The 57,671-nt window shown below is 43.0% G+C and carries 55 protein-coding genes and 1 pseudogene (2 of these 56 cut by a window edge); 20 read left to right on the top strand and 36 right to left on the bottom strand.

What is annotated here, in order from left to right:
* A protein-coding gene (locus tag APB76_RS15435) for an aminotransferase-like domain-containing protein (RefSeq protein WP_054961840.1) crosses the window boundary here: on the top strand, nt 1-701 show its 3' portion. It extends 691 nt beyond the left edge of the window; 701 of the gene's 1,392 nt are visible here — the last part of the coding sequence; the start codon falls outside the window, past its left edge; the stop codon is at nt 699-701.
* A gap of 39 nt (nt 702-740) precedes the next feature.
* On the opposite strand, the gene APB76_RS15430 is transcribed toward APB76_RS15435, so the two are convergent.
* The 7 genes from APB76_RS15430 to APB76_RS15400 form a co-directional block, all read right to left on the bottom strand.
* A complete protein-coding gene (locus tag APB76_RS15430) occupies nt 741-2,402 on the bottom strand; it encodes an SgrR family transcriptional regulator (RefSeq protein ID WP_054961839.1) in 1,662 nt (553 codons plus the stop codon).
* A 312-nt stretch (nt 2,403-2,714) separates the two neighbouring features.
* Entirely contained in the window at nt 2,715-2,954 is a 240-nt protein-coding gene (locus tag APB76_RS15425) for a hypothetical protein (protein WP_049843377.1), read from the bottom strand.
* Nucleotide 2,955: 1 nt separating this feature from the next.
* Nucleotides 2,956-3,315 (bottom strand): hypothetical protein, encoded by a 360-nt coding sequence (locus APB76_RS15420; RefSeq protein ID WP_049843378.1) that lies wholly within the window; start codon nt 3,313-3,315, stop codon nt 2,956-2,958.
* A gap of 542 nt (nt 3,316-3,857) precedes the next feature.
* A complete protein-coding gene (locus APB76_RS15415; RefSeq protein ID WP_054961838.1) occupies nt 3,858-4,331 on the bottom strand; it encodes a type III secretion system chaperone family protein in 474 nt (157 codons plus the stop codon).
* 34 nt (nt 4,332-4,365) lie between these two features.
* Nucleotides 4,366-5,079 (bottom strand): hypothetical protein, encoded by a 714-nt coding sequence (locus tag APB76_RS15410; RefSeq protein WP_054961837.1) that lies wholly within the window; start codon nt 5,077-5,079, stop codon nt 4,366-4,368.
* Between the two features lie 279 nt (nt 5,080-5,358).
* The gene (locus APB76_RS15405) at nt 5,359-6,732 is read right to left on the bottom strand and encodes a YjiH family protein (RefSeq protein WP_054961836.1); all 1,374 of its coding nucleotides are present in this window, start codon (nt 6,730-6,732) and stop codon (nt 5,359-5,361) included.
* A gap of 192 nt (nt 6,733-6,924) precedes the next feature.
* A complete protein-coding gene (locus tag APB76_RS15400; RefSeq protein ID WP_054961835.1) occupies nt 6,925-7,821 on the bottom strand; it encodes a LysR family transcriptional regulator in 897 nt (298 codons plus the stop codon).
* A gap of 95 nt (nt 7,822-7,916) precedes the next feature.
* Here APB76_RS15400 and APB76_RS15395 point away from each other — a divergent pair, with 95 nt between their 5' ends.
* Complete coding sequence (locus tag APB76_RS15395; RefSeq protein ID WP_054961834.1) at nt 7,917-8,876, top strand: nitrilase family protein; 960 nt, start codon at nt 7,917-7,919, stop codon at nt 8,874-8,876.
* A 36-nt stretch (nt 8,877-8,912) separates the two neighbouring features.
* On the opposite strand, the gene APB76_RS15390 is transcribed toward APB76_RS15395, so the two are convergent.
* Genes APB76_RS15390 through APB76_RS15375 form a run of 4 tightly spaced genes read right to left on the bottom strand, consistent with a single transcriptional unit; the run spans nt 8,913 to nt 15,001 of the window.
* A complete protein-coding gene (locus APB76_RS15390) occupies nt 8,913-9,884 on the bottom strand; it encodes a helix-turn-helix domain-containing protein (RefSeq protein WP_054961833.1) in 972 nt (323 codons plus the stop codon).
* Nucleotides 9,881-12,973 carry an efflux RND transporter permease subunit gene (locus APB76_RS15385; protein ID WP_054961832.1) on the bottom strand — a complete coding sequence of 1,031 codons (3,093 nt, stop codon included), beginning with the start codon at nt 12,971-12,973 and terminating at the stop codon, nt 9,881-9,883. The genes APB76_RS15390 and APB76_RS15385 overlap by 4 nt, the downstream gene beginning before the upstream one ends.
* Nucleotides 12,973-14,112 carry an efflux RND transporter periplasmic adaptor subunit gene (locus APB76_RS15380; protein ID WP_054961831.1) on the bottom strand — a complete coding sequence of 380 codons (1,140 nt, stop codon included), beginning with the start codon at nt 14,110-14,112 and terminating at the stop codon, nt 12,973-12,975. Before APB76_RS15380 ends, APB76_RS15385 begins: the two co-directional genes overlap by 1 nt.
* A complete protein-coding gene (locus APB76_RS15375; RefSeq protein WP_054961830.1) occupies nt 14,102-15,001 on the bottom strand; it encodes an ABC transporter six-transmembrane domain-containing protein in 900 nt (299 codons plus the stop codon). Before APB76_RS15375 ends, APB76_RS15380 begins: the two co-directional genes overlap by 11 nt.
* Nucleotides 15,002-15,173: 172 nt before the next feature.
* Here APB76_RS15375 and APB76_RS15370 point away from each other — a divergent pair, with 172 nt between their 5' ends.
* Nucleotides 15,174-17,006 (top strand): MFS transporter, encoded by a 1,833-nt coding sequence (locus tag APB76_RS15370; RefSeq protein ID WP_054961829.1) that lies wholly within the window; start codon nt 15,174-15,176, stop codon nt 17,004-17,006.
* Nucleotides 17,007-17,015: 9 nt separating this feature from the next.
* Here APB76_RS15370 and APB76_RS15365 read toward each other — a convergent pair whose 3' ends face one another.
* The 3 genes from APB76_RS15365 to APB76_RS15355 are packed head-to-tail and all read right to left on the bottom strand — an operon-like array spanning nt 17,016 to nt 19,123.
* Nucleotides 17,016-18,014 carry a succinylglutamate desuccinylase/aspartoacylase family protein gene (locus tag APB76_RS15365; RefSeq protein WP_054961946.1) on the bottom strand — a complete coding sequence of 333 codons (999 nt, stop codon included), beginning with the start codon at nt 18,012-18,014 and terminating at the stop codon, nt 17,016-17,018.
* 33 nt (nt 18,015-18,047) lie between these two features.
* Nucleotides 18,048-18,476 carry a MarR family winged helix-turn-helix transcriptional regulator gene (locus APB76_RS15360; RefSeq protein ID WP_054961828.1) on the bottom strand — a complete coding sequence of 143 codons (429 nt, stop codon included), beginning with the start codon at nt 18,474-18,476 and terminating at the stop codon, nt 18,048-18,050.
* A gap of 26 nt (nt 18,477-18,502) precedes the next feature.
* Nucleotides 18,503-19,123 (bottom strand): cytochrome b/b6 domain-containing protein, encoded by a 621-nt coding sequence (locus APB76_RS15355; RefSeq protein ID WP_054961827.1) that lies wholly within the window; start codon nt 19,121-19,123, stop codon nt 18,503-18,505.
* Nucleotides 19,124-19,270: 147 nt separating this feature from the next.
* On the opposite strand from APB76_RS15355, the gene APB76_RS15350 reads away from it, so the two are divergent.
* From APB76_RS15350 to APB76_RS15340, 3 genes are read left to right on the top strand one after another with little or no spacing between them, the layout of a single operon-like run.
* Entirely contained in the window at nt 19,271-19,702 is a 432-nt protein-coding gene (locus tag APB76_RS15350; RefSeq protein WP_054961826.1) for a c-type cytochrome, read from the top strand.
* Nucleotides 19,703-19,748: 46 nt separating this feature from the next.
* Nucleotides 19,749-20,414, top strand: a complete 666-nt coding sequence (locus tag APB76_RS15345; protein WP_054961825.1) for a PH domain-containing protein — start codon at nt 19,749-19,751, stop codon at nt 20,412-20,414.
* A 30-nt stretch (nt 20,415-20,444) separates the two neighbouring features.
* Nucleotides 20,445-20,936, top strand: coding sequence for a hypothetical protein (locus APB76_RS15340; RefSeq protein ID WP_054961824.1), 492 nt, complete (start codon nt 20,445-20,447; stop codon nt 20,934-20,936).
* Between the two features lie 32 nt (nt 20,937-20,968).
* Here the strand turns inward: APB76_RS15340 and APB76_RS15335 are convergent, their stop codons facing one another.
* The 3 genes from APB76_RS15335 to APB76_RS15325 are packed head-to-tail and all read right to left on the bottom strand — an operon-like array spanning nt 20,969 to nt 23,847.
* Nucleotides 20,969-21,874: a DMT family transporter gene (locus APB76_RS15335; protein ID WP_054961823.1), complete on the bottom strand. Its 906-nt coding sequence runs from the start codon at nt 21,872-21,874 to the stop codon at nt 20,969-20,971.
* Between the two features lies 1 nt (nt 21,875).
* The gene (locus tag APB76_RS15330; RefSeq protein ID WP_054961822.1) at nt 21,876-22,619 is read right to left on the bottom strand and encodes a 2OG-Fe dioxygenase family protein; all 744 of its coding nucleotides are present in this window, start codon (nt 22,617-22,619) and stop codon (nt 21,876-21,878) included.
* A 16-nt stretch (nt 22,620-22,635) separates the two neighbouring features.
* Nucleotides 22,636-23,847: an argininosuccinate synthase-related protein gene (locus APB76_RS15325; RefSeq protein ID WP_054961821.1), complete on the bottom strand. Its 1,212-nt coding sequence runs from the start codon at nt 23,845-23,847 to the stop codon at nt 22,636-22,638.
* A 99-nt stretch (nt 23,848-23,946) separates the two neighbouring features.
* On the opposite strand from APB76_RS15325, the gene APB76_RS15320 reads away from it, so the two are divergent.
* Nucleotides 23,947-24,861 carry a LysR family transcriptional regulator gene (locus APB76_RS15320; protein ID WP_049843395.1) on the top strand — a complete coding sequence of 305 codons (915 nt, stop codon included), beginning with the start codon at nt 23,947-23,949 and terminating at the stop codon, nt 24,859-24,861.
* A 46-nt stretch (nt 24,862-24,907) separates the two neighbouring features.
* On the opposite strand, the gene APB76_RS15315 is transcribed toward APB76_RS15320, so the two are convergent.
* From APB76_RS15315 to APB76_RS15305, 3 genes are all read right to left on the bottom strand, one after another.
* Complete coding sequence (locus APB76_RS15315) at nt 24,908-25,837, bottom strand: Gfo/Idh/MocA family protein (RefSeq protein ID WP_054961820.1); 930 nt, start codon at nt 25,835-25,837, stop codon at nt 24,908-24,910.
* Nucleotides 25,838-26,089: 252 nt separating this feature from the next.
* A complete protein-coding gene (locus APB76_RS15310; protein ID WP_054961819.1) occupies nt 26,090-27,748 on the bottom strand; it encodes a hypothetical protein in 1,659 nt (552 codons plus the stop codon).
* Nucleotides 27,749-28,082: 334 nt separating this feature from the next.
* Nucleotides 28,083-29,261, bottom strand: a complete 1,179-nt coding sequence (locus tag APB76_RS15305) for an MFS transporter (protein ID WP_054961818.1) — start codon at nt 29,259-29,261, stop codon at nt 28,083-28,085.
* Between the two features lie 214 nt (nt 29,262-29,475).
* Between APB76_RS15305 and APB76_RS15300 the strand changes: the two genes are divergently transcribed.
* The gene (locus APB76_RS15300) at nt 29,476-29,967 is read left to right on the top strand and encodes a GNAT family N-acetyltransferase (protein WP_054961817.1); all 492 of its coding nucleotides are present in this window, start codon (nt 29,476-29,478) and stop codon (nt 29,965-29,967) included.
* Between the two features lie 16 nt (nt 29,968-29,983).
* Here the strand turns inward: APB76_RS15300 and APB76_RS15295 are convergent, their stop codons facing one another.
* Nucleotides 29,984-30,949, bottom strand: coding sequence for an aminoglycoside phosphotransferase family protein (locus APB76_RS15295; RefSeq protein WP_054961816.1), 966 nt, complete (start codon nt 30,947-30,949; stop codon nt 29,984-29,986).
* Entirely contained in the window at nt 30,949-31,233 is a 285-nt protein-coding gene (locus tag APB76_RS15290; RefSeq protein ID WP_054961815.1) for a GNAT family N-acetyltransferase, read from the bottom strand. Before APB76_RS15290 ends, APB76_RS15295 begins: the two co-directional genes overlap by 1 nt.
* Nucleotides 31,234-31,403: 170 nt before the next feature.
* On the opposite strand from APB76_RS15290, the gene APB76_RS15285 reads away from it, so the two are divergent.
* A complete protein-coding gene (locus APB76_RS15285) occupies nt 31,404-32,138 on the top strand; it encodes a flagellar brake protein (protein ID WP_049843402.1) in 735 nt (244 codons plus the stop codon).
* A gap of 59 nt (nt 32,139-32,197) precedes the next feature.
* Here the strand turns inward: APB76_RS15285 and gltS are convergent, their stop codons facing one another.
* Nucleotides 32,198-33,424 (bottom strand): sodium/glutamate symporter, encoded by a 1,227-nt coding sequence (gene gltS, locus APB76_RS15280; protein ID WP_054961814.1) that lies wholly within the window; start codon nt 33,422-33,424, stop codon nt 32,198-32,200.
* A gap of 655 nt (nt 33,425-34,079) precedes the next feature.
* Between gltS and APB76_RS15275 the strand changes: the two genes are divergently transcribed.
* Entirely contained in the window at nt 34,080-35,000 is a 921-nt protein-coding gene (locus APB76_RS15275; RefSeq protein ID WP_049843404.1) for a DUF368 domain-containing protein, read from the top strand.
* 134 nt (nt 35,001-35,134) lie between these two features.
* Entirely contained in the window at nt 35,135-35,869 is a 735-nt protein-coding gene (locus APB76_RS15270; protein ID WP_054961813.1) for a siderophore ferric iron reductase, read from the top strand.
* A gap of 86 nt (nt 35,870-35,955) precedes the next feature.
* On the opposite strand, the gene add is transcribed toward APB76_RS15270, so the two are convergent.
* Nucleotides 35,956-36,948, bottom strand: a complete 993-nt coding sequence (gene add / locus APB76_RS15265; RefSeq protein ID WP_054961812.1) for an adenosine deaminase — start codon at nt 36,946-36,948, stop codon at nt 35,956-35,958.
* A 211-nt stretch (nt 36,949-37,159) separates the two neighbouring features.
* On the opposite strand from add, the gene APB76_RS15260 reads away from it, so the two are divergent.
* The gene (locus tag APB76_RS15260) at nt 37,160-37,825 is read left to right on the top strand and encodes a Crp/Fnr family transcriptional regulator (RefSeq protein WP_049843407.1); all 666 of its coding nucleotides are present in this window, start codon (nt 37,160-37,162) and stop codon (nt 37,823-37,825) included.
* 61 nt (nt 37,826-37,886) lie between these two features.
* On the opposite strand, the gene APB76_RS15255 is transcribed toward APB76_RS15260, so the two are convergent.
* Nucleotides 37,887-38,864: an arginine deiminase-related protein gene (locus tag APB76_RS15255; protein WP_054961811.1), complete on the bottom strand. Its 978-nt coding sequence runs from the start codon at nt 38,862-38,864 to the stop codon at nt 37,887-37,889.
* A 345-nt stretch (nt 38,865-39,209) separates the two neighbouring features.
* Here APB76_RS15255 and APB76_RS15250 point away from each other — a divergent pair, with 345 nt between their 5' ends.
* Nucleotides 39,210-41,063: an ABC transporter ATP-binding protein gene (locus APB76_RS15250; RefSeq protein WP_054961810.1), complete on the top strand. Its 1,854-nt coding sequence runs from the start codon at nt 39,210-39,212 to the stop codon at nt 41,061-41,063.
* 106 nt (nt 41,064-41,169) lie between these two features.
* On the opposite strand, the gene APB76_RS15245 is transcribed toward APB76_RS15250, so the two are convergent.
* From APB76_RS15245 to APB76_RS15220, 6 genes are all read right to left on the bottom strand, one after another.
* Nucleotides 41,170-44,343, bottom strand: a complete 3,174-nt coding sequence (locus tag APB76_RS15245) for a COR domain-containing protein (protein WP_054961809.1) — start codon at nt 44,341-44,343, stop codon at nt 41,170-41,172.
* A gap of 274 nt (nt 44,344-44,617) precedes the next feature.
* Nucleotides 44,618-44,770 carry a phage repressor protein gene (locus APB76_RS15240; RefSeq protein ID WP_237767916.1) on the bottom strand — a complete coding sequence of 51 codons (153 nt, stop codon included), beginning with the start codon at nt 44,768-44,770 and terminating at the stop codon, nt 44,618-44,620.
* Nucleotides 44,771-45,140: 370 nt separating this feature from the next.
* Nucleotides 45,141-45,965: a helix-turn-helix domain-containing protein gene (locus APB76_RS15235; RefSeq protein ID WP_054961808.1), complete on the bottom strand. Its 825-nt coding sequence runs from the start codon at nt 45,963-45,965 to the stop codon at nt 45,141-45,143.
* Nucleotides 45,966-45,998: 33 nt separating this feature from the next.
* The gene (locus tag APB76_RS15230) at nt 45,999-46,592 is read right to left on the bottom strand and encodes a LysE family translocator (protein ID WP_054961807.1); all 594 of its coding nucleotides are present in this window, start codon (nt 46,590-46,592) and stop codon (nt 45,999-46,001) included.
* 177 nt (nt 46,593-46,769) lie between these two features.
* Nucleotides 46,770-47,618, bottom strand: coding sequence for a pirin family protein (locus APB76_RS15225; RefSeq protein ID WP_054961806.1), 849 nt, complete (start codon nt 47,616-47,618; stop codon nt 46,770-46,772).
* Nucleotides 47,619-47,735: 117 nt separating this feature from the next.
* A complete protein-coding gene (locus APB76_RS15220) occupies nt 47,736-48,233 on the bottom strand; it encodes a DUF2867 domain-containing protein (protein WP_054961805.1) in 498 nt (165 codons plus the stop codon).
* 277 nt (nt 48,234-48,510) lie between these two features.
* Here APB76_RS15220 and APB76_RS15215 point away from each other — a divergent pair, with 277 nt between their 5' ends.
* Complete coding sequence (locus APB76_RS15215) at nt 48,511-49,809, top strand: alpha/beta fold hydrolase (RefSeq protein WP_054961945.1); 1,299 nt, start codon at nt 48,511-48,513, stop codon at nt 49,807-49,809.
* A 60-nt stretch (nt 49,810-49,869) separates the two neighbouring features.
* Here APB76_RS15215 and APB76_RS15210 read toward each other — a convergent pair whose 3' ends face one another.
* Entirely contained in the window at nt 49,870-50,250 is a 381-nt protein-coding gene (locus APB76_RS15210) for a VOC family protein (protein WP_054961804.1), read from the bottom strand.
* 246 nt (nt 50,251-50,496) lie between these two features.
* Here APB76_RS15210 and APB76_RS15205 point away from each other — a divergent pair, with 246 nt between their 5' ends.
* Together APB76_RS15205 and APB76_RS15200 are read left to right on the top strand one after the other, a co-directional pair.
* Nucleotides 50,497-50,946 carry a hypothetical protein gene (locus tag APB76_RS15205; RefSeq protein ID WP_054961803.1) on the top strand — a complete coding sequence of 150 codons (450 nt, stop codon included), beginning with the start codon at nt 50,497-50,499 and terminating at the stop codon, nt 50,944-50,946.
* A 37-nt stretch (nt 50,947-50,983) separates the two neighbouring features.
* Nucleotides 50,984-52,072: pseudogene (locus APB76_RS15200) on the top strand (hypothetical protein); the annotation flags it as partial.
* 78 nt (nt 52,073-52,150) lie between these two features.
* Here APB76_RS15200 and APB76_RS15195 read toward each other — a convergent pair.
* From APB76_RS15195 to APB76_RS15185, 3 genes are all read right to left on the bottom strand, one after another.
* Nucleotides 52,151-52,594 carry a hypothetical protein gene (locus APB76_RS15195; RefSeq protein WP_054961801.1) on the bottom strand — a complete coding sequence of 148 codons (444 nt, stop codon included), beginning with the start codon at nt 52,592-52,594 and terminating at the stop codon, nt 52,151-52,153.
* On the bottom strand, nt 52,587-53,204 hold the full coding sequence (locus APB76_RS15190) for a winged helix-turn-helix domain-containing protein (RefSeq protein WP_237767915.1): 618 nt from the start codon (nt 53,202-53,204) through the stop codon (nt 52,587-52,589). Before APB76_RS15190 ends, APB76_RS15195 begins: the two co-directional genes overlap by 8 nt.
* A 173-nt stretch (nt 53,205-53,377) precedes the next feature.
* On the bottom strand, nt 53,378-54,043 hold the full coding sequence (locus tag APB76_RS15185) for a porin family protein (RefSeq protein WP_054961799.1): 666 nt from the start codon (nt 54,041-54,043) through the stop codon (nt 53,378-53,380).
* A gap of 608 nt (nt 54,044-54,651) precedes the next feature.
* On the opposite strand from APB76_RS15185, the gene APB76_RS15180 reads away from it, so the two are divergent.
* Genes APB76_RS15180 through APB76_RS15170 form a run of 3 tightly spaced genes read left to right on the top strand, consistent with a single transcriptional unit; the run spans nt 54,652 to nt 56,039 of the window.
* A complete protein-coding gene (locus tag APB76_RS15180) occupies nt 54,652-54,891 on the top strand; it encodes a hypothetical protein (protein WP_054961798.1) in 240 nt (79 codons plus the stop codon).
* A 41-nt stretch (nt 54,892-54,932) separates the two neighbouring features.
* Nucleotides 54,933-55,346, top strand: a complete 414-nt coding sequence (gene arfB / locus APB76_RS15175) for an alternative ribosome rescue aminoacyl-tRNA hydrolase ArfB (protein ID WP_054961797.1) — start codon at nt 54,933-54,935, stop codon at nt 55,344-55,346.
* Between the two features lie 51 nt (nt 55,347-55,397).
* Entirely contained in the window at nt 55,398-56,039 is a 642-nt protein-coding gene (locus tag APB76_RS15170) for an START domain-containing protein (protein ID WP_054961796.1), read from the top strand.
* 22 nt (nt 56,040-56,061) lie between these two features.
* Here APB76_RS15170 and APB76_RS15165 read toward each other — a convergent pair whose 3' ends face one another.
* The gene (locus tag APB76_RS15165; RefSeq protein WP_237767914.1) at nt 56,062-56,718 is read right to left on the bottom strand and encodes a hypothetical protein; all 657 of its coding nucleotides are present in this window, start codon (nt 56,716-56,718) and stop codon (nt 56,062-56,064) included.
* Between the two features lie 414 nt (nt 56,719-57,132).
* Here APB76_RS15165 and APB76_RS15160 point away from each other — a divergent pair, with 414 nt between their 5' ends.
* On the top strand, nt 57,133-57,671 hold the beginning of the coding sequence (locus APB76_RS15160; RefSeq protein ID WP_054961794.1) for a S8 family peptidase. It continues 1,045 nt past the right edge of the window; the window shows 539 of its 1,584 coding nt (coding positions 1-539); its start codon is at nt 57,133-57,135; its stop codon lies off the right edge, out of view.

The raw sequence follows: 57,671 nt of genomic DNA, 5'->3' as shown, positions 1-57,671 counted from the left end.
GACGGGTTGATGCAGCGATTTTTTGTACCTCGCATATGAATCCACAAGGCATCAATATGTCGGCGAATCAAAAGCAAAAGCTTGCTCAGCTTGCCAATGATTATCGTATTCCAGTAATTGAAGATGATGTCTATCTAGAGTTGTCCTACTCCTCACATACGCCATTACCGGCTAAATATTATGACAAGAACGGCTTTGTCTTGTGGTGTGGCTCTGTCTCTAAAAGCCTATCGCCGAGTTACCGTTTAGGCTGGTGCCTTCCGGGGAGGTACCTCGACAGCTACAAAACCCAGTTTGCATCGGCAAATTACGGTGTCGCACTCCCAACTCAACTGGCCGTGGCGGACTTTATCGAATCGGGACAGTATGCAAAACATATAAAAAGAAGGTGTAATCAACTGTTAAGTTTAAGGCAGCAATACCTCGATTACCTTACCCAGCATTTACCCTCTGAAGTAAAAATCAGCTACCCACAAGGTGGTATGGTCTTGTGGCTGCAAATACCCAACTTGGATCACCTTGCACTGGCAGAAGGTATTGAGCAACTTCAACTTGATGTCAGGCTTGGCCATCTATTCACTACTCTCGATCTTTATACCGAGTGCATTCGTATCAATATGGGCTATCCATTACAGGGAGCGGTAAAAAATGAGTTAGACACCTTGATTAAGCTGATCCGAAAATACAATTCCACCTATTAACGGTGAGACTTAACTCTTTCTTGCAAAGAACATCAGGATTTATAAAGTATGGTTGTTCCATAACCGGTGTAGATCCAAGTACCCGTTCTTCTTCAACTGTATTCCCGAAACTTGTTTCGTTTTAGTCACTACCTTTTGCCCCCAAAACAACGGCAGCAAATGATGACGATCTACTATGGTGTTAATTACATCGAGTAGTTCTTGCTCATAGCTAAAATTGGCAACGACTTTCTGTACATGAACTCTATGCTCTTCAAACTGCTCTTGGGTAAGTGCAAACCTCAATGAAGTTGTAGTTAAAAGCCAATCATACAAACCATATCGACTCGGTTGCTCCAACAACTCTTCACACAAAAGTAGATCAATTTTGTCTCGATACTCATCTAGCGCATCTAAATCAGAGATAGGAAGGCATCTGACTTTTATTCCCGTTTTCTCTATTGTTTCAGTTAGCCAGTTAATTAAGTGGCGTTTATATTTGACCCTCCACTCACTGTGACCAATGACTACTTCCCCTGATAACACCGGACATTCAGATTGTTCATGCTTCAAGAAGCCGAAATGACTAATAATATCAATCCCTTGTTGATGAGTGTAAATCGTTCGTTGTTGCTGAATAAAGGTAAGCAGCGCTGCCAGTCCGTCTTTGGTAATTGTGGCTGAATCTCGTAGCCTGATCGCTAGAGTCGAAAATGCTTGGATTGGATGCTTTTCGCTTTCAGGATTTTCTGTTTCAAAACTTAGGAAACTGTTCAACGCCTTCCCCTCGTGGCAGAGGTTTATCGTACTTAGAAGAGCTCCCGTGGCAAAGTATTGAGAGTTTCTAACCAATACCAGTTTCTTGTCGTCCCAATGGGTTAAATGAAGCGGTCCGGTACCCACACGGACACGGCGCTGACCCAAAACTTGATATCTTCTTGTCGCAATAGAAGCATTTGGAGTAGTTAACGCGAAAACAAAGAGAGGGTTAGCATCAGAAAGATCGATAAAGATAGCATTTTGCTCGCGATCGTAACCGACTCTAACAACTTGCTTGAAGAGCCACTTATAAGGGCCCTCTGATGAGAAAAGTCTATTTAGACTCTCAATGATATCTAACTTGGTAAGTGGTAAACCATCATGGCATAAGACATGAGGGTTTATCCAAAAGCAATAACGCTTGCCTTGATTCGTCACTGAGTATTCATAAGCGATATGATTGTGAATATGACCATTTTCATCAATTCGAAGCAACGTATCATACATTGCGCTAATTACCTGCATTTCTGCCGATACATAAGTAATTGCAGGATCTAGTTTATTAACAGGAGGGTATTGAGTAACAGTTAACGTACTACTAGCTTTATTGGCATTTTCAGTTTCATGCATCAATAGATGTAATATTCTTGAAGCAAGAGAGCGATGAGCTTCTAGATACTTGGGTATTTGATCTAGATTTCCTTCAGTGATATCGGATTGTATACATTCATACAGGGCTTGGTATAAAGATGCGACAACTGTGATTTTACTATTCTTTCCTCTACCAACAGCAGGGCTCCATAATATCCAGCCACATTCTTGTAGAACCTTAATGATATTTGAAGTATTTCGTCTACTCGTTGAAAAAATCTCTTCTAGATCTTCGATCGAAACTTCATAACCACGGCCATAGTTGAAATTTTTGAGTAACTGCGACAATCTACGCAAGCGTAAGTCTTTCATATTTTTATTTTAGTATTGATACACTGCCTACGAAAAATTTCAAAACACCTATAAATCAATAAGCACCTTATAGATAGTCTATCTATGCAACCTAAAGTTATTCATCTACTTTAGTCATTATCACACACAAAAATTCATCATCTTTATACAAGAGTCGGAAATTTGTTTTATTTAGACACAATTTGAAATAACAATCATTGCTGATATCACAAGCAAACAAAAACACCACTACTACTTTAGGGTGATATTGTGACAATTCTCAAATAAGAGATACTAAATATTTGCAACCTTCCTTGGTTGCCAGATAACTACCTAATCTAAATGCTTAGATAGTAAAGAATGAATAAGTTTGAATTCCTCAGTTTGTTTCAACGCATGCAGAAAAACAATAGACTGGCTGGTGTAGGCAAGGTTCAGCAAAGTACCTAAATTCGACTCATGTACTTGTTCGCACATAATCGCCGCTACCATGCAACCACGGACATTTTTGTCATGCACATCAATCTCTAACAACTGGGCGCAACGAATTGCCTCTTGAACACGAGTCTCCATTCTACATATACCTCACAGCGGCATCACCGTTTAGAATAAGAAGCATTCTAAACTCCTCCGTGTGACGCATAGCGCTCGCGAGTAATTTTTCTCTATGACTCCAGTTTTCATCTAAATTTCTCGAAACATACTGTTCGAGTTCTGCGAGCGCTTTCTTCTCAGATATATCGGGAGTACTTGCAATAGACGCCAAAATGGATTTATTTACATTGGATGACAAATCAAAGCTTTTTTTTCTGCTATCTTCTATTAGTGCTTTTAAAACCTTTTTCTTTTGTGCACGAATCATACACATTTTTAATTCATGACGATCAAATGCATAACCAATTTCATCTAACAGCTCTGTCACTTCTTGAAACATACTTTCTCCTAACTAAAACTAAACCGATTGAATCGTATATATGGTTAATTCCAGCCTGACGAAACATACTACTTAGCTTTATATTTATAGCAGCTAAGCCTGTACATCAATTCGATAAATTATCTGTTGTTATTTTTATAATTTGCTTCCATCTATTTCCAATTTCAGGAATTACGAGAGCAAATAAATAGTACGGCTATCAGAAAAATAAACCATGAAATAAATAGGGCATGAAACTGCATGTTTTAGTGACCTTGATCACAAATAAAACAACTTCAGTTACATATAAATCAAGTAAATTCAATGAGTTAAAGATCTTTCACTGTCAAATAGGGGAGCAGTGCGAGAGTTAGATAACAGGTCAAACCAGAACTACAATTGCAATTCAAACAACTAACACGAAGCTCAAGCAGACCGAAGTTCAGCAATAGTGGAAGAATAATCCAACTGGGAAATAAGTCATTAGAAGGACTCCACCTTGCCCCTGACAAGGTGGATATATTATTGGTATCAGTCTATAGAGCATAGCTAGAAACCGTTATTCAGACTCTGATATTACTGGATCTGAAAGAGTGAGCAGCAGATACTGTTTCCTGTTCCTGATCTGGAGCTTCATCCACTGACAGGATCTGATCCCATTCAAGGGCTTTGTCAAGAAGCTCTGTTAGTGTTTCCTGAATCAGGCCAGAACGATAATCTACCAATCTGACCGTGGTGAAAACGGATGCCTGTTCAGTACCTGAAAAAACACCGATACCGGGCTCACCGCGAAGAGGGCCCATCGCGTATTCCGCGAACAAAGTGAAAAGCTGTTTAGGTATCTGACTCGGAATAGCCACTGTTGTCGTTACAGAGATAGCTAACTCGTGTAGCACGGTGTTGCCGACGATATTAACAACATAAGGGAGGTTTTCTGGGCTTTCTGTAGGCTGCACTTCAAAACAACAGACTTGATTCTCATCAAAACTCAACGGCTCGACTGCAAGCTCAGCGAGTATCTTTTTATATATATCCAACGGTAATAACTCCTGCTAATTCACTGCTTACTATTTACATGCTGAGCTGCAAATCATTGCCCTTCTGCTGCTCGTAAGGCGCAATAAACTGAGCGTTAAATTCCGCATTAACTTTATGGCTGAGGTCTTCACAGTGATTTCTTAGTTCAACCAGTTTCTTCTGGTCACCGGCTAAAGCAGGGGCTTGCTGTAAATACTCATCGGTCAGACGACTAAAAATCGCATCTTTGCCAACAATAAAGCTAGAGAAGTTCTGGTTGATAAACTCTAGTGCACCGCTATCCATATTTTCTAGGCCTAAACGTGCCTTGTTGGCGTCAGTGACATCGTCAAATGTTGCTTTCGATGGGTCGGTACCTGGCTTTAAAAACTGGGCATCATTCTTAAAATCACTGGCAGTCTGGCTAAACGCTGCCTTCACCAAATTTTGTACAGGGATGGCCTCTGTTAACTGCTTTTGTACTTCTGATTTTATCTGAGTGGCTCTAGTTGTGAATGCGCTCTCATTCTTATTGGCAGCCCTGCTGAAAAAATCAACGACCGCGTTTTTAATACGTCCTGTCTTTGATAAATGCCCTAAATCTCGAGTTGCAGATACCTGCCCACTTCCATCCACGGTGATGGTGTAATCTTTACCCGTACCTAAGTTAAGGTGGAATTTCTGTTCTTCACCCGTGTTTACTTTATCAATCTGTAAGTTATTGCTGACCGCGTTTGTAATTGCGGGATTAACACCACTAATCGACATTGAATTCTTCCTTACTGCGAGGTTTATCTTGATTTGATATATACCTTAGCCCCAAATCAAAACGATTGTTATCAGTAACGGCCGAGCTATTTTAGAATCGATAAAAGTTAGAAAACTCCAATATAATCATATTATTAGCAATACATTCATTGTCTAAAAACAAGGTATAGAATAGGAGAAAGGGGATAGGTGAAAAGAGGATTCTGTAAGCTTGTGAAAAAGAAAAAGCCCGACAAACAGCTATTTGTCGGGCTTTTAGGGCTGAACAGTTCAGTTCGATTAGAAGATCGCGTGAGCAACTAGAACGATAATAGGTAGTGTAACTAAAGTACGTAGTAGGAAAATGGCTACCAATTCTAGGAAGTTAATTGGCACCTTACTGCTTAGGATAACTGAGCCTGTCTCTGACATGAAAATCAACTGAGTAACAGACAGCGCTGCAACAACAAACTTGGTTAAATCAGCATTCACAGATGACGCCGCGATGATTGAAGGGACATACATATCAGTAAAGCCCACCAGCATAGTTTCTGCCGCCGCCGCTGCTTCTGGCACATTGAGCAGCTCTAGTAGGGGTACAAATGGAGCACCCAGCATCGAGAACAATGGCGTCGCTTCCGCAACCACCAAACCTAGCGTGCCAATCGCCATAACAACAGGAAGAACACCAAACACCATATCTAGCGCGTTATGCACACCTTCTTTAGCCACTGAACCTAAGCTTTTGACTTTGTCGGCACGTTTCAGCGCTAACTCCATACCAAAACCTAGAGTGGATTTACCAGCCGGAACCAATTCATCATTTCGATTCGGCACACTACCATCAATGTAGAGATCTTTCTTGTAAGATAGAGGTGGCAGGAATTGAATCACCATCGCCGCGGCAACGCCAGACAAACAGATAGCAAAGTAAAACGGTACAAAGTAGTTCGCTAATCCAACTTGAGTCAGTACCACAAGCGAGAATGAAATACCCACTGGCGAGAACATAGTTGCAACCACCGCGGCTTCACGCGCTGTGTATTTCTTATCTTCATACTGCTTGCTAGTTAAGATAACACCGACCGTACCGTCGCCTAACCATGAAGACATACAGTCAATCGCCGCTCTACCCGGTAGACGGAAAACAGGGCGCATAAACTTACTCAGTAACGTACCCAATAGCTCTAGCAGACCAAAGTTAAGCAATAGAGGAAGCAATAATCCCGCAAGGAAGAAAGTCACCAATAGCGATGGCAGCAAGTCATTTAAAACTAGACCACCCGTGTTACCGTTCCAGATGATCTCTGGCCCGATTTGATGCAACGCCAGTAGCGTAAACAACGCACCTAACGAACGAATCACTAACCAGGTCGGCGTCAGAATGAAAAGTCTTGTAAGCAGATAAGATTGCGTAACAAAAGTTGGCTTTAAAAGACTTGCGGCAAATGATGCAAAAGCTGAAAAACAGATCACGCCAGTGACCGTCGGTAAAATCGCATCCCCTAGCAGCGCTTTAACCCCTTTAGCCATTAAAGCCAGTGGGAAGGTAAAGTTACCGTCGTATGTTAGCGGAGCAAGGAAAAAGAATAATCCTAGCAATGATGGAATCGCAAACATCAGCAGATTCCGGTTAGTTTTGTGGTTCTCTTCGACGAGAAGTGTATCGCTCATCTGACTACTCCCTAGATGACTACAATTTCACTTAAAGTGAATAAATCTTCAATATGAGCGATTATATATCCTAAAAAATCCAATACAAGCTAAAATTGCAATTCTATTCACCATTAATAAATAAAAAGTCAAACATAACATCTATAACAATAACTAAACAACAAAACATAACACTAAAGAATACCTCACTACTTACTGTGCGTATCTGGCGTCACCTCCTCGCGAGTTTAGCTCTGTCACTAACTCAACAAAATTATCTAGCAGTGCATTGGGTGATTGCGGTAACCACACCAAACCGATAGGCCAATGGGCATACTCCCCTTCCAATGGAATAAAACGCACATGTGGATTGCTGATCGCTTGAGCGCTTTGAGGAACAATGGTAAATCCCAGTCGCGCGGAGACTAATGCGAGTAGCGTTAAGATGTCATCCGCTTCTTGGGCAATGGTTAACTCCTGTTGATTAGCTGCGAGGTAGCCCTCTATTTGTCGGCTGAGCCCTGGGCCTCGATTAGTCGCCAATTTTAAATAGTTATGCCGAGCTAACGAATGCCAAAGCTCTTGCTCGTCAATGTCTTCATCTCGATGAATGGCGACCACCAATTGATCATCAAACAGAGGTAAGGTTTTGAACTGACTATCGCTCGCAATGCGATTGAAGCTTACATCGAGCTCACAACTTTGCAGTTGGTCTAGTTGGGTTTGGGAAGGAATGTCGTTCAGCACAATATTGACGTCGGGATAGCGCTGTTTATATGCAGCCACAAAACGAGGCGCCTCATGGTAGGTTGAAACTCCAAAGCCGATTTTCAAACTTCCATACAACCCAGAAGATACTCGCTGCGACAGGGTGTCGAACTGCTCAAATTGACGCAGCAGACGTTGAGCCTCGGGCAACAGCGACTGACCTGCAGCGGTCAAACGCGCACCATGGCGACCACGCTCAAATAGTGGAGCACCCACTTTGGTTTCTAAACGTTGAATTTTCTTGGTAATGGCAGGTTGCGTGAGAAACAGCCTCTCCGATGCCAAGCGGTAGTTTTGGCTCTCAGCCAAAATGCAGAATGTTTTGAGCAACTCAACTTCCATTCCAAACCCTTATTGAACAGATAATTTATTTCATTATATGGAATGAAATAGTTTTCTTAAACTCACAACCAGTTTTTATCAAGTAAGGAATCTCCGTGGAAAAGTTACGTGTCGCATCCGTTCAATTTAATCATCACCCTGGGGATAAAGCGTATAATCTTGCTGTGATTGAGCACTATGTAAAAAGCGCTCAAGCACAAGGGGTTGAGCTTATCTGCTTCCCAGAAATGTGTATTTCAGGCTACTGGCATGTTTCTAAACTGAACCGAGAGCAAATCGTTCAACTTGCTGAACCTATTCCGGCAGGCAGTTCTAGCCAGCAGATTTTGTCACTTTCCAAGCAAACGGGGATCAACATTGGTGTCGGGTTGATTGAAATTGATGAGCAAGGCTGTCTCTACAATACCTTTATCCTAGCGATGCCGAACGGCAACATCACCAAGCACCGAAAACTGCATACCTTTGTCAGCCCGCACATGAGTAGTGGCGACCAATACACAGTGGTTGAAACCCCGCAAGGTTGGCGAGTTGGCATATTGATCTGTTGGGATAACAACTTAGTTGAGAACGTAAGGATGACAGCACTCAAAGGCGCAGACGTTCTGCTTGCCCCTCACCAGACAGGAGGTTGCCATTCACGTAGCCCGAACGCGATGGGAAGGATCGACCCGCAGCTTTGGCTTAACCGACATAAAGACCCGGAAACCATCCGAACTGAAATGCAGGGGCGAAAAGGACGCGCTTGGCTAATGCGTTGGCTGCCTGCCCGAGCGCACGACAATGGACTGTTTCTGATATTTAGCAATGGTGTTGGCGTTGATATGGATGAAGTGAGGACAGGCAATGCGATGATCCTAAACCCTTACGGTGAAACCATGGTTGAAACTGACGCGATAGACAACGCGATGATCATTGCCGACCTTGATCCCAAAGAGCTTGATATGTGTACAGGTAGGCGTTGGATAAGGGGGCGCAGACCAGAGCTTTATCGTGAGCTTACCGAGCGACAAGGCTATGAGCTCGACCCTTATCATGCCCGGTTTAACGAAAAATAGTTCACCGCTATCTGACCTTAGAGCTAGCCTCTAAGGTCACTTAACGATTGGGATCTGAAAAGAGAAAGTGACGCCGCCCACTTCTGTCAGCTCTATATAACGTATCATTTCGACGAAAAAGCCGTCTTCATCAATCTCAAGCTGCTTTTTCAGCGCGATATCAAACAAAGCTTCAAGAGCGGCACTGTAACCAGCGTCAGAGACTAGGTAAACATCACTGCATAAGTAGTAACCTTCAGGCAGAATAAAGTCATACTTTTGTTCTTCAACTTGCCAGTCGCCAATATAGGTATCGATTTGATCCCAGCTTTGCTCTAGTTGATTAACCGGGGTGGCTCCCATCAAACGAACCGATTTCTCACCATAGATTTCCATCACGCTGTCCCAATCTGGGTCAACCATAGACAGCTTTTTCATCCCCCGCTTCGGATACCAGATCAGCTCTGTTGGTATAGACTGAGCCAATTCGTTTTCTAGAGGGATATCTTTCCCCGGATGGCCGAGTTGACGGATAAATGCAGCAGATTCTCGCGGCGTTAATTCACAACCCATTTTACGTACTTGCTTAGCCGTCACACCAAGCTCTCGCTTAAGCGCTTTACCCAGAGCTTGAGAAGAAGAAAACCCACAATATTGAGCAATCTCTGTCACACTCCAAGGATCATTGTTCATCAGTAAGCTAACCGACACCTGCAACCTTAAACGACTTAAGTATTGCCCGGGGGTTTCGTTAAACAGCTCGGTAAATTGACGGTGAAAATGATAGGGAGAAATCGCACTGGCCGTCGCGATTTGCTCCCAAGTTCTGTGCTCATCAAGTTCTTTATGCATTAAATACAAGGCGTGTGAAAATCGCTTACGCAGATGCTCAGGCAGCGGCTCTAGCAAGGCTATCTCGGGAACCAGCAAGAAGGGCTGCTTTTCATTTTCTGCCATCGCACTCGGTCCTTTTAGATCAATAAAATCACTATCGCCCGCTTGTTCGATTAAATCAAATACCTTGCTCATTGCACTGCATCCATCACCAGTTGTTCTTGCGTCTGTTTAGCCTGCTTACGACTAGTCAGTCCGAGTAGTATCGGTATCAATAATAAAGTAACCGCTGTAGCAAATAACTCGCCAAACACCAATGATACTGCGGCAGGTTTAAGGTATTGGGCTTGTTCTGCCGTCTCACTCAACAATGGCAGCAAGCCGCAAACCGTCGTAATCGTGGTCAAGAAAATAGCTCTCAGGCGACTCGTACCTGCTGTCACCAATGCTTGCTTAAGAGGCATTCCATCACGGTATTCATGATTGAAACGAGTAATCAAAACCAATGAATCGTTAATCACGATCCCTGTCATCGCCATCATGCCGAACATAGATAACAGACTGATGGGCAAATCCATAATGTAGTGGCCAAATATCGCCCCAGCAAAACCAAAAGGAATAACTGCCATAATGATAAACGGTTGCCAATAAGACTTAAGAGGAACCGCTAACAAGATGTAAATCAATAAGATGGTCAGAATCATTGCCGATTTAAATCCATCGGAGACTTCACTGATCTCCTCAAACTCTCCACCCGCTTTTATTTTCACGCCAGGGTATTGAAGTTCAAGTTGTTCAATCCGTTTTGTCAGTTGAGTCATAGTCTGCTCGGGAGCCTGTATGTCGCGATTTTGCTTCCAATAGAGATTCACCACCTGCTCTCGGTTTCTACGATACAAGATCTGAGGTTGCTGCTCATGCTGAAACTCAGCGATATCGCCTAACAGAACGGTTTTTCCGCCTGCTAACATCACCTGTGATTGCTCTAACTGCGCCAAGGTCTTACGCGCATCCCTTGGGTATTTAAGCAATACTTTCGTTTCTTGGCCTTGTTCTAAAAGACGGTGAATTTCACGCTCGCCATAGGCCTCACCCGCCAGTTTAGCCAATTTGTCCTGCGTTAAGCCAAGCTGGTGACCAAACTCATTAAGCACCAAGCGAACCTGTGGCTGTCCGCCTTTACCATCATCGAATACATCGGCAACACCCGGTAGCACTGACAAGGCATCACCCAATTCAATCGCCACGCGTTTTGCTAGCTCTCTATCGCGAGATGATATAGAAATAAAGGTTCCACCAGCAGGCGCTTCTGCAGCACTAAACTCAACAGAGTAAGCCCCTTCAATCGCGCCTACTTGTTGTCGCCAACTGTCAGTCAATAGGTTGCCAGGGAGTATGCTAAGAGACTCACTAGTCAACTCTGCCGTTACCTCAATCTCGCCATATCCATCAGACCATGCTAACAGGTTAACGATCGGTGGTTTGCTAAGTGAGTAATCGGCTTGAAGATGTTGCTCGACAGTGAGCATTGACTGCTCAATCTTATCCAATGCTTGCTTTTGCAAAGGTAGCGGAGCACCATCTTCCAACGCCACTTTCGCGGTAATGTAACGCCCCGGAATTTCAGGAAAAATCGCACTGCGAATCGTTCCAGTCGACCACATTCCGTAAGCCAACACGATCATGGCGATAAAGCCCATCAAACTAGCAAGTTTGTATTCCAGTACTGCCTCAAGCGCAGGTTTATAAACACGTTGATTAAACCAAGTCAGCCCGCCTTGTGCAGTGGATTGAATCTTAGCGATTATCCCCTTTCCTTGTTTATGCGTAGAGAGCTGCGCCAAATGCGATGGCAAAATAAACTTACTTTCAATCAAAGAGAAAATTAGCGCGAAAATCACCACTGCCGAAAAACCAGCCAGTATTTTGGCAAAGTCATTATTGATCCACAGCATAGGAGAGAACGCGGCTATGGTGGTCAAGACGCCAAAGACAGTCGCCACAGACACAGAGTGGACACCATGCCACGCCGCTTCTTTGCCACTCTTGTATTGAGAGCGCTTTTCATGAATGGCTTCACCGACAACAACGGCATCATCAACCAAAATACCCAACACTAAGATAAAGCCAAATAGCGTAATATCGTTGATGCTGTAATTGGCAATTTGCATTGCACCTAACGTACCTGCTAGCGCAACTGGGATCCCAACCGCGACCCAAAAAGCCAGTTTAAGCTCTAAAAAGATTCCCAGTAAAACGACGACAATCAATAGACCTTGCCATGCATTATCCCCGAGTCGAAATAGCTGCTCCTCGATATAAGGCGCCATATCAGCCATCACATTGAGCTCGATATCGTTAGGTAGAATTCGCTGTTGCTCAGCTAACGTCTCTTCAATCGCTGAGCTCACTTTAAGTAGATTATCGGTTTGGCTAGTGCTGACCAACAAAGCAATGGCATTAGAACCATTGTTTCTTACGATTGCGCCGCTTGTTTCGTAATCTCTAGTGAGTGTGGCTATATCGCCCAGATAAACCGTACCTGATGGCCTAGACACCACTACTAGTTGCTTTAGTTTCTGTAAGTCGTCGGCATAACCGTCACCACGAATCACCATTCTTCCTTTATCACTGACTAACTCGCCCGTTCGTGACTCCAGTGACATTTGGTTAATCGTGTTGGCAAGATTATCCAAGGTCATGCCGAGTTTTTTTAACTCTGCAGGACGAGGCTCAATAATCAACTGAGGAGCACGTGAGCCCCAGTTACTGACTTTTGAGATCCGTGAATTACTCTTTAATGCTTGCTCGACTTGGCGCGCGATTGGCTGAAGCTGCTCATCACTGCGGTCACCCGACACCACGACGAAAGCCGCTAAATTAGTAAACTCATTGCGCACCACTTGTGGTCTTTCTGCTTGAGCAGGAAAACCATTAATGGCATTGACGCGATTACGTACGTCATCCAAGAGTTTGTTCAAATCCGTGCTACTGGTTTTGCGCACCACAACACTCGACTGACCCGCGCTAGATTGACTGGTGATCTGGTTGATTCCTGCAATACCACTGATGGACTCTTCGATACGCTGAGTGATGCTTTCGTCTATTTGCTTAGCGCTTCCACCGGGATAAGCCACTGTAATAGATATAGAAGATGGAGCAATCTGCGGAAATGACTCAACGCGTAACTGTCCAAATGCCATCACGCCACTTGCGATGATGGCTAGCATCAGCAAGTTAGCGCCGACCGAGTTGTTAATAAACCACTTGGTTAACCAGTTCATTATTCACTCCTCAATTTGGCCGTCATTTCAGTCATGATGTGAGGTGCCATTTGCTTACCAACCAACATCGAAATCAAAGGATAAACCACCACTCGACGAGACTGATCACTCTGCTTGTCAAAACGAACGAACACTTGATCTTGCTGCTGACCAACCAGCGTTACCCACTCTTTCCGTAATCTATCTTGGTTATCTAAAGTCCAAACAAAGCCATCACGTGTTAAGGCGCTAAGCGGCAAGGTCACAATGCTCTGCTGATTACCTAAACTCACGTCAACTTTAACTTGCTGATTAGGCAACAACTTTTCCTTTTCTGCATAAGGCTCGCTGACTGCTAGCACCACCTGACGTTGACGAGTGTTGGCATCGGCTTGAGGGGCAACATAGCGAACCTTAGCAGGCCAATGCTGCCCTGCTCTGTTTGATACCGATATTTCTGGTTTGCTCAACGCGCCTTGTACTTTCTGCCAGTGGAGATCTGAGACGGGCAGCGCCACATCAACTGAATCGCTCGCCGCTAACTCAAACAGCACTTGTCCTGACTCTAACCACTCGCCCGGGCTAATCATGCGTCGTAATATAATCGCGTCAAATGGTGCCACTATATTGGCTTCACTTAGTAGCTTGTTGGCGCTCTGCAGCGCTTGCTGTGCTCTGTCTAACTCCGCTTTCGCTGCCGCCACTTGCGGCTCTCTGCGTGCAAAAGGTGAGCTGGTTTTAGCTGACAACATTTTCAAAGCCACTGTCTGTTCGTGTTTCGCCTGCTTGAGGTTAAGCTCAGCTTGCGTTACTTGGCTTTTCGCTTGCGCCAAATTTGACGCTAACGCACTGGTCTCTAGCTTGGCGAGAATATCCCCTTTCGCCACCGTCACCCCCGGCTCTAATTGAGAATCTAACCAAGCGAGTTGAGCGGTGCTCGACGCTTTAAGTTGAATCGGCCACCTTGCTGTTGTGGTGGCAAGTAAAGTCAAAGACGATTTATGAGCTTGCGGCATCACCTCAATAATTGAAACTGGTGCTTTCTGCTCCGCCTTCTCTTTAATCGGAGTCGGCTGCGGCTCTAAGTAATCAACCAAAACCAAGGCAGCGAAGATAGCGCTTACGCCTAACGCGACAGCGAAGATAGATTTAACCTTCATAAGAAATCTCCTGTTGGTTAGGGGTTTCGGCCTCAGCCTTTGATGAAACATTAAGACGTTGAGTAATCTCTGCTAATCGAGACAACGTTTGGAGTGTGATAGGCAAAACGATCGCAGCCTGTACAAATTCAATAGAGTAAGTAACGATGGAAAACACCGTTCCAACGCTTGGCTCGACCAACACACTGACCATCCATAAATTGATCAGCACCGCACTTAGTAAGACAATAAAAATCAATCCATAAGCTATAGCTTCGGTATCAGACAATTTTATTTCACAACTCATAAGGCGTTTGAAATGCCCGCGTATGGTAGCAAACCTGCCGCTGTTCAACGCCGTAACCTGAAGTTCAAGCTGATCGTTTAGCGCACCATTTAAGCGAGTGAAAGTGCCATGAAACAAGCCGTATATAATCAAGATGCAGATACCCGACGCCAAGACACTCAGAGCAAGATATAGGTGGAATGCAGCGAGGATAACAACGGTAGCAACAAGCTGTACCACTGCCGTCATTAACGCCGGCAAATCATCTTCTAAGAAGTCCACCAGCTCACGAGACATGGTTAAGCGCGCACTACGCACTGACACTGGCGCGTGTTCTAAGTTACGCTCAACCAATCTGGCTAACTTAAAGCGAATACGGCCATAAACTCGGGTATCATAAAAACGACGCAGAACACCAACAGCTACGACGAACAGCAGCAGAAAAGCAAAGTGAACTAAGGGTTGCATGTCATGATTTAATACACCATCAATCGCGTAGCCTATCGCGAGTGGCAGTAATATCAGCATCACGTTTTCCACCAGCACCATGAACCAAGTAAGCGCTACTTTGAAGGGCTCTAAGCCAATGGTGGATTGAAGTGTTACTTGGAAGCGGTCAGACATCATTGTTCCTGTGAATGAATTTGGCGTTAGTATTGCCAATTCATCTCAAGAAAGAGTGTCCCAGATTGCTGTTTTGATCATTTGAGCACACCACCCAAAACGCAACACAAAACCAACACACCCTTTTACAAATGGCTTGTAAATGGCTCTTTTTTGCCTTTAAATCAAAGCTATGACTTTAACGGCGACGCTAAGACCACTCACCCTACTTTTTATCAGCTCGTTTTTGCTGATGAGCAGTCATGGCTTAAGTGGCATCCTCCTTCCTGTGAAACTAGCCGATGAGCAAGTCGGAGTGCAATCAATTGGTTTTGTACTTTCGATGTACTCTGTCGGTTTTCTGCTTGGCGCTATAATTGGTAAGCGAGTACTGCGTCAAATTGGCTTAGTCAGAACCTTTGCCATGTGTGGTAGCTTAGGTGCTAGCGCCATCTTGATCATGGGGCTTAGCTCAGAGATTTGGCTTTGGGCCATTATGCGTGCTGTGATGGGGTTTTGTATCGCTTGTGCTACCGCAACACTAGATACATGGTTCAACAGCGTGTCGACCGAGTCTAATCGTGGCAAGATCTTAGCCGTCAACCAGGTGGTGATCTTGAGTGCGATAACCTTGGGTCAATTTGGCTTAGCCCTAGCGCCACCCAGTGAAACCACGCTGTTTATTCTATGTGGGGTGCTTTTTAGTATTTCGGTCTCACCTGTTGTGTTCGTTTCTCACTTTGAGCCACAAATAGAGCAGACCGAATCTATCCCATTGAAGGATATCTATACTTTGTCACCACTGGGTTTTATGACCTGTTTCGTGTGTGGCATTCTCTATTCAACCATCGCTAACATGTTACCTGTCTATGCTGACAGGCAAGGTATCACGGGATTTGAGTTATCCGTATTTATGGGGGCAGCGACAGCAGGCGGGATTCTGTTGCAACTGCCAATGGGTTATTTGTCGGATATATTTGAACGCAGAAAAGTGATCTTAGCAGGCTGTTTCGTGCTCGCTATTGCCAGCTTTTCTTTACCCGTCTCAATGCAATATCAATGGCAAATCGCACCACTTATCTTGGTCGCAATGACGATGGGATTAATCGCTTGCTTGTATCCACTTAGTATTTCAGAAACCTTTGATCGTGCGCTAAAGGCTCAACTAGTTCCTGTTTTATCAGGTTTACTGTGTGTCTATGCCATTGGTTCAATTATAGGCCCATTCTCTGCGGCTATGATCATGGAAAGGTTTGAAGACAGCGCACTGTTCGGTTTTTTGATATTTGTCGATCTTGGCTTAATCGTGTTTACCGTCTACCGAATGTCGGTCAGACAAGCACTTCCTGTTGAAGAGCAAGAAAGCTTTGTCATGCATACCCCAGCTTCAATCCATGAAGACCTCGATCCACGTACCGAGTATCAAGATTATTCATTGTATGTGGATGAAGCTTGGGAACAAGTTGAGTCATTGGCAAAAGAGCACCCGAGTAAAGCAATCGCATTGATTCGTGGACTCTCAAACCAAAACCCTGAATGGGCTGCCTCTTTAGCAGAAAAAGCCGCACAGCTTGATAACATAGATACGGTGGTGCTGTTTCGCTCTCTTACCCTGACCAACCCAGACCTCTCGGTTGAAATCGCTAAAAAACTCGCGGAATCAGAGCCTGATCAGGTCGATGAGATCGTTGAATGGCTGATTGAGAAAGAACCAGAGAATACCATGCAGATCTTGGTGGCCATCAGTGATGCCATGGAAGAGCAACCAAACAACTTGGTTGAAACACTCGCAGAACAATCTCCGGAGAAGTTGGCCGAATTCAGTCAGGAACTAGTCGCCAATATGGTTGAAACCAACCAAAACCTACGGCTTGCAGACCGAGAGGAAAGTGATATTAATGAATCGGTCGAAGAGTTTATTAGTACGATTGCGGAATCTGCTCCCGAGCAAGTAGAAGAGATTACTCAGCTAGTTGAGCAATCTATTCAAGAACACGAAGAGCAGATCAACCCTGACACGCCATAGTTGTCGGGTTTACTTTATCAATCGAACCACTAGCGAACCCGGTGCACGAACCGATTCCACATTATGGCTGATCACAGTTCCGCTTGAAGGTGAGTAGTAAGTTTGTAATTCATCACCAAAGCTATTGTATTGCGTAGCGAGTTTTTGGTCTTGTTCGACACTTTCCAATAACTCAACATGACAAATCACAAAGCCACCTTGCTCTGCCCTCACACTGGTGATGGTATTTCCCTCAATGCATTGCTCTTGCGCCGTCTGTACTTCTCCTTCCAGCATCTCGTAAGAGCGCAGTACGTTCAACACGCCCAGCGTTGCTCTATCAACCATCTCTAGATCTGTGTAACGGCCAACCCCCACCTCGATCGTAATAGATGGAATGTCCGCTCGGTTATAGACAGTTTCAAGAATTCCAGGGTCACCGGGGTCATTAAGTATCACATCAGGGTTGATCAGCCTCGCCATCCGAATCGCATCATCAATTCGGTAATCAGCAAACGCATAAAGTGGATAAGCACTACCACTAGTTTGGGAATGAAGATCAATCGCTAAATCGGCATTTGGCTTGAGCAAATTTTCCCACAGGTTATAGGCATAGCGACTGGCATCATCGCCATTTGGGTTACCAGGGAATATACGATTAAGATTCGCCGATGAACTGTCTGGTGCCGCAGAGTGAAAATCGCGACTGTGGCGAGCAATGCCCGATAAGTTAACCGCCGGAACGATAGTAACGCAGCCAGAAATCGCTTTGCCCTCTAGCTCTCGGGCAAGCTTTTGCGCCGTTAAAATACCATTTTGCTCATCGCCATGTACACCCGCCGTAATCACAATGCGTTTTCCGGGCTTAGCCCCTTTAAACACTCTAACGGGCAAAGTTTGCGGATGACCAATCGCGTCTGTTGCCACCGCAAACCAGAATTTATGCTCTCCCGCCTCAAGCGCGTTGACGTCTAGCGCTTGAATAGTTGGGTACATAGGCACAATACATTCATTGAGTGGCTTGGTCATTTTATTCTCCACCTCCATACGGCCTCTAACAAGTTACACTTCATCAACCAGTTTTTGTAGTAAACGGACAATTTCATCACGTTCATGAGGTTCAAGAGCACTGAGAATGCTTTTGTTTATGCCAATAGGAATAGGAATTAACTCTTCTCTTAACGCTCGACCTTTCTCAGTTAAATAAATCCGAAAAGAGCGGCGGCTTTGCGGATCTGCTTGTCGCTCTACCAGACCGAGATTTTCTAACTTGTCGAGAGTTCGAGTCGTGGTCGAGTTCTCTACTTTAGACTTTTTAGCAATTTCTCTTTGCGTAACTCCCTCCTCTTCCCACAAGCACATTAAGGTCGGCCACAAGGCTATACTCAAACCACGTTTTTTTAGTTCAGCATCAAATGTCTTTGAAGCAAAGTTAGCAACTACGTTAATCAACCAGCCAAAACTCCGTTGTCTATCAAATTCTTCACTCATTTGCGATCTGCTCTGTCCCAAGGCAATTAGAATAAAACTAATACCATGGTAACTGAACTAGAAAGAACTAGCACTAATAATGCGCGCCATTGCGAGACTAGCAACACACTGCTCTCTTGATTTAGAAAGCGTTGCTGACCAGTTACCATTGCCCAAGTCAGTGGTTTGGAGCGCAACTTGTAGAACACAATTGCACCAACATGCAAAGCCACTAATGCAGGTAGGAGATTTGCCAACAGTAAGTGCGCACTTTCCAATAAAGAGAATACTGAATCCGTTAACCAAACTTCAGCATATGGCAAATTATCAAGCAACCCCGCCAAAGCCATTCCTGAAATACATTGAACAAGTAAAGCACAGAGCAAGGTTAGCACCATCCATCCTCCCGCTGGGTTATGACCTGGTCGCGATGACTCCCTACCCAATAGGTAGTTGAATACACTCTTTGGTGAACGCAGAAACTGCCTAAAACGGCTCGTTTCACTGCCAACAAATCCCCAAACTATCCGCCATATGATCAAGGTCGTAATAGCTAAACCCAACTGGACATGCGGACCATTACCGGAAAAACCACTCGCCAATAGCGCCATAAATAGTCCTGCTTGAGCCCAATGATATAAACGTGTTGATAGATCCCATACTTTCATTTGATGCCTCTTCAATTGTTTGGTTATTTATTTCATTTGCATTAATTTACATAGCAATAGTTGCAATTGCAACTATTGCCGTGTAAATTAAACCCCAACAACACGCCATGATCGAAAATGATCAAACGATAAGAAGAGACGACCAATATGAACAAAGTCATTGTCAGCCTACTGTGCTCAGCCCCACTACTGGTTAACGCGCAAGACTACTCGCAGCAAATTGAACAAAGGCAGCATGTTTTTGAGCAAGTAGAAGCACTCGTTAAGAGTGCAAGCCGCACCCTAGATGGTTCAAATACGGAGTGGGGTAAGCTTGGTTCTACCAGTTCACAGTTGAAAAACCATAGCCAAAGCCTATTAGCTCTGTTTCCAACTGGCAGCCAACAAGGCAGTAAAGCGAAAGAGAGTGTATGGAGCAAACCCGAGAAATTTAATCAACTGTTGCTGCAAATGGATAAAGGCTTTGAACAGCTTTATCAGGCCAGTCAGCAACAAAGCCTATCCCTTGCTGAGTCTAGCTTAGACTCCGCGCAAAAAACCTGTAAAAGCTGCCACCGAAGCTACCGCTCCCGCTGGTAATCAACCACAAACGATAACTTATCCAAATTACATAGAGGAACATGACATGAAAGCATTAACTACCGCAGCACTCATCACATCACTTTTCGCTTCAACTTTTACAATCGCGGCAGACTTCGGTGTCTCACTCGAATGGAACACCGACAATGCAGAAGAAGTTCTTAACACCATGCCAGAGCAAAAAGCAGCCTTTGGCAAACTCGTGGAACAAGGCGAAATCAAAGATATGTTCGTGTCTCGTAGCCAGATTGATAACCGCTCCGTACAGATGCTGCGCTTTGTTATCGAAGCAGACAACCCTGCACAAGTAGAACAAAAACTTAAGGATTTACCACTCTACAAAAAGGAGCTGGTCAAAATAGCAAACATTCAGCCTATGGGTTCAAAATGGTTAGACAATACACCTGTTTACAACAACTATGGAGTAACAATCACATGGAAAAAAGGGATAGAAGCACTAGAGATGGATCGTGTACTAGGCATCGACTTGCAACGTGTGATCAGTCTAAATCAGGCGGGGCTCGTCACGTCATCTTACCTAGATACGCAAGAGCTTAACGACGGAATCGTACGCCCGATTTACTCAGTCGCCTTTCTTGCCAAAGATGCGAAGCATGCACAAGAACTAAGTAAACAGTTTGAAGCAGTTATGCTTGGCTACGCGACAATTCAGGTTCAGCACTTGGGCCACAAGCTTGATTTAAAACGCTAAATCAGTGATTTAAATCCAGCGATTCCATATATGAAAATTAAATTTATTAATTTTATCAACGAATTAGGAACTATCATGTATGTGGGAGGGATTCTTTCTCACATCGTGATTGGTGCAACACTAGGTCATGAAAGCCCGATAACGGCTTATCATGTGGGAATATATAAGGAGTTAAGTGCATATATTCTAATACTACCTGGGCTAGGGCTGAAGGTGCTTGCAGACCTGTACCTTTACCGCCAATTCGATTACAAGCCAAATTGGTTAAGAATAAAACTATTACTTTTAAGCTTTCTCGCAGTCAACGCGTTTGTATTCTTAGTCCCAATGATGCCGGAAATGGTCGAACTAGCTAAAGCTTCACTCAACAAAGGTACTCTCGATCCAGAGTATTTTGAAAAAGCTAAAATCGAGCAGCTTATAGGTATATCGAACGCTATACCATTATTCTTAGAGTTAGTGCTTGGTTCCTTCAAACCTAAGTTGTTTGGTGAACGCCCCAAGCCAACGTTCACTGATTGACGTAGAAAGTCGGGTCTTTATTGACCCGATTTTTAACTCTCTTTAGTTGAGGTAACAATGACGCTAAATAGAATCAGCGCTCCACCCATTACTTGGATCATGCTCAACGACTCTTGTAGCCACACCATGGCAAACATTGCGCCAAATAAAGGTTCACTGCCCATAAGCAAAGAGACTCTTGTTGGAGAAGTTCTACGTACCGCGTAGTTTTGGACATAGAAAGCAAACAGCGTGCAAAACAGAACCAGATAGGCAAGGATAATCCAAAACTCAGCGCTGGTTGGAATAACAAACTCTGAAACAGGGAGATAAGTCGTGGCGGCGATAATTGCTACACTTGCTACCACTAAAGATTGAAGTGACGTTAGCGTGGTGGTGGTGATCTCTTTTCCTTCTGTAAAGCGCTTGGTCATTGTTACCATTAATGCTCTGAGCAATGCTGCCCCTAGGATAAAATAGTCACCTGTATTGAGTGACAATTCGATACCTTGATCGCTTGTCAGAAGTAATACCCCGACTACGCTACAAAAAGTTAAGCCCCACAAAGTATTACTGACCCGTTTCTTGTTAATGATCAACTCGGCAAAGGCCGTCAGGATCACAGATAGACTGATCAAAAACGCCGCATTTGATGCTGAGGTTTGAGAAACCCCGAACACTTCGCAGAAAAAAATCGCCGATAGGATAAAACCGGTCGGTATGGCAATCTTCCAGTCTTTATTGAGCCCGCGGCGAAAGTCTCGAATCACTACAGGTAGCATACATAGAAAAGTGATCGAGAAACGAATCGAAATGAAAACTAAAACGCTAGTGTAAACAAGAGCACTCTTGGTCAGTCCATAACTTGTGCCCCAAAAAACTGCGACGAGTAGCAACAATGATTCGGTTAACGGAAACTTAAAACTCCCTTTTTTTAATTGACCCGTAGCCGTTGTCATCTTATTCCTCCATTTTTGTAAAAGCGATAACGAGTACATCCCTGTACGCGCATTTATCTAAACTGTTTGGTGTGATGGCGGTAACCTCATGCATGGTTTTTTCATCATTGGCTAACACCACATCAAATGTTTTATCCAGCGTCAGGGATTCCAAAGTATTCCCCTTGTCGTCTGTGATCGTAGTTTCACCGCCAGACACATTGATCTTATTGATCATCAGTGACGCTATATAGGTCACGCCGTCACGATGCAAACCTTCTGGAGTTGGCTCGCCTTGTTCAGCTTCATCAGCGATGATCCGATAAGGATGTAAGCGAATGTTCCAATCCGTTGCCTGTTCTTCTGCCAAGTCATACACATCGCTTAGCAACAGCAAAAGTCTCTCTAGAATTGGTGATGTGACAAAACGATCCGTTAAAGGCTCAAAGTGACGCTCAATGTCTCCATTCAATGAATTGATATAAGAAGGCTGAACATAAGACTCATGGGGCAGCATTGAAATCTGCTTACCACCTTTTGCTTTTAAGAACTGACCATAACGTCGATAGCGATACGCCCCACCATCTGCCATATAGCGATCACGCTCTAGGTGGTTCCAGCAGTTTCTAAATCGAATCACCTCATCTACATTGGTTGTCAGCAGATTAGTCATCTGCTTACCACTGACAAAAACATAACTATTTTGACTGAGTATCTGAGCAATAACCGAAGCATGACGTTCGATAGGTTTCTTCACTATTTCCATTTAAGCCACCTCGCAACTACGCCGTTTGTTGCTGTTTTTTTAATGATGCAGGGGTGAGTGCGCGCAAACTTCTTTTATGAGCGGTTTGCACTTCCCATGCATCTCTATCACGAAGATACTTAGGTTCATCTGCAATTATGCTAGTCGCTAAAATATTGCCTCGTGATAGTGAGAATAAAACACTGCCAGAGACATGCTCGGCAGTGTGAGCGATGAACGCATAGCTCGAACTCTGCAACATGCTTCCCCAACGGCCTTCAACCGCTTCTTGGGTCCACATTTCATTGTGCATCGCTTTTGCTTTGAGAACATCGGTAGGTAAAGTTGCTGTTTCCAACAACTTATATGCTTTCATAAGGATGTGAGCAGCGGGTGCTTCGCGCACCTCTAAGACTTTCTCATCCTCATCTAGGTGGTCGAAACCTACATATCGACCGATTTCATACGCGCCAACGTGGTTGTTAATGAAAGCAATTAACTCTTTAAGGTTCATCGGTAAATCGTTGATTGTTACCGGATATCCCTTACGAAATCCTATTCTTACTTGATGGCTGTCAAGCTGCTTCGCTGGATTCCATTTTGACCAGCTAAACAGAGATTCTGAAACAGTAAATGATTCTGGGTCATCCAAAACGCCAGACTCAAATTCACGGCACCAAAGATTGGCATCACCGCTGACATTGCGAGATTTAAATCCAACTAAACCGGAATGGAATAGCGCTGCGGTTTTCTCTTCTCGGGTCAGTGCTGAGTATTCATAGGGTGAGCCGTAATATCCCTGATAGCCACTCGCCTCAATTGCGCCATTGAGGCGTCTGAGGCTATTTTGAGATTGATTAGCGGTGTGGATGATAGCTTCACATTTGAGCTTTTGTGCCACTTGCACCGCCTTTTTGACGATGATTGGACGTGACAATGAAGAACTGACAGGGTAATCGCCAAGATAGAGGGCCTGTGCTTGTATTGCAGAAACCAAACTGTGCTCAACAAACTCTTGCTTGGCATCTAAGATCAATAGATCCACACTATAATGATCGGCAATCAGCTGTAAATTTGACTCATCAATACCTTCCCCGAGATCAACCACCAATGCGGTCACCTTCACTTTTTGTTCTTTAAGTATCTCGAGGAGGTATGTGCTATCTAAACCACCGCTAAACAGAGTTAAAACATGTTTAACCGTACTAGAGATGGTACGAATATCTTCAATACTTCTTAACTTCTTCACGATGTCCTTTCCGCTTTCCTTGCTGTCAATTGACTTAATTAGTATCCATAAGTAACTTTAACGAAACAATACTGCAAATATGCAAAGGATTTTTGCGCCATGGACACAAATCGGCTTATTCCACTGTTATCTGAGATGGCAATCTTCGTCAACGTCGTCGACTCTGGTAGTTTTTCAAACACGGCAAAAAAACTCGGGGTTTCACCTTCATCGGTCAGCCGTTCGATAACCCGTTTAGAAAATGCATTAGAGGAAAAACTACTCGAAAGAACAACACGACAGATGCGGTTAAGCTCAACAGGACAAGAGGTCTATAGCCTGTGTAGCGATATGATTAACTCAGCTAAAATGGCAGTCTCAGCCGCTCAGGCCGATAAAACCGAGGTGTCTGGTGTACTACGCGTCGCGGCGCCCAAAGCCCTCTCTAGGCAAGTTCTCATGCCGATGATTCTCGACTTTATTGATGCCTTCCCTAACGTCGCGCTACAGCTTAAAGTCGCCGACCACTATATCGACCCCATTGGCGATGAAGTCGATGTAATCATTCATATCACTGACAAGCCAACTGAAGGGTTAATAGCAAAGACGCTAACTCAATGCCGCTTAGTGATGTGCGCTAACCCTGACTATCTTGAGCAACACGGTTTCCCCATCCACCCGGAAGATATTTCATCCCACAACTGCCTTTGCCTTGGAGAAAATCCTCGCGATCGAGTGTGGGACTTTACCAATAATCATAAGAAAGTGTCGATTAACGTCAATGGCTCATTTGCCGTAAATCATAGCGAAATTCGTCGTGAGGCTGTGTTGTGCGGAGTAGGTATTTCCGTATTTCCAGAATTTGCAATTCAAGATTATGTTGAATCGGGAGAGGTGATTGAGATTCTTCAAGATTGGCATGTAGGAGGCAATTACCAAGGTAAGGTCATTGCTCAATATGCTCAGTCAAAGTTTATCCCTGGGCAGATAAAAACCTTTGTCGATTATATTCAAGACAGGTTCAGTCAGTTATGAAAAAGCGGAGGTTTCCCCTCCGCTTGTTCTATTTGATCAGTGTTTGCTATTTCATCTGCGCTTCTAAATGACTAACCAAATGTTCTGCGAGTTGATGACTAGCAATATTGCGACTTATCGTTTCAATAGCAAGCTTGCCAGCTTTGACTACATCAAGCCAATCTTGAATCATGCAATCAAACCCTTTGCTAGCAAGCATTGGCGTCCAATCTTTCAGCACGAGTTTTGATTCTTGGCTTTGTTGCCAAGCTCGCCCCTCAACAAAAGAGTCAAACTCCAACGCTTTGTTTGCATAGGTCGCTGACACTCTCTCTTTGGTCACACCAAATTGTCTATTCATCGATGCATGCAGCAGCGTTGAATCCGTTTGCCATTGTACATCGACCCGAGCAAGCTGACGCTGCTCAAACTGCGCAGTCACATAGACATCGTCCAGAGTTGCTTGTGCGTTTAGGTTTACGCTATCTAGAGGATGAATGAAGTCATCAAACACAAAGGTGCGAATATCACCCGGTTGATTGAATCTGTGTTTCTCCCACCTTAGGGAAGTAAGGTCGCCAACCGCCCCTTGATCAAGTTCCTTGATATGCTCGTTATACAAGAGAATATGACGGCGATTAAAACCGACATACAGTGGCTGGTTGTGCTTTTCAGCCAGTTCATACAGAAACTCAACATCCTGTGCACTGTCAGCTAGCGGTTTATCGACAAAAGTGGGAATCCCTTGCTTGAGAAAATAAGCGGCAATCTCACGATGAGCGGAGGTAGCAGCATGAATCATCACCGCATCAGGAGCAAAAGCTAAAAGCTGTTGGTAGTCTTGGCACTGCTTTTCAACCCGATACTGTTGACCGAGGCTAGCTAAAGTTTCAGGATTGCGCGTACAAAAGATTGGCTCAACATCAGCGCGTTGACAAATCACTGGCAAATACGCTTTTTGCGCAATATCACCCAATCCAATAATGGCTACTTTCATCTTTTACACTAGCTCCATTTTAAAATTCGAACTTCATTACCCTCTTCAGGTAATCTCGAAATATTGAGAGACAATAACAATGAAACCAACGCCATTCCGGCACCGATGTAGAATACATGCGTCAAATCCATTTCAAAGGCCTGTAGGCAACACCTAAAAAAGGGAGCCTCGGCCCCCTTCAACTATGTACCAATTAACGTCCACTCTAACGCCACAAATCAACCCTGATCATCGGCAAGAACAGAAAACACCCTAAATCACATAGACAGCACCTGCTTCAGGCCAAGAGCTATCACTCCAATCAAGAAGAGGATCCGATGGATGCATAGGAGCACCTATCGCAAGCTTGTGAGAGCCAGGTTTAAACTCAAGCGACTCACCGAAAGCTTCATCCACACCTGGCACGCTATCACCAGTAATGACTCCTTCATAAGCACGGTCTCTATCTCCATAATTCGTCAGGTGATATATATATACAGCGCCATCACCGTCACCTCCAAGCTCTAAAGTATCAGCATTTGTATGAAGACCAAAGCCACGCCAAGGAGCGTTTTCTGCTGTAACTGCAAGATAACCATCATCACTTAGAGCAATTCGCGAACCAAATCTTTGACCTTTGGAAGATTTAACAGGATCGATTGTATCAACCGCATTCTGGTACCAATAACCTCTTTGACTGTCATACCTATAAATTAGGACTTCATCAATACCTGGAGATCCCACAGCAAGTAAGTTGCCTGAACTATTCAATTTTACAATTTCACCAAATCCGCTTCCTTCGACCGCACTGACTCTTGGTAGAGTTAGCGTCGTTTCTAATCGCCACAAATCATCTGCATTTTTGGGGTTAGATGCTCTCCGATAAATATAGACAGCTCCACTATGCTTTATCTCACTAGAAGACTGTTTTCGAACTGAATCCATTGGAGCACCAACAACTAGCACTTCATCATTGGCGACTGATACACTGGCACCAAATCTGGCATCAGGAGACAAATCGCTAGGTTTTTGAATCCCCCCCTTCAGAGTTGAGCCACCAACTTTCATGTACTCAACTTTTCCACTACCATCATGTTGTGGAGAGCCATAAATGACCATTTCTCCATTATGTTCAGATATTGCAATTGCGGAGGCAAAGCCATTATTGTTTGCAAGGGTTCTATCAGGCATCAGATGGCCCTTAGGGGAAATTAAACCTACATGAAGTTCGGTAGTATCACCTGATGAAAATCGTCTAGTGCCTGCATAAATAATACCCCCTGATTGGTCAGTAATATCAGCGAGTATAGAGTCTGTACCATAACCAAGATTCGCGCCAACATTAAACTGATGAGTATATACATACTGACCGCTATCTTGTTGTTTATAAATATCTGCTAAATCGTCACCTGAATTGACCAGGAGATGTCCATCTAGCCACGTTAATGCTCGCCCAAAATGAGGGACATTCGTTTCGTTTCCATGAACAACATGTGTTTTTAGCTTAGTGACATACTGGTCTAAGTTTTGTAATTCAAATCTAGGTGTTTGTATAGGACATACTCCATTATCTTTACATCCGAGCAGTTCATACTGTGCTGTCATGCCGTCGATATCAACTAAGTCTAACTCAATATTTACTGAGGTACCTTTGATATTAGTAGCCACCACTTCACTGTTTAGATATTGATTGGTCACTCTGTAACGAAGTAATTTGTAATAACTAGCTCCATTTAATTTGTTCCATTCGAGTACAACGTCACCACTCTTGGGGCTAGCTTGAGTCACAGCAAGAGACTGAGAGCTCAAATCAGCTTGAGGAAGTGAGTTACTACCACTATCGCTACCACTACCACTACCACTACCACTACCACTACCGCAAGCAGATAGTCCAAGAGCAAGACAAACTGGCAATAATTTTTTTACCGTCATAATAAACCTTTTCGGCTGAATGATATGAGAACAGCAATATTTCGTTTAACTAGACTTCCTCTAAAGAGCTGTTTGAAAAGTTAAATAGAGGAAAAATAGGTGTTAAAACCAATACAGTTATTTGAATCTTATTTTTGCCGTGGATGTTACTCGCATGAAAAAAAGTCTCCAGACTCAATATCGAAACATTACATTGCAAAAACTCAACATCATTAACTTTATTTACAACATAAACAAACATAAAAATCTGATTTAGAGTGAAAATAAAAATAACTAACCACCAAGTAACAAAAGTCCGGATAGATGAAGTAATTGCCTCATCGAAAAAATAAAACTAGCTCCATTTTAAAATTCGAACTTCATTACCCTCTTCAGGTAATCTCGGGATATTGAGAGACAATAACAAAGAAACCAACGCCATTCCTGCACCAATGTAGAAGACCGCCGCTGGCGATACTAGCCAGATAAAGCCGAACGTCACCGGAATAAATACTGCTGCGATATGGTTGATAGTGAAAGAGACACCGGCGGTAGAGGCCATATCAGCAGGGTCCGCGATTTTTTGGAAATAGGTTTTGATCGCGAGCGCTAGAGCAAAAAACAGGTGGTCGATAACATAGAGTGCCGCAGCCCATTCTGCTGTCTCAACTAAAGCGTAACCAACAAACACACCAACCAAACCACAGTATTCAAACAACAACGCTTTGCGTTCACCCACCTGACCGATGAATCGGCCAATACGTTTAGCGAATAAAAAATTGAATACGTAATTGATAATAAACAATAAAGTGACGTCAGCGGCAGAGTAGCCAAAGCGTTCTACCATCAAGAAACCTGCAAATACGGTAAAAATCTGACGGCGCGCTCCGCTCATAAAAGTGAGTGCGTAATAGAGCCAGTAACGTTTTCTCAAGACCAGTTTCTTATTTTGCTGCACCTTAGTTTCAAATTGAGGAAAAGCAAACGCCATCCACACCACCAACAAAAAACCGACGCCACCAAAGGTGAGATATACCCATTGGAAGTCCATTTTAAATACTTCTAAACAAGTCCATAAGGCGCCATAAGTCACCAACGAAGCCAAAGCGCCAACAGAGATAAATTTACCAAGCATTTCCGGCGCTTCATCTTTAGAAAGCCATTGCAAAGAAAGGGATTGCTTCAATGTTTCAAAGTAATGGAAACCCGTCGACATCAATATAGTCGTCAACAACAATCCATATAGAGAAGGAAAAAAGCCAGTAATTGCAGTGCCCAGAGTTAATGCCGCAAGCGAAAGCAACATAAAGCGTTGCTCGCGAATAAACAGCAAAACGAACACCGCAGTAAATGCGAGAAAGCCCGGTATTTCGCGTACACTTTGCAACAAACCTATATCTGAACCATCAAAGTTTGCTCGCTCAATAACGAAGTTGTTAAGCAGTGCCATCCAACTTGAAAAAGCAATGGGGACGACGATTGAAATAAGCATGAGGAAGTTTTGCGGAGTTTTCCAACTCGCAGAATGATTCATGAGTGATTCCTTATGTGAACAAGCTGTTACATTAGATCGCCTAAGCTTGAGAAACAAACAAATTTACAATTTATACCATTGTGGACCTTATAAAGGCTGTAGCTACTGCTCACCAACAACAACCGAAGAAAATATTTTCTAAAACAATACTTTAACAATCTGCATAATCTCGTTATGGTGGCGTTATGTTTAACCAGTCGAAAAGGCAAATAAGATGGAAATAATAATACGTCCGACTCAAGTCAGCGATGCCGCCGCATTGTGCGAAGTTTACTCACAACCGAAAGCGCAACGTGAGACACTCCAGCTCCCAAAACCTTCGTTGAGCATGTGGACAACCCGACTGGAAAACATGCCTGCTGGTATTTATAGCTTTGTAGCAGAAGTTGACGGTAAAGTGGTTGGCAATATTGGCTTTGAGCATTCGCAACGTCCGCGCACTGCACATTGCGCAAGCTTTGGTATCGGCGTACATGATGATTACCACGGGCTAGGTATTGGCAGTAAGTTGATCGAGACTGTGCTTGATTTAGCCGATAATTGGCTACAGGTAAAGAGGGTTCAAATAGAAGTGAACACCGACAATGACAAAGCCATTGCTTGTTATAAGAAGTTTGGTTTTGAGATAGAAGGTGAGTCCAAGTTCGGATCTTACCGAGATGGCGAGTATATTAATACGTATTACATGGCACGTATCAAATCGTAACTTTTGCAAGGCTTACCTAAGGGTAAGCCTTTAACATTTCTAAAGCGCGATCTTTCAAGCTCTCGGTGTAATTATTGATCTTCCAATGCTCTGGACTCCAGCCTTTCACAAATCGCTGAAAATCTGCCCATGCAATCGCAAACAATGGTCGCCAAACAGCTTCAACATCTTCGGCTGATAAATGAGGCTGATGTTTCTCCAACGCAAACTGAAGAGCAGCGAAATACTCATCCAGGATCCAAGCCTCCATTTCAGCACATTGCTGTGGCTCTACCGCACTGCTCATAAACAGCGCAACATCTTTCATCGCACACCCTTTACCTACGTACTGAAAATCGACCGCAGCTGCGTTTTTGCCATCAGGAGTGAAGCAGAAGTTAGCCAATTTAGCATCACCATGCACGAGCGTTGCGAAAGGGGCACCCTGGAGCACACTATCTATCTGTTCAGCTTTCGCCTTCAGCCCATCATCACTCATTGCTTCTAACTCATCAGCTCGGGTAGCCAAATGCCAATAGGTGCCAACTTCCCATAGTCCCTCGCCTTGATGACCGATATGTTGAGCGTGAAAGTCGGCCAGCCAACTAAGACAGGCACTTAAGTGATGCTGACTTGGCGTTGCGACTACTTCAGTAAAACCCACTTGTTTGAGGTCTTCCATCACCAACAACAGCTCTTGTTCTTGTTGCTCTACCACTATCGTTTCTGGGACTTTGGCATGACATCGCTTCGCCGCAAACTGATACCAATTCAGTTCAATCTGATATGATCGAAGTTTACGTTGGTGCGAGACGTCAGTATTCCAGCCTTTAGGGTGATACTTGGGTTTTGGCAACAGAACATGTTTAACGATAATGCTGGTGTTATCGACATAAAGGCGAACGAGCTCGCCATAACCACCCCATAAGGTTTGCAACACATCTAATGAATGCAGCGTGGAGTAGCCAAGCTCTGCAATGAGCGGTTGATAATTATACTTCATTAAATTTGCGCTTTAAGATGTGACCACTGTGAATTGCGGCTAAAGTAATGAACAACATAGCTACAAACCGGATCCACTTTTACTCCGAGTTTTTCAATCTCAGGCAATACCGCTTCCATCATGATTTTACCGTAACCTTTACCTTGAAGTTCTTCCGGCACCTTAGTTGAGGTAATCGCATACGTATCACCTTTATTTTCAAACTTCACGATCGCGTAGTGTTCTCTCTCAAGATGAACTCGAAATTGTGAGTTTACTTCATCTAAAATTACCTTATGAGACATGTTGACTCCTAAAAATGATACTTAGCTCAACTTTATTGAGTGATTTGATGTTTGAACATACCGCCAAGCAAACATAGAATTGAAAGTATCCAAATGTCTTTAATTGTCATGAGGATGCCACATATTCACCTGCCTCAAAACAATAACATGGTGGGAACAACGGAGGCTAGATGAGTACCCAAGCAGCGGTAAGTAAAGAGCAACCAGCTCGCTCTAATAATGAGAAAAACGTTTCAACCTTAAACAGTACCGATGCACTGGCCATGATTGAACATGGTAGTGAGCTAACGATTGGCATTACCACACCGGTTGGTACAACCTTTCGCTGTAAAACATCTTTCATTGGCACTCATTCAGCTAATGTCATTTTAGCGGAACTTCCAAAACTTTCTGAGGATGATTTGAACTTTTTCTTTCAGGAAGGGTTTTGGGCGACAATTCGTGCAATATCGCCGCGAGGAGAGGGGGCAATTGTCCATTTTAGAGGGCAACTGCAACACGTCCTTAAAGCGCCAATACCTATTTTCACCCTCTCGGTTCCCCAAACGATGCAAGTTACTCAGCTTCGTAAAGAGCCTCGTTTTGATGTAAACCTAGCCGCTCGAGTGGTTGCAGAAACACACAGACTTGACTGTGAAATTCGTGACTTATCGAAAAGTGGCTGTCGGTTTATCACGGCACCTTTAAGTCGCCCTTTCCAAGTCGGTGATGAAATTGCTTTGAATGTTCAACTTAGCTCGCTAAAAGGCGTGGAGTTCGCTCCTCTGTATGGAAAAGTGTGCAACCTGCAACGCTCGCTGCATTACGCTCGTTACGGTGTCGCTTTTTCTGATGACGGGAAAGAAAATGCCAAAGTGTTACTCGGTCATTTAAAATTTGATGGCACTAAGTTAACGCTAAGATAATAGAGCGGATACAAAAACGCCCTGCTAGTTTGCAGGGCGTTTTTGCATCCGCTAGAGAGTTATCCGATAAATGAAATGTAACCTTGGAGGATGATTAGGTTCACAATGTCGATAAAGAATGCACCGACAATGGGTACCACCATAAATGCTTGTGGTGAAGGACCAAACTTGTTGACTAACGACCCCATGTTCATTACCGCCGTTGGTGTCGCACCTAGACCAAAACCACAGTGACCACCAGAAATAACAGCTGCATCATAGTTTGAACCCATCACTTTGAAAGTCACAAAATACGAGAAGACACCTAAGACAACAGACTGTACAGCGAGAATAATCAAGAACGGAATGGCTAAGTCAAAAATATTCCAAAGTTTCAGGCTCATCAATGCCATGGCTAAGAACAAAGACAGTGAAACAGTACCCAAAATGTCAACCGTTTCGGCATCCACCTTGTGAGTTTTGGTTACTTCCAATAAGTTGGTAATGAATACGCCAATAAACAAGGCATAAACGAAATCAGGGATCATCAACCAGCTAATTTCAAAACTACTGACCCACTGCTCTAGATACTTTGCACCTGTGACACAGATAAGAAGGATAAACAAAATCTCGATAACTTTTTTCGCTGTTACTTTGTCTTCTTCGTATTCGTTGTAAGTGACAAGCTCTGGGAAGCGTTCGTGAGTGTGTATGCCTGTACCATATTCAGACTCAAAACCATTCTTATTGATCAGCTTTTGCGCGACTGGGCTACCAATAATGCCACCAATGATCAAACCGAATGTCGCCGATGCCATCGCGATTTCAAGTGTATTCGCCAAACCATAGGTATCAGCAAATGTCTGCGACCATGCTGCGCCTGTTCCGTGTCCACCTGACAGCGTAATAGAGCCAGCAATCAACCCCATTAGTGGGTCAAGCCCTAAGGCAGTTGCCATAGAGACACCAACGCCATTTTGAATAATGATATAAAATGATGCAACGGCTAAGAAGATAAACACTTTAGCACCACCTTTCATTAACTGGGTGTAGTTGGCTGCAAGCCCAACAGTACTAAAGAACATCAACATAAACACTTCTTGCAATGGTAAAGAGAACTCAAGGTCCATACCATTAAAGTGCATTAACGTGATGATAACAGCTACGATAAGACCACCGACAATCGGCTCAGGGATATTGAACTTCTTTAAGACAGGAAGTTTAGAGTTGACGAAGTGCCCTAAGAATAAAACGCTGATAGCGATTAAGAAAGATTCTAGCGGTCCAACTGAAATTATCTGATTCATATAACCTCTTTTTGTGATTCACTCATCTTCCCTAACGAGTCCAGAGTCCTTATTGACTCTGTGGAGCAATGCTCATTGATTCAATTTTTCTATTGAAATTTGTCCTTATACAAACAGCCTCAAGATGCTCGTTTCAACAGTTAACCCGACAACTTATAGTCTGGGTTGCGAAAAGAAAGCGGGCATTATTAATAAACTTGCGCCCATTTGTCGAGTATCTTGGTAAAAATTCCCACCTTGGCAACATGTAAACGTGCGCCAGACTTTAGCTTTACACATTAAAACGAGATAAACATTGACAAGGTTTTAGGCAAAAAAATAGCCAACCGCAAGAGTGCGATTGGCTTATATATAGTGTGAACAAATTACATTCACTAACAACGTCAGTTGGCTAGGTGACCCTCGGCTTAAGAAGGGTCACTTGTACATATGCAGTTAGCGTGCCAACTTTAAAACCACGTTATTTCTGTCTTACACCGCACTTTTGGGGCCATTTTACTTCCCAAAATGCAATATGAAAATTGCAAAATGCAAATATTTGCAAAACCATATTAAACCAAGCTCCTATAAACAGTTTTATCAGCGTTGATTTTTCATACTTTTTTTACGCAAGAATCGATATACTCTCTGCACCTAAATTTAGCAACCATGAAGAATGAACTACTTTACTACTTTTCTTAAAGGCATGGCGATGGGTGCAGCGGACGTTGTACCCGGTGTTTCTGGCGGTACAATCGCATTTATTACCGGTATTTACGATACCTTACTTGAAAGCATCCGCCGCATTAACCCAAATATTATCGGCATCTGGAAACGCGAGGGCTTTAAAGCAGCGTTTCAACATTTCAACGGCCTATTTTTGATCGCCTTGTTTGGCGGTGTGCTAACCAGTATAGCGACACTGGCTAAACTGATTTCATGGCTGTTGGTTACTCACCCTATTCCATTGTGGTCGTTTTTCTTCGGCTTAATCTTGGTATCTGTCTTCCATATGCTCAAACAAATAGAGCACAAGAACCTAAGCAGATTTGTCTTCCTTCTACTTGGCGTGGCCTTCGCATATAGCATCACAGTGCTCAATCCGCTTCAGCTAGAGCCAACCAGTATTAACGTCTTGTTGGCCGGAGGTATAGCTATTTGTGCCATGATTCTTCCCGGTATCTCTGGCAGCTTCATTCTGCTGTTAATTGGTATGTACACCCCTGTTTTAGGTGCGGTAAAAACACTGGATATACCTATTCTCGCACTGTTTCTAACAGGCTGTGTTTTAGGCTTGTTGAGCTTCTCTCACGTCCTATCTTGGTTACTAAGACGTTTTAGAGATCTCACACTGGTTTTCCTGACTGGTTTAATGCTGGGGACATTACCTAAAATTTGGCCCTGGAAAGAGACCATTACTTGGCGCACAAACTCTAGTGGTGAACAAGTACCACTCATTCAGCACAATTTATCACCTACAGACTTCGAAGCGCTTACCTCTCAGCCTTCTCAGCTAGGTATTGCAATAGTTCTTATGCTCATTGCCATTGGCATCGTACTGGGCTTAGAGAAGTTTGCAGAGACGCGCGATATTTAGGCACCTAGTTTAACAACGGCTTCTTCGGAAGCCGGTTTTTGGGCCTAAAGATAGGGTGTAATGATAATTAATTGCAATAGCACAGATGGTTATTTATCCTTAACCGATGGATTTAATGGAATAAGCATCAGGATATGAGCAGTCATTCATTCTTTGAGCAACTATTTGAACACTCTGCACAGGTCACACCCTATTTAAATGGCGCAATAAAACCAATTTCAGAGACACCTCTATTACACTCTTTTATCCATATTGACCGTTCTAGCTCTGAAAATATTCGAGAACTTTATCAAAGCCTTAAGATAACCCATCCAGAAGCGGGGGCGGCTTATTGGCTAACACGAACTTGGGATCTTCTTTGTTGGCAGCCCATTTATGTGGCCTTTATTGCTATCTACTCTTGCCAAGGTTTACCTAAACTATCGTCTATTGGTCAGCAAGTTCAGCCTAATTTTATCAGTGGTTATCAGTTTGATTCTGAAGAGTATTTTCAGGGCACAGAACAGGAGCTTATTGTACATGCAGGAAAAGAACTCAATGCCCTGTTTGATTACTTCCGCCAAGAGATGAGTCTCTGGACACGTATCCGACCTGGGTTTACCAATCACTTGTTTGCAGATGGTGTATTAGGCTGTTTGGTTAAATTGAGCCAGTTTGCTCCTGATCTGCCGGGAGAGTATTTGATTGGCCAGGCTCGCCAATGGCTGGCTGCCTGCAACCTTCCCGAAAAACTCATGGCCTCTCTCAGCTATGATGAAGCATCGAAACAACTTGTATTTGTACGAACCAGTTGTTGCTTAGTTTATAAGTGCCAAGAGCGAGAGCTGTGTACTGACTGCCCTAGGCATCCTGATAACAAAGCCCTGTGAACATAAAAACCGCCTATGACGGCGGTTTTGGTATTTCTTCTACTAATGCTAACCCTATAAACTGATCAGCATACTGAAAGTATATTTTACACGTACTGCATTAGGTGCTTTTTCACTTCATCTGAAGCAAAAGATTGTGCGACGCTCGCTGTATAGATCTGCTTATAGTCTTCAGCGTTTAGTTCAAACTGCTCCATTACCTTTTGCACTTCATCCGTCATGGTCGTATTCGATACAGTGCGGTTATCTGTGTTGATTGTTACTGCTAGACCATCGTTATGGAAGTCTTTCAATGGGTGTTGTTTCAGCTCTGGAATCGCTTTTGTTTGAACGTTACTACTTGGGCAAGCTTCAAGACCAACTACATCGTCTTTGACTCGCTTGTATGCCTCTGCGTGATCTTTGATTGCCACACCGTGACCAATACGCTCTGCACCTAGCAGCTCAATGGCATCATAAACATTTTGACCACAGCCTTGCTCACCGGCATGAATGGTAATGCGGTAACCTTTATCACGCGCATATTGCGTGTACTCGACATATTCGTGAGCAAAGTTGTCTAGCTCAGCGCCTGCAAGGTCAAATGCGACAACACCTTTACCTAACAAAGGGGCGCCAGCATCAATAATGTCGTTTACAGAGCCTATCGGCAAAAGTTTTACCAACGAAAGAATGTAGTTACCTTTAATGTCATATTGCACTTCAGCACGTTTCATTCCTTTTACCGCACTCTCAATGATTTCTGAGTAAGTCAGTCCTTGCTGAGTGTGTAACTGGGGTCCAAAACGCACTTCAAGATACTTCACGTTCTCTTTAGCAGCATCTTCAAAAAGCTCGAAAGAAATACGTTCAATGCTGTCTGCTGTTTGCATCACTTTAATCGGCAGAGCAAAACGGTCTAGATACTCTTGCAGGTTTGGACAAGTTTCAGGGGCGATCATCATCGTTTTGATGTCCTCTGCATTCTGGCTAGGCAGCTCAATGTTGTGTTCGGCTGCTAAATCAAGCACTGTTTGCGGGCGAAGGCTGCCATCTAGGTGGCAATGAAGATCAATTTTAGGGAGATCAAAATAGTTCATCTGTTTTTGTCCTAACTTTCCTGCTTATTGACTAAGAGTAGCTCACCCAATGACATTGCAACTATAGCAAGCACGGTGGCAATCACACTTAGCCATTTGTTTTTGATAACGATAAAACTCATGGTATATGATTAGCGATGATATATAACACGACAATTGTCCGGTAGCACGCCAAAATCTCCAAATCAATGTTAAATAAAGCAAATTCACTATGGATAAGAACAAGATTTTAAATGAAGGGTTAGATAAACTTCGCCAATTAGTGAAGCGCGAACAGTACAAAACCCTACAAGTACAAAAAGGCGATTACATCATTCGCCAGCATAGCGAAGTCAATGATGTCTACTGGACAGAAGCCGCACGATTTTCTGTTCTGCACACGGCTGAAAATGGTAAAACGCTTAGCCTAGGGGATTACTATCTAGAGGATAACTTCTTTGGCGAAATGGAATTTTTCTCTGATATGCCGAGTCCTTTTAGTGTCATTGCAACCGATGATGCCCATTTAACTATCATTCCCAAAGAGAAGTTCGCTGAGTTTTTGCTAGAAGACGCTCAGGTGGCATTCTGGATGAGTCATCGAATGTCCAACATCTATCTCAATACCATGAACATCGCCATGGAACGCTCTCTCTATCCGCTAAAGTTCAATATCATCAAAGATATGATCAGTCGACATACAGCAAACACTCCCTCTCGGGGGCACAGCTACATGTATCAAGAAGCACAAAGATTCGGCTGCACGGAAAGAGCCTATACACGCATTATTCACGAACTGATTAAAGAAGGGTTGGTAAAAAAAGGGGCAGACAACTCTGAGATAGTGCCCGTTGATATCGACAAGTTAAACGACTATCTAGATCAGTACTATCACTAGCACTTAGTTCTAAATGGGCACCTGAAAAGATGCCCATTTTGTTATCTGGTTATCTAGGCCGTTATAAGTTGTTTAAACGCGACGGCAAAAACACTTCACCTAACATACAGCGAACACTGCCACCACCAATGTTTTCAATAGTTTGAACGTTAAATGGTAATAGTTTGCCGTGGCTCGAGAGTTGAGCACGTTGAGCCGACGAAAACGCATCATAAGCCGACTGCGACATCGCAATCACTTTTTCGCCACTAACTGTTTCAAGTTGCAGAATGTTGCCACAGAACTGGTTCATCTGCTCGAGCGAAATCGAGATCACCTGTTTGTCTTTCGCCAAAGACTTAATCACAAAACGACGTTCAAATTCTGGGATCACTTCATCACAGATAACGCAGAAACTCTCGCCAATCGCCATCATCACATTAGTATGATAGATAGGCTTACCCGAAGGCAAAGCCGTTTGAAAAGAGACCACTCGCTTATAACCAATACGCTCTGCATAGTCTTCTAGAACCTCACGGTCACATCGTTGAGACAGCGCAGCATAAACCGTCTTATTGACATGATCTTTCACCATTACACCCGTGCTTTCAAGGTGCGCATCTTGCTCTAAGTATGAAAGTAAGCTGTCTTGGCTTTGCACTGGACGGCCGGCACTTTCTAGCGTTTCCACAAGTGAGTCAACTTTAACTTCTTGCTGACGATTTTTACACGCCATTGGGAAAGTATATAGCTCACCATTAGCTGTGGTACTAAACCAGTTGTTTGGGAATACCGCGTCAGGCGTTTCTACATCACCCAGCGGGTAGTCGAATACGACCACTTGAACACCCGCTTGGCGTAGCTCTGCGACCATAGTGTTGAATTCATGCATCGCACTTTCGCGTACTTCACTAGTAGAGAGGGAAACTTGGTGTTGGAATTCATTGTCCTGCGCCGTTTCAGCATTAAACGCAAACTCTTTAGGTGGCACCATCACCACACAATTAGTGTTTTGTACTGTTGATTGATTTTTCTGTAGTAGGGTTTTCTGTTTCAACATTGTGACACACTCAATTAATCTCACTCATTACTGCCAATTGTAGACATAATGTTAAATGAAATATTACTAAATTGACCTGAAAAATAACCCAATTAACAGTTATAGTCACTGCTAGGTAGATATTTTTCAGCAATTTTTATTGCCAGCATGACTTTAAATTATCTTCGATTGAATATTATGCAAAGGAAAGAATAATAAACTGGTTACATTTCCTCCACTAACGGTATAACATTGCTGCACCAAGCTAGATAGGTGACTAGGTTGGTATATCACCCTTCCTATTAATGGACGTACGCATTTGCCATGTTGACAACTTTCCGTCTTTGCGTGTTTAGGAATTTATTTATGTTTAAAAAGTTTGAAGGCTTTACTAAGCCTTTCCCTGAGCAGGAGCCAACACAGCCTCCTTCGGGTATTTTTGCGTTTTGTCGCCACTACACCCGCGGGTTTGAAATCCCGCTCATCATCATGTCTGTTATGGCGACCATTGTCGCAATTGTTGAAGTTTCTCTATTCGGAGCAATGGGTAACTTGGTCGATTGGTTGTCGAGCAGCAATCCAGAAACATTTTGGCAAGACAACCAAAGTGACCTGATTTTCTATGGCACCCTTTTGCTGATTGTCATGCCAATACTTGTGGTTGCTTATTCGCTGTTAGTCCACCAGACTTTGCTTGGTAACTATCCAATGTCGATCCGTTGGCTGGCTCACCGTTACTTGCTCAAACAAAGCCTGAACTTTTATCAGGATGACTTTGCAGGCCGTATTGCCACCAAGGTGATGCAAACCTCGCTGGCTGTACGTGAAACCGTAATGAAAACGATGGACGTTTTTGTCTACGTCTCGGTTTACTTTACCTCTATTGTTGTACTGTTAGCTCAGGCAGACTGGCGACTTATGATCCCTATGATCGTTTGGTTATGCTGTTATGTGGGGATTCAACTCTACTTCGTGCCCAAGCTAAAACAAGTGGCTTCTGAGCAAGCTGATGCCCGCTCTACCATGACCGGTCGTATCGTAGACAGCTATACCAACATCGCCACAGTTAAGCTGTTTTCACACAGCAGACGAGAAACTGAGTACGCCGAAGAAGGCATGAATGGCTTCTTAGGTACTGTTTATCGTCAAATGCGTTTGGTCACGGGGTTCGATGTGGCGGTCGAGATTACTAACTACGTCTTGGTATTCTCAATCAGTGCACTGTCTATCTACCTTTGGATGGATAGCTCAATCAGCGTAGGTGCCATAGCGATTGCGATTGCCCTAGCACTACGCATCAACGGCATGTCGATGTGGATCATGTGGGAAGTCGGCGCCCTGTTTGAAAACATGGGTACTGTAGTTGACGGCATGAAAACCATGTCTAAATCGATTGATATTCAAGACAAGCCAGAAGCGAAACCACTGGTGGTTAATCAAGGCGGCATCGAGTTTGATGATGTCAGCTTCCACTATGGTGACAAAACCAAAGGGGTTATCAGTAACCTTAACCTTAATATCAAGCCTGGGGAAAAAGTAGGGTTAGTTGGTCGCTCTGGTGCAGGTAAATCGACTTTGGTTAATCTGCTTCTTCGCTTCCACGATGTTGAAAGCGGTAAGATCAAGATCGATGGTCAGGTTATCTCTGATGTGACTCAAGACTCACTACGCAGTAACATCGGTATGGTGACTCAAGATACATCACTGCTGCATCGCTCTATCCGCGATAATATCTTGTATGGCAACCCGGATGCGAGCGAAGAAGACTTGCGCCGTGCAACCAAACAGGCGCACGCACATGAGTTCATCGAAACACTTAACGACCCGTTTGGCAACGTAGGCTACGATGCTCAGGTTGGCGAACGTGGTGTGAAGCTTTCTGGTGGTCAACGTCAGCGCATTGCGATTTCACGCGTACTACTGAAAGACGCTCCGCTTCTGATTCTTGATGAAGCAACCTCAGCGCTAGATTCAGAAGTTGAGGCGGCAATTCAAGAGAGTTTAAACGAGTTGATGCAAGGCAAAACGGTTATTGCTATCGCTCACCGACTCTCAACCATCGCCGCTATGGATCGGTTAATCGTTCTCGATAAAGGCGAAGTCGTTGAGCAAGGCACTCACCAAGAGTTAGTTCAAAGTGGCGGAATCTACGCTCAGCTTTGGGCCCACCAGACGGGTGGCTTCATTGGTGATGAAGAGGCTGAAAAGCAAAGCGCTTAAATCACACGTTAAATAGACAAAAAGGAAGCCTCGGCTTCCTTTTTTATACCTATCATTGCTCAAATATAGGTCCACTAACTTAATTGTTACTGGGATAGTACCAAATTTAAAGAAGAAACTCAGGTACAACCGGAAGACCAAAGCAACTAGCGATACTGTTGTACTTTTTAGCTAGATCTTTAACCTGACCTGTTGTTTCCCTAAGTGCAGTCATTGATTCTCCAACTTTAGAAGACCCCTCAATCGCCCCGCTTAAGAAACGGTGAACACGGTCAAAACTGCTTGCTTTTTCTAATGCCTGCTCCTCAGTTTCAACGTCTTGAATGTCTTCAATTGCCGCTAATGCTTTGTCACAGTCACGAGTGGCTTTCCGAAGTATCTTTTCGTCATTAATTTCATCTTCCAACTCGTCTTTAAGGTCATCAATAACATTGTCTGCCGCTCCCTTAAAGAGTTTCAGTTCAAGAGAGACACTTACTGTTTGGCTTTGAGTAGACGTCTGGTTCTGCTCTTGAGAAGTTGTGGTTACTGCGTTACTGTTATTCTCAATATTAATATTCACTGTTGGACTCCCATGACTCTCATCTTGCTCCATTTTCTCTAACCGTGCTGCCGTGTACTGCCTAGTTTCGATACCACTTAACAAAGCAGATGCACTATATTTTTCACGTGAGTGAATACAGAAGTAAGGTTCTCCGGCTGACTCATGTACCAATAAAGCCTTATATGGAACCGTGTTGCCACCAGTATTCGGAATGATGACTAGTTCTTCTACACCTAACTTTATAGCATCAGGTTCATTCAAATCGTTAATCGTTTTGCGTATAGTAGCAAAATAATCCCTTGCTTGTTCGCCTACGACCTTAACTGTGATTGTTTTGGCTACGTCATCTTCAATCACTAGAGCTTTTGCATTGAATGCTGAATCAGAAAGAATTGCTGCAGTTTTCCAGCGGTTATCGGCTGAGATATCTTTATTCATCCGAACCAAGAACTTGGTAAAAATCGCCTTCGGTAGTAAGTTCTTGTAATTAAATACCATATCTATGGTAGTTTCATGCCTTTCAATTTCAACTTTATGGTCCGGTTCAGGTAACAAACTTGGGACAAGATACTTACCACTGTTATCTCCACCAATGCTATGGCAAAGCTCAAACTTTAGCAGTGAATCGATAATAAACTTCGCTTTATTGGCATATCGGCCAGGGTAAAGCCGATCTAAAACTTCCTGTACTTGCTTCTGAGTAATCAACCCTTTTTGCTTACGAGCCGTTGAGTCATTAAGTTCTTTGAACTCTTTTAAATTGATAATCGAATATAGTCCATCTGTAATCCAGTGTGGGTTCAGCACCCCCATGTCATATGCTGCAAGTTCAGGGAAAACAATGATTAAACTTAGATCATTTAACAGGTCTAATAGTGTCTTTTGCGCATTTTCATCAATGATATCGTGACGAAAACAAATCTCAGAAAATTTACTCAATGAAAAGTGATCGAGCTCTTCAGATAAGCCTTGAACTTCATCCTTAACTGCTTTCCAGTTGCTAGGGATTAGCATTTGGCGCATCGGTAGAGCAGAAACTTCTCTGTTGATTATTTCGCGCAATCCATCAATGTTTATATCTTTTTTACATGATACTGCCACAATATCTGTGATATTTGGAAACTTGCTTCGAAGTAGGCCTTCCGATAAATTACTATGATTATAGTCGTCACATTTATTACGCACGATAATCACTTTCGAATCACCACCAAATGCCTTAATTTGTTGCAACCAATAATCTACTTTAGGGTCTTGAGCTTCATCACTATTACGATCATTGACGACTAATACATAGACACAACGTTGGGATAAGAATAATTGATGCGTCGTATGATTGATCTGTTGGCCTCCAAAATCCCATATCTTAGTGTTAATTTTTAAGCCATCTTCCACATCAATAGTGTATTTTTGAATATTTATTCCATGTGTTGTTTCTTCTTGTGGATCAAATGGTAAACCCGACAAGCATTTCATCAATGATGTTTTCCCAACAGAACCAGGGCCTAAAAATATGATCTTAGCTTCATTCAGTTCTGCTATGTCACCTTGCATAGAGCTGAAATAAGAGTCTACTGCTTCCTGGCCTCGTCTAATAATATCCATTGAAGGGCTAATAACAGGGTTTAGCCCAACGGCAAGAATACCGCGAGAATCAGATGAAGGGCTACAAAACTCTTCCACTACAAAGTGAGAGTTAAAAACCTTTGGTATATTTACAACCTCATTATTGTAAAGGTTAAGCAACTTCATATCTGCTATATTTTCTAAACAAGGAACACTTGATATAAAGTTACCTGGTAGTGACAAATCTATTAATTTTTTAAATTTATTCAAAAACCCAACATCTACTAAGCCACAATAATTAAGTGACAAACTTGTAATTTTATCGTTGAATGAAAGTATATCAGTATCAATCACTTTGTAGCCTGATATATAAAGTTCATTAAGGTTTGGGTAGACATCTAACAACAATTTTAAATCAATTTTATTTTCATGATAATTTCTAATTTTAGATAGATCATCATATATATAAGGTTCTAGGTTAACAGATTTTCGAGTATTACCTTTTAATTCGAGACTTTTCAAATTTTCATTAACTTGTGTAAAAGACAATTTAATTTCATTATATGTATCTACTTTTATTTCTTCCACACTAGAGTCACTAAACAAGTCAAGATCTATGGTATTTTCGGAACCTTCAATATTTTTTCTTACATTATCTTTAACAATGATTTTCTGAAGTGGAAAGCCGCGGGGCAGAGGATTACTTTCATAGCTAAGACAAGCTTTGAGAGTTTTTAATCTTGAAAGGTTTTTGACACTTAGTAAATCTATTTCGCAACTCACCTCCAAGTTAGTAATACTGCTTGAAGATAATTTTTCTATATTGCTTGCAAATGTAGTTAAGCTCTTTAGATTAGGAGATCTACTAACTATCAATGCATCATCATCCGAAATTCTATTTGTATATAGATTAATAGATTCAAGCGTCATCATCGACATTTCAAAAGCACATGACGTTACTATTTCTGGATCTTTATACAATGTCAGTTCTAAGAGCTTTAAGTTTCTTATATTTTCAAAATCAAAAGGTTCATTAATATAAACAGTTAACGAGGTAAGTGATGGGAAAAACTTCAAAAGTTCAAGACTATCATTATCAAAGTCAAAACTGATATTAGTTATGAACTCAGTCAGTTCAAATTCAACAAGTGTATTGACAACTTCTAAATCCAAGGAATATTGATTGATAGAGACTAGCTTATCTCCGTCTGTAACGATAGCAGAACGATGCTCAAAAATACTCTTACTTATAAATGATATATCAGTAACTGTGACATCATCATCGTTATTAATCTTTCCAATGATATTTTTTATTGTTTCTATTTTTTTCTAAGAACTTCATTGTTAGCTAAGCCTTTATTTAGTTTTCTTAAACGTTGCTATGTTATGCTGGGAGTATAAAACTTGAGGCGGGATTAAAACCACCTGCTTTCACAGATGGTCCCCACTAAAAAATCTTCTTAAACAATGGCGCTAACGCCTTGCCGATAACCTTGAAGTTTCGGCCGTTCTTGTGGTTAATCTCAAAGGGTTCATCCCCGAGGTTGTCTGAAACGACGTTGTAGATCCCTTTTGGAATACTCCATTTTAATCGTTTCACGTAAACTGCATCATCAATACAGATTCATGTACGTCATCTGTTACAAGATTTTGAAGCCTCTGAGCATAAACCAGTGATCGCTTTTTTGGTTTACGGTAGGCTCCACGAAGTTACCTTCAAATTACATTGTTAAATTACTCTTGAGCGAGGTACCAAAGCCTAATAGGCAGAAACAAACACATATGAGCCCATTGACACACCAAAAGATATCATATCGACGCGTATCAAACTACATACACCTTACTTACCTATCGAAGAGTATGAGCGTCATCAAGATATTGATTTGGTTGGTACAGAGAAGATCATGGAGTCTAGGAGGTTACCCAACAAACTGATCACTCCCCCCATAGTGCCACACCAAACCATACACTCAATCAACAAAGTGTGATTGGTAGAACTTCGGGGTAACGGCAATTTTCTTTTTAAACTGACGTTGAAAATGCGCCTGATCAGAAAAGCCAAGCTCTTGAGCCACCTCGGCGATCTCCTGACCGGATTTAAGCATCACCTTAGCACGTTTGATTTTCTCATCCATCAAATAGGCATGAGGCGGGAGTCCGTAGTAGTGCTTGAACGCTCTGAGGAGCTGGTAACGGCTCATCTGTGCTTCTTGCGCTAAATGATCCAATTGATGAATTTTGCTAACGTCATCTAATAGTTTTTCTTGCACCCTTTTTAATGATGAAGAGGGGGATGGTTTAACCTCCATTGAGCTCTGTACGTGAACAGCTTCAATAAAGTCATACAGTCGAGTTTGCACCTGTAATTGGCTCACTTCTGACTGGAGATCGTTAAACAGAGTCAAATAGTGATTTTTGATTGGCTCACTGCGCTCAAATGCGTGACGAAATGGTGTGTAGTCTGCACTATACCCAGCATGAGATTGACCAAGAATTTCCTGCTGAATAGCTCCCATTTGTTTGGTATCAACAAACAGCATGCTATAAGACCAAGTTCCAGCTTCCGGGTTACAAGAGTGAACATCGGCGGGATTAATCGTCACTATGTCGCCGCGCCCAATATGATGCGTCGAGCTGTGATTACGATAGTCAGCGTTGCCTTGTTGAATAATCCCAAATGAAAACTCATCGTGCGAATGCGCTGCATAACAAGCGGTGCTTTGGCTTGCGATTCTCATCTCAATCCAAGGCAACACCGTACTTTGCTTAAAGTTCGCGCTGTTATCTTTTTTCATGCGCAGCTCCTTGCGCTGTATAAGTTTGCAAAACTATAACCAAATCATGCTAACAGAAGCAGCCAAGGTTATCGCCATCATTCGATTAAAAATGCGCTGCTTTTGGGGCTGAGATAAGTAACTAGATAAAGCACGCCCACTCATCGCCCATAAGCCAACACCCACTAAGCAACAAACTAACGACACCAGAGTAAAAACCCAAAGCCAATAATCGGTATTGCCCTGTCCTACCACATACAAGCTGACTCCAGACATCGCCACCAACCAAGCTTTAGGATTAAGCAATTGGGTAAGCGATCCTATCCACCAGCCTGAAGTCAGCGTCGTTTGCCCTTGTAACTCAGCCACAGGTGCAGTAAATATCTGGTATGCGAGGTAGAGTAAAAATGCGCTGCCTATCCACTTCAATGTGGCTTCCAACAAGGGTAAAAACTCAACCAACTCATGCATTACACTGCCAGAGATGAGCACAACTAAAGCATAAGCAAATGATGCCCCTAGCACCAACTTACTGGCTTCTCGACTACCCCTCTGAGCGGCAGTGGCCGTCGCCAAAAGATTCACCGGCCCGGGTGTGGCGGCGCCCACAAATGCAAACGCCAACATAGCAATAATTAGACTATTCATTTTGTTCTCCTTCACTAACCATTTAGCCTAGCCAAAGAGAAGTAAGAGTTATTGAACGATATTGCAGACTCGCAGATAGAAAAAAGCCACACGCTAAGGTGTGGCAAAACAAAAAGAACTGGCAGTGAATAGTTCGCTTTGCGTTAATTGAAGCTCAAGACGAACTCCTAAAGTTGTTTAATAAGTTTCAAACACACCAGAATTGTAATCCTGTATGGTTTGATTTATCTCATCCATTGTATTCATGACAAACGGGCCGTAATGAACGACCGGCTCATCAATGGGTTCGCCAGCGAAAATTAACACGCCACTTTGCCCAAGCGCTTTCAAGTAGACTCGCTCACCTTTACTTAGCAGTGCAAGTTCACCCTGCTTGAGTGTGTAATCACCAACTTGAACCTTACCTTGATAGTTTAAGATCATCATGTTGAATTGCTCAGGTACTGACACACTCACTTGCTGGTCAATTTCGGCGCGCCAATCAGACACGCTAAGCTCAACACCCGTCTTACTTAACGGACCTTTAAGCTGCATTTCATTGGCATTGATCGTTCCGGCCAGTACGCGGACTAGACCAAGCTGCTCGTCACTATGTTCAGTGATCGTCTCTGGCTGAAAATCGACATATTGAGCTGGCTTCATTTTGTCTCGCGCAGGTTGATTTATCCAAATTTGGAAACCATGTAAATCACCTTCTTCCATAATAGGCATTTCACTATGGATAACTCCTCGGCCAGCAGCCATCCACTGAGCACCGCCACTTCTCAGCTCGCCAACATTGCCCATATGATCTTTATGTTGAAAATGACCTTTGAGCATATAAGTTAGCGTTTCGATTCCACGGTGAGGATGAGGTGGAAAGCCACCAACGTAATCTGAACGTTGGTCCGACTTAAGCTCATCAACCATTAGAAATGGAGAAAACTGCGCATTATTAAACCCAGCCACGCGCTGTATCTTAACCCCATCACCATCTGAGGTCGGATGAACTTGGATTACTTGATTAACTTGTCTGGTTACACTCATGCTGTCTCCCCTTAGTTTGGCTCCATGAAGGAATGAAGACAGTTTACTGACCTTGAAGAGTAAATTGAGCGGGGAGATTAGAGCCTGTCGTTCGAATAATTCGAACGACAATGAGATTTAAGCGGGTACGAGTGTTTTTAAAGAGGTGGGCACTATCAGCTTGTGTACTGGGGCCACAAAAAACATATACACTTTGCCGAACGTGTTCTTAACATCGACAACCGTTGTTGCATGCAAAGTCATTGTGTCGCCATCAGGAACAATAAGAAAAGAGAGCCGAACATTGAGGTGCTTATCGCAATCCTCCACCAGCAGTTCGTTGTCGCTTAAACTAACAATCGAAAATATACCCACTTGATCGCCAACTCGATACTCGCTTATCGGCTTGTTTTCATCCAGATCCGCCATACGCCCTAAGTGTTTCAACCCTAGTTTAGAAACAATGCGATTACGTAAATCCATCAGCGTATTGACCCAGCGGGGCGTCTTATTCACCATCGCAAAGTAGACTTCTAGTGCGGATTCACCGTTATAAGGCAACTCGATATTGTGTGTATCAGCGAAGTAGGCCCCTTGCAAATAGGGGTGAATGTTAGAGTGACTGGGCAGATCCATAGCAAAACCTTACTGGGTGAGTATTCCTTTTACTTTATGACCTTAAAGGTAATCGAAGATAAAACAAAGGCACGGAAGTGAATATCTGTGCCTTGTCTCAGTTATTGCTCTGCGATATGCGCCTGCCAATAGGATAAGGGTAAAGATGACTCAGGTCACTGAGATTTATCATTGCCATCGCTCAGCCCACACTAACTCAAACTGGCATTGGTATCCGCATGGCAACACGATAAGATACCGCATCTCAACGTCACGGATGTATTAGGCCCTAACAATGATGAATACCGCTCAGCAATTTATTGATGCCGGAGTAAAATACACTCCGCATTACTTTCAAGTCCCTTTAAATTACTCAGACGATACGCAAGGCGAAATTACCGTTTTTGCACGCGGATTATCACTGGTTTCAGATGGTGACAGCGCAAAGCCTTGGTTAGTCTATTTTCAAGGTGGCCCGGGCTTTCCCTCTCCTCGTCAAAATGGCAATTGCGGATGGGTAAAGCGCGCGCTGCAAGATTACCGTATTTTATTGTTAGACCAACGTGGAACGGGCAATAGTTCAGTGATCTCTCACCAAACTCTGGCGCATCTGACACCTGAAGAGCAAGCGGAGTATTTAAGCTGTTTTCGTGCTGACAACATCGTTCGCGATGCCGAGTTTATTCGCAAGCAATTTGGGGTTGAGCAGTGGTCAATTCTCGGTCAAAGCTTCGGTGGTTTCTGTTCACTCACCTATCTATCGCTTTTTCCTCAGAGTTTGTCTCGCAGCTTTATTACTGGCGGTGTCCCGTCGATTTCTCGTCACCCAGACGATGTATATCAGGCTACGTTTAAACGAACGATGGAGAAGAACCAAGCTTTCTTCCAGCAGTTCCCTAAAGCTCAAGAGCTGTGCAAACAGATTGCCGATCACTTAATCGATAACGAAGAATACTTACCAAACGGACAGCGATTTACCGTTGAGCAATTCCAGCAGATTGGAATTAACTTTGGTATGAGTGATACTTTTTTGCCAACCTATTACGCGCTAGAAAATGCCCTTATCGAGGTTAATGGAAAAACCGAACTGCGCTATGAGTTTTTGAGCAGCATGCTGATGGAACAAGGTTTCCAGACTAATCCGATCTACGCCATTTTGCATGAATCAATCTACTGCCAAGGCTTTGCGTCAAACTGGAGTGCTCATAGAGTTCGTCAGAAAAACCCAGCGTTTAACTACGATAAAGACAAACCATTCTACTTTACTGGTGAGATGGTCTTCCCTTGGATGTTTGATCAATACAAGAACTTGCTACCACTTAAACCCGCCGCAGAGTTACTCGCAACGAAACAAGACTGGCAACCGTTATACGATGCGAAGCAGTTAGCAAGCAATAAAGTTCCAGTAAGCTGCGCTGTCTATGCCGATGACATGTTTGTTGAGATGGATATCAGCCGAGAAACGCTGGCACAGATGCCGAATGCCAAAGCTTGGATTACCAATGAATATGAGCACAATGGATTGCGTGCTGATGGCGAAAAAATCTTAGATACTCTGATTGCAATGGGGAACCAAACCGCAGCGACACTTATCTAGCCAATGAGCCCCCCACCCACACACAACTTGGGGGGCTCTGCTCTAAATACGTAAACTGCTTTACTCCATCGAATGAAGGCCGATCATATTACCTTCGGTGTCAGCGATCATAGAGATATAACCATGCGGACCAATAGCGAACTTAGGATGAACCACTTTACCACCAGCACTTTCTACTCTCCCTTGCTCCACTGAGCAATCTTGGCAAGAAAAGTAGACCAAGGTACTGTTCCCACCAGCAGAGACACCGTCCATTTTCGCCAACGCGCCAGCTGCGCCATATTGCTCCATCGAAGATGGAAACAGCCACATATCCACCTCCATCTTAGTTTCATTATTAAGTTGTTCTAAAGACGTCTCAAATACCGCTTCATAGAACGCCTTAGCACGCTGCATATCATCGACATAGATTTCAAACCAACCAACTGGATTCATTTGCATGTTGCCTCCTAGACTTAACGAATAACCCTTTAAAGCTAGCGCAGGGCTTCAACAATTCCAGTCAGAACAACTATCCATTCAAGTGTCTATCAGTAGAAGGTGGGCAAGTAAACCACCAATCTAAATATATAAATCATAAAAAATCACAGCCATATCTAATATTCCTCTCGCCTCTAAGCACTATAAACTCCTCGCATCAAATTAAAAAAGACACACCAAGTTTATTAGTGAGGTAAAGGAACGGTAATGGATATCTACCAAGAGAGCATTAGTTTTTTAGGCAATGATGTTGAGTTTGACGATAACGGATTATTTCAGTGTGAGTTATCACCAGAAAGCGGTATTCATGACGAAGCTCTTTTTCTAACCATTTTCAAGAATGAAGTAACAATCAACCTGCACATTTCTATTACTAGCCCAATTGAGCTACCAACCCCTATGCCAGATCAACTAGCTGTCGCTATAGGCGAACAAGCGCTGGAACCATTTAGAGGCGGGTTTGGTGTTGGCCTTATGTCCGATAGCCGTCGATTGAGCATTTACAAGGTAATCACCTTATCTAACAAACCTCAAGGTTATGTACAAAGCACACTTCAGCAATTGCTCGATAAAATGGAGCAATGGCATCAATTTATTGAACAAATCGAAACATCTACTGAGTCAATAGAAAAACCGAACTCAGGCATTTTCATTTAATTGTTTTCCATTATTAAATCAAGAACGGAAGAAAATCATGTCAACCATTCATATTAATAGCCAGCATAGAGGCAACTTAGATCTTGCTGATATTCACAGATTAAAAAATGAAGCCAAACAAGGTGACACAGTCAAATTTGGCTCTATTTTTGGCAAAGAATATAGTGTTAGCAAAAATAGTGATGGAGAAGTCAGCCTAAAACAGAAAGAGAGCAAAAGCTTCTTTAGCCAGTTTTTCAACAAGTCTGATGCAACAAAAAGCAATGACTTGAAACTTAATCAGATGAATCAACAGTTACACAACAAAGGAAGAACTGGTGATGCGAAAGTGCTCACCGTTACCTACAATCAGGCAAACCAAAAAATGCCTGAAGACACAAAAAACTATTTCCAGAACCTAATCAAAACTGGTGACTACGATGTTGTGCTCTTCGCAGAGCAAGAGTCTAAACTGCTTGCCAAAGATCTTGAGCTTGAAGGAATGAACCTACTAAGCCAGAACAAGATGAAAGTCATGACTAAAGGTCTGGGTGAAGGAGTCAGCTATACTTCTATGTCTGTATTTGCCAAAGATGGTGCGGATGTCAAAGTAAAAGGAGAGTCTGAATACCGACACGGTTGGGGAGGCAAAAATATGGAGTTCTTGTTAGGCATTACTGGTAATAAAGGCGGCGTTAAAACTTCCTTAGAGATCAATGGACAAGATATTACCGCTATATCTGCGCATCTAGATTCTAACAAAGAAGCCAAGCGTGAGTTGGAAGGCAACAAACTCATGGCTGGAATTAAACCCAATGAGGAAGTCCTCATTACTGGTGACTTGAATGAACGTGAAAAACTTTTAGACGACGGAACCATGTATGATCCTGTATCACACGATGATACCCATTTAGCGAAACATGGATTTAAGTTTGAAGCTCTTAACAGCCATACCTACATGCAGCTAGATTCAACAGGTAAGATCAAGCATAAAGAAGGCCGAGATCGTCCTGACTTCGGAGAACTGGACAACACTGGTTTGACTAACAAAACAGGGAATCTTAAAGACTTGCAAACTAAGGTCTTAGATGAAGGATTTGAAAACGTTAGTGACCACAAACCTGTAGCCTCAACCTTTGTAGTAAAAGGTTAAAGAACTAATCCAACGCCCTCCTAAATAGTGGAGGGCCTTACTGTCGTTTAAAAGTCTGAGTTGCAATACCCGTTAACGAAAAGTACCGGTTAATACACTATTGAGATAAATAACTGTTCCATCTTTCATAGTAAATGTCCCGCGTCGGTCAGTGATCAAAAACGCTTGCGTATCACTTACCTTTTCAATATAGAGTTTTCTTATCGCAAAATGATGTGCTGGAACATCATCTGAATCATCAGTTGTAAAAATCACATAATGGTCGCCAAAACGTAAGAATAAGCCATGCATCTTATAAGTAATCACACGCGTTTTCTGCGTGGCCCGCGAAACGAAATTCAGCTTTGCCTGACCATGTTTTAAGGTTACATTCAGCGTTTCGGTTGAGATATTAGAATGAGATGTCGTTAGGTGGTAACGGTCTGCAGTTAACAGTGCGGATGCTAAGCCAAAAAAGAGCAGTATCAACAGTGCGGTCAGTACACCTTTAAAGAAGAATGAAATAGATTTACTCATCGGTACAACCACCTCTATTCAAGTCATATGTGGTGAATGTAGAGTCAGCATAACCAACAATTTGCAAACAGTTGACTGAGCCACCTTTAGGGTAAGCAATGAGCAGCTCTAACTGAGAAAAGTTGCTAGGTAGCTTTTCTATTTCAAGCTCAAAGCCGTCGTAATAGGTTGTCACACCTTCGATCTCAGTTTGTTCTACCAACTCTAAGTACAGATAAAATGTATACAGAGTCACTAAAATACCCAAGCCAAACGAAAACCACCTCCATAATGATGGCTGCGCTTGAAAGCTAATGTGATTTGCAGGAGGAGCAGCCTCAGTGGAATCTAAACTATTGTCTTGATTTGAAACATAAGGAGGTTCTCTACGAAGTAGATATCCTTTACCTGGGTCGGTGACAATGACGTTGTCGTGCCCAAGTTGCTCAAACGCTTGACGCAGGTTTTTAATTGCAACATTGAGCGAACTTGAGGTGACAATGCGCCCCGGCCAACATTCGGAAATAAGTATCTCTCTAGGAATCGTTTTACCTGGACTTGCAGTCAGTTTCTGCAAGATGAGTACTTCAGAATGAGAAATCCGCAGCGCCTGGCCAGTGTCTACACGCATTAAGAGTCTCTTTTCTGACGCTAGCTCAAAGCCTAAATCGGAGAGTATCTGTGATTCTTCATCCATAACAAAAGTACTGTAATTAAAACCGCTGCTAATACTAACGGATGTAGCTATCTCGGTAAAGAATACCAGAAACCTATAGGCAATATCGTAGGTTTCTGGTACAGCAATTAGAAAGAATAACGTATACCAATTTGACCAGCGACTTCCGTTGTGGTTGTTCGTTCTGTTTCAAATGCTCGATGCATCGCATTCAGCTCTAATGCTAGATGATCAGTCACCGAAAACGCGTTGTTCAAACGCAACTCATACATTGCATAGTCATAGCTAACACGGCGAATGGCTGGTTCAACTTGCCAGAAATCGAATACGTCAATTCGCGCACCCACTTCTACGCTAACACCAGACATGTTGTAGCTCAGCTTAGTATTAGGAGCCAAACTTGGCGCTTCTGCACCAATCTCCAAGTCTGAGTAGCCTATCGAACCGTACAATGACCAAGCAGGACTAAACGAGTAGTAATAGCCCAATGCGTAAAGGTTTTGATCTAGAGTCCAGTCACTATTTATCAAATAGCCCGAGTGTGAATAATAAGTTCGGTCTTTACGAATTTCAGCGAAAAAGTTGTCATAAAAGTTGAAGCTACCGCGTGCATAAAAACCTTTTGCTGTCACGTCTGCATCATTGGAGCTAGAGCCATAGTAAAGAGACTGGCTGTAGCTAGACTGTTGGTAGCCACCAGAAACAAAATTGTAATTCTCGCTAATACCGTTAGCGTTAGCTGTACCAAAAGTAATAGTCGACAGTATGGCTGCCAAATAAGTCAGTTTTTTCATTGTTGCTCTCGATAGATAAGTAAATAGAGCGCGGAGTCTAAGTGAATGGACTGAGTTAGGTGAAGAGCCTAACCCGGTAATTCATGTGAATTATTAAACCGCCACCAATTCGTCCCTTTAATAACCATTTCTGTTGAAACGCAAGACAGTCGAGTCAGAATTGGCACCTAAAAAAAACTAAAAACGCCAAAATATCAGTCAGTTAACCATGAAATTAACCCCAAACTCACCCGTTAAAACACGATTAATTCACATGAAAAGTCATTGACTTACATTGAGTGCTCTTTGTTCACCTCTTAATATTTGCCGCATATTTCATCGACGAAGCTATCTGGAGCGGTTTCGTATTTATCAGCAAGGAAGCACCACAAGGTTTTTACTACATATGCTTCTATCTAATCACACAGTCGCTCTTCGAGCCCTAATAGCTAGTCTAATACTTACTTCATCGTTCCTACTATCAGGTTGTGGCGGTGGTAGTGACGATGGTGGAAATATTTTTGCTCCTAAGCCACTAGAGAGTTTTCAAAGAGTGATCGGATAAACATCTAGACTCATAATCCTATGATATGTTTTATCCAATAAATACTGGTCCTATAGGTTATTTGATGTCGATTCAGTACTGTGAAAAGTGTGAAACTGCCACCGAGCATGACGAGATCATAAAGCAAAAGCCGTCAAAATATGGAACGAGCCGTAAAGAACAGTTCAAAGCTTTTATCTCTGGCTTTTTTGCGAGTGTAGCGGTCGGTCCCGCTCTTGCTTCACTTGAGTTAGTAGACCGCTACGTGATTTGCCAACAATGTGGTTTTAAAAAGCTGGAAAACCATGGCGAAGAGTTTCAATAAGGCTACAATAGAGCTTCACACGATCAAAGCGCTGTAATTGAATGCTCAAAATCTCAAACAACGTAATGCTGCAAGCTTGGGAGATCCAACTCTCCGCCATCCGCGCTCAAGGGGCTGGAGGACAAAACGTGAATAAAGTCTCCAGCGCCATTCATCTCCAGTTTGATGTTAAGCACTCTAGTTTACCCAGCATCTACAAAGAACGAATCCTTGCTCTTAAAGACTCTCGCATCTCTAAAGATGGTGTTGTTACGATTAAAGCTCAGCAGTTTCGTACTCAAGAGCAAAATAAAGAGGATGCACTGAACAGACTAGCTGAGCTGATTAAATCAGCTATGGTAGTACAAAAGAAGCGTCGGGAGACAAAACCTACACGCGGCTCAAAGGAAAGGCGATTAAAAAGCAAAAACATCAAATCTCAGACTAAATCTCTTCGTGGGCGAATCAAGCATTAATCTCGATGTCATGTAGAATAGCTAAAGGATGATTAGAAACCAGGTAAGGTAATGACAAACTTAGGGAAAAGTATTTTTGTCTTCACACTGATCGCAGCACACTTTGCACACGCTAAACCCGTTGCAAACTGGAAATTTGAGAGTGACAGCGACGGCATTACTATTTACTCGCGTGAACACAGTGATGGGCTAGTCGAAATTAGAGCGAGAATGTTTACCCCAACCAGCTACGGCGCGTTTTTGTTGCTACTCGAGGACACCGCTAATGTGCCTAACTGGATTGATAATGTCAGCCTAAGCCGCGTTATAAAGCAGATTTCCGCAAATGAAAATATCGTCTATACCCAGTTCGCAGCCCCTTGGCCAGCAAAAGATCGCGATATGGTAACCTACTCAAAATACTCTGTAGATGAGATAGGTTTTACACTCAACATCAAAGATGCCCCTTCAGCAAGTTTGCCCAAGCAAGATGATTACATCCGTATTACCTCAGTAAAAGCCACATGGACACTGCAAAAACTCACCAATGGAAGTGCCCTTATCGAGTACATTGCTTTCGCTGACCCTGGCGGCGCTTTGCCCGATTGGCTAGCCAACAAACTTGCTAAAGAAAGCGCTCGCAATACCTTTATGGGACTGCGAGAACAACTTCCTAATTATCAAGGTAGCACTCACCCCAACATAAAAGAGTAGTAAACTCATCAATACGCTGAAATTAGAATGCAAAGCTTGGCGTATTAAAGCCGAAATGTTCAAGTTGCTGTGGGGACATGTAATAGATTCCCTCTGCAGACGCTGCATGCATGGTAAACCAATAGAATTCTTCTGGTTTACTTAGCCCAATATCTTGGTAATACTCAATATACGGCTGATGTTCTGGGCTGCTTTTGGGTAGGTTCACTCCACCAACCACTTTTCCATCATCATCTTCGAAAGCCCACGAGTGAACGCCAATTTTGGCGCCTTTTTCCGCCTTTCTGGTCACCCCAGAAAGAAATAGATCCGTCCCTCCTGACTCAACGATCCCCTTATCGTCTAAGTAAGTACTGATCCCCACCTGATGAATCATCTTCGATAAACGAAGGTTGGTTTCATCGTCGACAGAGCCGGGAATTTCTATTAATCGCAGAAGCTTTACTTTCGGGTACAGTTTTGTCATTTGTTCAAATGCAGTGTACGACCCCGAACAGATAACACCATTGACTCGTGCCTGTTCAAAAGAAGAATCGACGGTAAAAGTTAAAGGCTCAAAATCATACTCTTCAGCTTCTTGGCACTGCGACTGGAAGACATAGGGAGCGAGATTATCTTTTGAAGAGTGACAAGCTGTAAGTGCGGTAACGGTGATAAATAGCGGGATTAAGGGTTTCAATTTCAGCTCCAAAACCATTCATTTTTATTGTGAATAGTTTATCGAGCTAATAGTTATCAATGCATATGGATGTTGTAAGGCTTTGTCATCAAGTGTCAAAGGTTAAAAAGACCAAGCACCTTTAATGATCACGGGTATATATAGCACTATTTTAAAAAATGGCAGCATAAAAACACCATACTTTGATATCTAGCCAATCAATATGAACTTACCTTACTATCAATTTCACAAATCTAGTAAATGGTACTCAAATTTATAAACCCAACTAAATTTAAAATGAAACCAGTTGCCTATGGGGATACTTTTTAGAAGTGTCGATGAATTACGTTATAGACATAAGAATCGACAAAACATGCTTGTTGTTTGTAGTAGGCCATGTTCAACAATCTCTTATACCATTCAAAGGAAAGTTAAATGTTTAAGAAACTATTAAGTTGTTGTATCGCCTCTTCACTTTCAGTGATCTCTAGCTCTGCCTTAGCAGAACAAATAGAGGTTCAGGTTAACCAGCCAGAAAGTGAAATACTTGCCCCGCTGTTGATGGCATCAGAAAACAAAGGAATAGAGAACCAATACATTGTCGTGTTAAAGCAACCTTTATCGCTCAGCAATGACAACCCACAAGCGATGCAACAATTTACGCAACAAGTCGTTACTAGCTTAGAGAACGAGCACGTTTTGCAAATCAGTAAAGTGTTCGACCGCTCAATCAGTGGATTTGTTGCCACCCTTTCACCACAGCAGCTCAAAGCACTTCGCTCAGACGCACAGGTTGATTTTATCGAACAAGATCGAGTGATCTCTATCGATCCTGTGATTTCAACGAATGCCAATCAAAGCAACGCCATTTGGGGGCTAGATAGGATTGATCAACGTAGCCTGCCACTGAACAATAGTTACAACTATAACTACGATGGTTCTGGTGTCACGGCTTATGTCATAGATACCGGGGT

The sequence above is a fragment of the Vibrio bivalvicida genome, from assembly GCF_001399455.2.
GTDB classification, from domain to species: Bacteria; Pseudomonadota; Gammaproteobacteria; order Enterobacterales; family Vibrionaceae; genus Vibrio; species Vibrio bivalvicida.
Note: the sequence above shows the minus strand (reverse complement) of the source record. Positions and strands in the feature narration are given on the sequence as shown.

Bases quoted from the DNA above. Each gene is read 5' to 3' on its own strand.
- APB76_RS15430 (WP_054961839.1), bottom strand. From the start codon at position 2,402: ATGAAAGACTTACGCTTGCGTAGATTGTCGCAGTTACTCAAAAATTTC.
- APB76_RS15425 (WP_049843377.1), bottom strand. From the start codon at position 2,954: ATGGAGACTCGTGTTCAAGAGGCAATTCGTTGCGCCCAGTTGTTAGAG.
- APB76_RS15420 (WP_049843378.1), bottom strand. From the start codon at position 3,315: ATGTTTCAAGAAGTGACAGAGCTGTTAGATGAAATTGGTTATGCATTT.
- APB76_RS15410 (WP_054961837.1), bottom strand. From the start codon at position 5,079: ATGTCGATTAGTGGTGTTAATCCCGCAATTACAAACGCGGTCAGCAAT.
- APB76_RS15405 (WP_054961836.1), bottom strand. From the start codon at position 6,732: ATGAGCGATACACTTCTCGTCGAAGAGAACCACAAAACTAACCGGAAT.
- APB76_RS15400 (WP_054961835.1), bottom strand. From the start codon at position 7,821: ATGGAAGTTGAGTTGCTCAAAACATTCTGCATTTTGGCTGAGAGCCAA.
- APB76_RS15390 (WP_054961833.1), bottom strand. From the start codon at position 9,884: ATGAGCAAGGTATTTGATTTAATCGAACAAGCGGGCGATAGTGATTTT.
- APB76_RS15385 (WP_054961832.1), bottom strand. From the start codon at position 12,973: ATGAACTGGTTAACCAAGTGGTTTATTAACAACTCGGTCGGCGCTAAC.
- APB76_RS15380 (WP_054961831.1), bottom strand. From the start codon at position 14,112: ATGAAGGTTAAATCTATCTTCGCTGTCGCGTTAGGCGTAAGCGCTATC.
- APB76_RS15375 (WP_054961830.1), bottom strand. From the start codon at position 15,001: ATGTCTGACCGCTTCCAAGTAACACTTCAATCCACCATTGGCTTAGAG.
- APB76_RS15370 (WP_054961829.1), top strand. From the start codon at position 15,174: ATGACTTTAACGGCGACGCTAAGACCACTCACCCTACTTTTTATCAGC.
- APB76_RS15365 (WP_054961946.1), bottom strand. From the start codon at position 18,014: ATGACCAAGCCACTCAATGAATGTATTGTGCCTATGTACCCAACTATT.
- APB76_RS15360 (WP_054961828.1), bottom strand. From the start codon at position 18,476: ATGAGTGAAGAATTTGATAGACAACGGAGTTTTGGCTGGTTGATTAAC.
- APB76_RS15355 (WP_054961827.1), bottom strand. From the start codon at position 19,123: ATGAAAGTATGGGATCTATCAACACGTTTATATCATTGGGCTCAAGCA.
- APB76_RS15350 (WP_054961826.1), top strand. From the start codon at position 19,271: ATGAACAAAGTCATTGTCAGCCTACTGTGCTCAGCCCCACTACTGGTT.
- APB76_RS15345 (WP_054961825.1), top strand. From the start codon at position 19,749: ATGAAAGCATTAACTACCGCAGCACTCATCACATCACTTTTCGCTTCA.
- APB76_RS15340 (WP_054961824.1), top strand. From the start codon at position 20,445: ATGAAAATTAAATTTATTAATTTTATCAACGAATTAGGAACTATCATG.
- APB76_RS15335 (WP_054961823.1), bottom strand. From the start codon at position 21,874: ATGACAACGGCTACGGGTCAATTAAAAAAAGGGAGTTTTAAGTTTCCG.
- APB76_RS15330 (WP_054961822.1), bottom strand. From the start codon at position 22,619: ATGGAAATAGTGAAGAAACCTATCGAACGTCATGCTTCGGTTATTGCT.
- APB76_RS15320 (WP_049843395.1), top strand. From the start codon at position 23,947: ATGGACACAAATCGGCTTATTCCACTGTTATCTGAGATGGCAATCTTC.
- APB76_RS15315 (WP_054961820.1), bottom strand. From the start codon at position 25,837: ATGAAAGTAGCCATTATTGGATTGGGTGATATTGCGCAAAAAGCGTAT.
- APB76_RS15310 (WP_054961819.1), bottom strand. From the start codon at position 27,748: ATGACGGTAAAAAAATTATTGCCAGTTTGTCTTGCTCTTGGACTATCT.
- APB76_RS15305 (WP_054961818.1), bottom strand. From the start codon at position 29,261: ATGAATCATTCTGCGAGTTGGAAAACTCCGCAAAACTTCCTCATGCTT.
- APB76_RS15300 (WP_054961817.1), top strand. From the start codon at position 29,476: ATGGAAATAATAATACGTCCGACTCAAGTCAGCGATGCCGCCGCATTG.
- APB76_RS15295 (WP_054961816.1), bottom strand. From the start codon at position 30,949: ATGAAGTATAATTATCAACCGCTCATTGCAGAGCTTGGCTACTCCACG.
- APB76_RS15290 (WP_054961815.1), bottom strand. From the start codon at position 31,233: ATGTCTCATAAGGTAATTTTAGATGAAGTAAACTCACAATTTCGAGTT.
- APB76_RS15285 (WP_049843402.1), top strand. From the start codon at position 31,404: ATGAGTACCCAAGCAGCGGTAAGTAAAGAGCAACCAGCTCGCTCTAAT.
- gltS (WP_054961814.1), bottom strand. From the start codon at position 33,424: ATGAATCAGATAATTTCAGTTGGACCGCTAGAATCTTTCTTAATCGCT.
- APB76_RS15275 (WP_049843404.1), top strand. From the start codon at position 34,080: ATGAACTACTTTACTACTTTTCTTAAAGGCATGGCGATGGGTGCAGCG.
- APB76_RS15270 (WP_054961813.1), top strand. From the start codon at position 35,135: ATGAGCAGTCATTCATTCTTTGAGCAACTATTTGAACACTCTGCACAG.
- add (WP_054961812.1), bottom strand. From the start codon at position 36,948: ATGAACTATTTTGATCTCCCTAAAATTGATCTTCATTGCCACCTAGAT.
- APB76_RS15260 (WP_049843407.1), top strand. From the start codon at position 37,160: ATGGATAAGAACAAGATTTTAAATGAAGGGTTAGATAAACTTCGCCAA.
- APB76_RS15255 (WP_054961811.1), bottom strand. From the start codon at position 38,864: ATGTTGAAACAGAAAACCCTACTACAGAAAAATCAATCAACAGTACAA.
- APB76_RS15250 (WP_054961810.1), top strand. From the start codon at position 39,210: ATGTTTAAAAAGTTTGAAGGCTTTACTAAGCCTTTCCCTGAGCAGGAG.
- APB76_RS15235 (WP_054961808.1), bottom strand. From the start codon at position 45,965: ATGAAAAAAGATAACAGCGCGAACTTTAAGCAAAGTACGGTGTTGCCT.
- APB76_RS15230 (WP_054961807.1), bottom strand. From the start codon at position 46,592: ATGAATAGTCTAATTATTGCTATGTTGGCGTTTGCATTTGTGGGCGCC.
- APB76_RS15225 (WP_054961806.1), bottom strand. From the start codon at position 47,618: ATGAGTGTAACCAGACAAGTTAATCAAGTAATCCAAGTTCATCCGACC.
- APB76_RS15220 (WP_054961805.1), bottom strand. From the start codon at position 48,233: ATGGATCTGCCCAGTCACTCTAACATTCACCCCTATTTGCAAGGGGCC.
- APB76_RS15215 (WP_054961945.1), top strand. From the start codon at position 48,511: ATGAATACCGCTCAGCAATTTATTGATGCCGGAGTAAAATACACTCCG.
- APB76_RS15210 (WP_054961804.1), bottom strand. From the start codon at position 50,250: ATGCAAATGAATCCAGTTGGTTGGTTTGAAATCTATGTCGATGATATG.
- APB76_RS15205 (WP_054961803.1), top strand. From the start codon at position 50,497: ATGGATATCTACCAAGAGAGCATTAGTTTTTTAGGCAATGATGTTGAG.
- APB76_RS15195 (WP_054961801.1), bottom strand. From the start codon at position 52,594: ATGAGTAAATCTATTTCATTCTTCTTTAAAGGTGTACTGACCGCACTG.
- APB76_RS15190 (WP_237767915.1), bottom strand. From the start codon at position 53,204: ATGCGTGTAGACACTGGCCAGGCGCTGCGGATTTCTCATTCTGAAGTA.
- APB76_RS15185 (WP_054961799.1), bottom strand. From the start codon at position 54,043: ATGAAAAAACTGACTTATTTGGCAGCCATACTGTCGACTATTACTTTT.
- APB76_RS15180 (WP_054961798.1), top strand. From the start codon at position 54,652: ATGTCGATTCAGTACTGTGAAAAGTGTGAAACTGCCACCGAGCATGAC.
- arfB (WP_054961797.1), top strand. From the start codon at position 54,933: ATGCTCAAAATCTCAAACAACGTAATGCTGCAAGCTTGGGAGATCCAA.
- APB76_RS15170 (WP_054961796.1), top strand. From the start codon at position 55,398: ATGACAAACTTAGGGAAAAGTATTTTTGTCTTCACACTGATCGCAGCA.